This is a genomic window from Anaerocolumna aminovalerica, assembly GCF_900115365.1.
Lineage (GTDB): Bacteria > Bacillota > Clostridia > Lachnospirales > Lachnospiraceae > Anaerocolumna > Anaerocolumna aminovalerica.
In genome coordinates, this window is sequence record NZ_FOWD01000035.1 from 1 (window position 1) to 41,633 (window position 41,633).

Consider the following 41,633-nt stretch of genomic DNA (forward strand, 5'->3'; position numbering starts at 1 on the left):
CATGCAAATCTAAAATATAAATATGGGAACAGAAAATTTTGGTGTAGAGGATACTATGTTGACTCGGTTGGTAAGAACGCCAAAAAGATTCAAGAATATATCAGAAATCAATTAATGGATGATCAAGCATATGACCAACTGAGTCTCAAAGAATATATAAACCCGTTTACGGGTGAGCCAGTAATAAAAGGTAAATAATAAAAGCCCTTGTTAGGGCTAAACCAGAGAAAAAGGTGCGGTTAGGGCTTTTATTTTCGAAGGGCCTTTGAGGCCTATGCCGGTAATAGTCCCTTACAGGGACAGAACAAACCACCAGTTCTCACTGGTGGTCATGATTGCATAAAAGCCTGGTTTGGCATTAGTTGAAGGCCATCTAATGGAGTAAAATATTGTTCTGCTCAATCAAATAAGAAGAAAGGAGTTTTTCATCCCATCCAGATGAAAAAATGGTGAGAACTATGATAAGACCAAGTTGTAAAGAAATTGAAACATTTGCAAAAGAATACAGTATTATACCGATCTGCAAAGAAATCCATGCCGACATTGTCACTCCTATTACGCTGCTTCGAAAAATCTCTCAGATCAGTAAGAAGTATTACCTTCTTGAGAGTATTGAAGGCGGTGAGAAATGGGGCAGGTATTCGTTTTTAGGATTTAATCCTGTTTTACATGTTACTTGTAAAAACAATGAGATTATCATCTTAGACGGGGAAAAGAGAACTCTTTATTATAATGATCCTTTTGATGCCGTCAGAGAACTATTAAAAGAATACAAAGCACCCCAATTAAAGGAAATGCCTCCGTTTACAGGTGGATTTGTAGGATATTTTGCCTATGAGATGATTGGATATTGGGAAAGAAAATTAAAACTAAAAACCAATGATTATTACGATTTTGATCTTATGCTATTTGATAAGGTAATTGCCTATGACCATTTGAAACAAAAAATTATTATTATGGTCAATATGAGGACTGACAATATTAAGGAGAATTACATAAAGGCAATTGGAGAGATTGAAGGAATCATCCGGCTGGTTCACGATCTGACACCCCTTCCTAAGTTAGTTACCAAAAGCAGGCCGCATTTTACCTGTAATGTAACCCAGGAAGAATATTGTGCCATGGTAGAAAAAACAAAAGAGTATATAAGAAACGGAGATTTATTTCAAGGCGTGATTTCAAGAAGATTTGAGACAGAGTACGGAGACAGCCTTATTAATGCCTATAGAGTGCTTAGAACTACCAATCCTTCTCCCTATATGGTATTTCTACAGAGAGATGAAACTCAGATTATCAGTACGTCTCCGGAGACTTTGGTAAAACTAAAGAATGGCAATCTTTTTACATTTCCCATTGCAGGTTCCAGACCAAGAGGAGAAACACCAAGGGAAGATAAGGAATTAGAAGAAGAACTTTTGCAAGATGAAAAAGAACTTTCTGAACACAATATGCTTGTTGACCTTGCAAGAAATGATATAGGAAAGGTTGCTAAAATCTCAAGTGTACAGGTTGCTGATTATAAAAAGATACAAAAATATTCAAAAATAATGCATATAACATCGGTGGTAGGAGGGAAAATACAAGACGGAAAAGACCCATTTGATGTTATTGAAGCAATTCTTCCTGCAGGAACTTTATCCGGGGCACCTAAGATAAGGGCATGTGAAATTATAGGAGAAGTTGAAAAAGAGCCCAGAGGAATCTATGGAGGTGCAATTGGTTATATTGATTTCTCAGGTAATATGGATACCTGCATTGCCATCCGTATGGCAGTGAAAAAAGATAACAAGGTTTATGTACAGGCAGGAGCAGGAATTGTGGCAGACAGTATACCTGAGAAAGAATATGAAGAGAGTGAGAATAAGGCAAAGGCAATTATAGAAGCGATTTTAAGGGCAAGTGAGGTGGATGAGATATGATACTGATTATAGATAATTATGATAGCTTTACTTATAACCTGGTACAGCTTGCAGGTAAGATACAAGACGATATTATAGTAATCCGCAATGATGAGATGACTGTTAAGGAGGTTATGAATCAAAAACCAACCCATATTATCATATCCCCGGGCCCTGGGTATCCCAAAGAGGCAGGTATCTGTGAAGAGGTAATCTATGAGATGAAAGAGACTGTTCCGATTCTGGGAGTATGTCTTGGACATCAGGCAGTCTGTGAGACTTTCGGAGGTGAGATAGGTCCGGCAAAAGTACTGATCCACGGAAAACAAAGTACCATTCATATTGCTAACGGCAGCCGTATATTTCATGGTCTACCCCCAATGATAGAGGCAGCAAGGTATCATTCCCTTATTGTAACAAGAGATACTTTACCTGATGAACTACTGGTAATCGGAGAGGATAAAGACGGTGAAATTATGGCGGTGAAGCATAAGGATTATGAAATCTATGGTCTGCAATTCCATCCGGAATCCATCTTAACACCACAAGGAGAATTAATCATGAAAAACTTCTTAGAAATCGGAGGTGGAGCAATATGATACAACAAGCAATCAACCAGTTGGTAAAGGGAAAAGATCTTACACATAATGAGGCGGAAGCTGTTATGGATGAGATCATGAGGGGAGAAGCAACGAATTCCCAAATCTCAGCATTTATTACTGCTATGAGAATGAAGGGAGAAACCATTCATGAGATTACGGCTTGTGCACTTAGCATGAGAAAACATGGAACGAAATTAGAGACGGAACAGGATGTATTGGAAATTGTAGGTACCGGAGGAGATGAAACATTTACATTTAACATTTCAACGGTATCCTCCTTTATTGTATCTGCTGCTAAGATACCGGTTGCAAAACATGGGAACCGGAGTGTATCCAGTAAATGCGGAAGTGCAGATGTGTTAGAAGCTTTGGGTGTTAATATTGACATTCCTGTTGAGAAAAGTGAACAGATATTGAAAGAAATTGGATTGTGTTTTCTGTTTGCCCCCAGATATCATTCTTCCATGAAATATGCGGCACCAGTAAGGAGAGAACTTGGAATCAGAACAATATTCAATATTCTTGGCCCTCTTGTCAGTCCTGCAGATGCCAGTCTTCAACTGTTGGGAGTATACGATGAAAATCTGGTGGAGCCCCTTGCCCAGGTATTAGCCAATCTTGGCGTAAAGAAAGCAATGGTAGTTCATGGGCATGACGGAATGGATGAAATTACACTTACTTCATCATCTACCGTATGTGAAGTAAATCAAGGAAGGCTGAACAGTTTCTTTTTAGATCCCCGCCGGTTGGGTTTTGAATATTGTAAGGCAGAAGAACTTGTGGGAGGTAATCCTTCGGAAAATGCACGGATTGCCAGAGACATACTAAACGGTGAAAAAGGGCCAAAGAGGGATATTGTAGTATTAAATTCAGCTGTATGTCTGTATTTGAACTACAATTGTATGACTCTTAGGGATTGTATCAGGATGGCGGCAGAGATTATTGACAGCAAAAAGGCGCTAAAGCAATTGGAACAGTTTGTGAAATTATCCAATGGGTAATTCAGTATATTTTGATTCAGACTTGTCTTTAAAAAGACTTGAAATAGAGAAAGGCGGTGACAATATGATTCTTGATATTCTTGCAGAATCAAGCAGGAAACGTGTTAATGAATTAAAGGCAGTGGTATCTTTAGATGAACTGAAAGCTCGTATTTATAACGGAAATAAGGTGAAAAGTTTTCATCAAAGAGAAGAATTTGCATTAGAGCATGTTTTTAGGGAAAACAGGGCGGTTTCTAAGAAGGGAAAAAATGAGACAGGAGAAAAAGGTTTTTCTCTAATATGTGAAGTGAAAAAAGCATCTCCATCCAAAGGAGAGATTGCAAAGGATTTCCCATATTTAGAAATAGCAAAAGAATACGAAAAAGGAGGGGCGGCGGCGATTTCCGTTCTGACAGAGCCGGAATATTTCAAAGGAAACAATGGGCATTTAACTGAGATCAGCAGTTCAGTATCAATTCCGGTATTGCGAAAAGACTTTACCGTAGATGAATATCAGATCTATGAAGCAAAACTAATTGGGGCAGATGCAGTACTGTTGATCTGTGCCCTATTGGATAAAGATACTTTAAAGGAATACATAAGCATTTGTAATGAACTTGGCCTTTCTACTTTGGTGGAAGTGCATTCGGAAGAAGAAATTAAGATGGCTTTAGAAGCCGGAGCAAGAATCATAGGAGTGAACAATCGAAACCTGCAGACCTTTCAGGTGGATTTTAACCACTGTATAAATTTAAAGAAGTTGATTCCACCTGACATTATTTTTATTGCCGAGAGCGGTATTCAAAAGGCAGAAGATATTTCAGCTTTAAAAGCAGCCGGGGCAGATGGGGCACTAATCGGTGAAACATTAATGAGAAGTAAAGACAAGAAAGAGATGATGGCTTACTTACAAGGTAAGAATCACTCTTAAGAAAACATACCGGATATTATAAGGAGAGAGTAGAAATAAATGTAGCTTATACAAAGCACCCTGGAGGAATAGTGATGACTAAGGTTAAAATATGTGGTCTTACAAGGTTAGAGGATATCAAAGCAGTCAATGAAGTTCTTCCTGACTATGTTGGCTTCGTTTTTGCAAATAGTAGAAGAAAGGTAAGTTTGGAGACTGCAATAGAATTAAAGAAAAACTTGAATTCTTTCATTAAGGCTGTAGGAGTTTTCGTAAATGAGGAACCGGAAAACATTATACGCTTTTGCAAAGAACAAGTGATTGATGTTATTCAGCTTCATGGAGATGAAAAAGAAGAGTATATCTTAAAATTAAAACAATATCTGGGGAATGACATTATCAAAGCAGTCAGAGTCAAAGAAGCTGCAGATATTAACAAAGAGGCCCGGTTACCATGCGACTATATCTTATTAGATACTTATCGGGAAGGACAGTATGGTGGAAGTGGAACTGTTTTTAACTGGAATCTCATCTCTAATGTAAGTAAACCATTTTTCCTTGCAGGAGGAATTTATTCCGGTAATGTTTTACAGGCTGTAAAACAATGCAATCCCTATTGTATTGATGTAAGCAGCGGAGTAGAAACGGATCATTTTAAAGATCTTGGGAAGATAAGAGATTTAATACAAAAGATAAGAAGAACATAATTGACAGAAGCAGCAAGGAAGAAAGTAGAAAGATCATAAAGGAGAGTGAAAGTTATGTCAGAGGGAAGATTTGGTATACATGGAGGACAATATATTCCGGAAACACTAATGAATGCAGTGATTGAATTAGAGGATGCTTACAATTACTATAGAAAAGATCCGGAATTCTGCAGGGAATTAGAAAGACTTTACCAAAATTACGCAGGACGACCTTCCTTATTATACTATGCAGAAAAAATGACCAAAGACCTTGGCGGAGCTAAGATTTATCTAAAGAGAGAAGATTTAAATCATACCGGTTCCCATAAAATTAATAATGTATTGGGTCAGATGCTTCTTGCAAAGAAGATGGGAAAAACAAGGGTGATTGCGGAGACCGGTGCGGGTCAGCATGGAGTTGCAACTGCTACAGCAGCGGCACTTATGGGAATGGAATGTGAGATATTTATGGGGAAAGAAGATACGGACCGCCAGGCACTGAATGTATTTCGCATGGAACTGCTTGGTGCAAAGGTTCACGCTGTAACAGGGGGGACACAGACTCTGAAAGATGCTGTAAATGAAACTTTGAAAGAATGGACTGCCCGTGTGGAGGATACCCACTATGTACTTGGTTCCGTTATGGGGCCTCATCCTTTTCCGACTATTGTCCGTGATTTTCAAAGTATTATAGGTAAAGAAGTGAAACAGCAGATTATGGAGTTAGAAGGAAAGCTTCCGGATGTACTGCTTGCCTGTGTGGGGGGTGGAAGCAATGCAATGGGACTGTTCTATGAATTTATACATGACCGGGAAGTCCGATTAATTGGCTGTGAGGCAGCAGGACATGGTGTGGATACTGATAAAAATGCAGCTACTATCACCAATGGAAGTGTGGGAATCTTCCACGGCATGAAATCTTATTTCTGCCAGGATGAATATGGACAGATTGCACCTGTTTACTCTGTTTCAGCAGGACTTGACTATCCTGGAATCGGACCGGAGCATGCATATCTTCATGATATGGGAAGAGCATCTTATGTTGCTGTTACAGATCAGGAAGCCATAGCAGCTTTTGAATACCTGTCAAAGATGGAAGGAATTATTCCCGCAATTGAAAGTTCCCACGCAGTGGCATATGCCAAAAAAATTGCTCCTGCCATGGGAAAAGATAAGATTATGGTAATTAATCTATCAGGCAGAGGAGATAAAGATGTGGCGGCCATAGCGCGTTTTAAGGGGGTAGAGATTCATGAGTAGAATCAAAGAAGTATTTACCAAAGGAAAAGCATTTATAACTTTTATAACAGCAGGTGATCCATCTTTGGATATTACAGGGCAACTGATTATTGAAATGGCAAAATCAGGTGCAGATCTGATCGAAATAGGGATTCCTTTTTCTGACCCGGTTGCAGAAGGAAGTGTTATACAGCAGGCAGATGAAAGGGCTCTTAAAGGAGGTACCACCACAGATAAAATCTTTAAAATGGTGGAAGAAGTAAGAAAACAATGTGAGATTCCCCTGGCCTTTATGACCTATATTAATCCCGTTTTTACTTATGGGGGAGAAAGGTTTTTAAAAAACTGTAAGAATTGCGGTATTGACGCCCTTATAGTTCCAGATCTTCCCTTTGAAGAAAAGGGGGAGTTAGAACCATATTGTAATAAATATGGGATTGATCTAATCTCTTTTATTGCACCTACCTCCCATGAACGTATCCGGATGATCGCCAGAGAGGCCAAAGGTTTTGTATATTGTGTTTCCTCTATGGGAGTTACCGGTGTAAGAAATAAAATTACTGCCAATGCCCGCGATATGATAAGGTTGGTAAAAGCAGAACAGGATATTCCATGCGCCATAGGATTTGGCATAGCCACACCGGAACAGGCGGGAGAGATAGCTTTGTACTGCGATGGTATCATTGTAGGAAGTGCAATTGTTAAGATGGTAGGAGAATATGGGGCAGATTGTGTAAGACCCATCGGTGAATATGTGACAAAGATGAAAAAGGCAATCTGTTCCTATTAGAATAAAGAGTACAGTGTTATGAAGTTTTTTGTTTTTGCTTCGAACTGCACTATCTGATATTTGAGGAAGAATCATGGAAGTGGATTTATCCATAACCCATAGACTTTCGATATGATTCAGATAGTGCAGTTTTTTATATGTAAAAATGACTAGAAATACCAGGATTTATAGACAATTTTTAATAATATAGCAATATAGTTCTATTAATTGGCAAAGCAATATGTTTTATTTTAACCAATACATTATTAAAATATAGGCAAAGGTATATTCATATTGTCGGCTTTTATCCCTAAGTTGTATCACGGGTCCGGAAAACATATTATTGACGAAAGCTTGAGGCTGATAAATACAACTGATTAAACTATATACCTAATATCTTGAACATATTAATATTCAGCTAATTACAAGGTGGTGGTAAATTTAAAACATAAAATAAAGAAGTATCTGGGGAATGGAACGTAATTGCGTGGACGTAGAATTCTAAATTCCTAAACCAGCCGGTGATATTACCGGATTGGCAAATCACGCACAACAATATTATGAAAGGAAGATAATATATGCATTGTAAAAAAACGAATCCAAAATGGATGAAATGCGGATCGCGCCTGATCGCCTCCCTGCTGGTGGCTGCAATGGCATTCTCCCTGGTTGGAGTACAGAAGACCTTGGCCAATGGTTCGGAAAGTGAAATTGTGGCCGCTTCCCTTAGGGGAAGAGGGTTCATGGCTGCCGAGGATCTGGGACCCATGGCTTCAACTCCCAATGTACCTGCCGCCACCTTTAATACGTATGGAGGGCGCCTGTATGCCTATGCAGCTGCTGTTGGAGACGTATTCAGCGTGGTGGATGTAGAAACCAACCTTCGGGTGGATTTGGAACAAATGCCTGGTATTGGAACGGCCTATACCCATACCGCCGCAACCGATGGAAAAATCTATGTGGCAGGCGATAGGGGGATTTTGTATGTGTACGACCCAGCCACCCAGGATTCCCAAAAAATCGGTACAGTACTTGAGGGACACCAGGTATGGAGCGCCGCAGGTGACGAGACCGGCAATATCTACTTTGGCACCTATAAGCAGGGTGGCTCTCATGTGGTGAAGTACAATGCCTCCACTGGCAAGTTGGAGGATTTGGGAATGGCCGATCCATCCGGAAGCAGCGACTATGTGCGCTCCATGGCCTATAAGGACGGAAAGCTGTACTTAGGGCTGGGCCTGGCGGCTAAGGTACATGTAATGGATATAAGGAATCAAAACAAAATTACTGATATTACACCTGGTAATCTGCATGAACGAATCAAAAAGGATCCAGGGGATGGGGTGGTACAATATGTTTACAGCATGGGCATCGCAGGCAACACCCTAATGGCCCATGTGGATAACGGCAAAAAAGATGCGTTACTGTTCTATCATCTGGATAAGCAGCAGTGGGACGATAAAGTGGTGCATATGGACGGCGTAAAAGATGAGGAAGGCTATGACTTTGGGGTATGGAACTTTACCCACCTGCCCGTGCATGGGGATTACGCTTATCTGATTCATGACCGCCACCTGATGCAGATCAACCACAAAACACTGGATATTGTGGAGAAGATCACCAAGTATCCATCGGGGCTACGTGGTGGAACGGTAATGCTTAAGGATGGCAACCCAGTGGTGCTGACCCTTTCCCGTGGCGGTGAAATCGTGTATATGGATGTGTCAGCAAAGACTACCACTCGTGAACAGGCATCTGTAATGGGTGCGCCCCTTGGGTTGCACAACCTGGCCGCGGGTAACAACGGTAAGCTATATATGACCACCTACCCTGGCGGGCCTATCGGTGCGGAATATGACCCCAGGACTCAGGAAGCCCGTATGTACAACCAGGGTCAGGCGGAGGGCATCGTAGCAGGAGATGGTGATACCTTATACTTTGGTATTTATCCTGGTGCCGTCATTCAATCCATGAATACCAGTGAGCCGGGCAAGTTTAAAACACTGTTTGAGATGAAAACAATCCAGGAGCAGGACCGCCCCTACATCATGCAGTATCAGGACGGTCTTCTGCTGATGGGAACCATTCCGGATTATGGAAAAACAGGTGGTGCCCTTGGAATCTACAATCCTTCCGACGGTACTCACAAGGTTTACCGTAATGTGGTGGAGAAGCAGAGTATTGTGGGTCTTGCTATGAAGGATGGAATAATTTATGGCTCAACATCTCAAAGGGGCGGTCTGAATGCTCCAATTGAATCCTTGCCCACAGAACCTCCCAAGGTGTTTGTGTGGGATGTGGCATCAGAAACAAAAACAGCTGAATTCAGCCTGGATATTCCGGGCCTCAACACCCCAATGATCAGCGGGCTGACCTTTGACAAGGGTGGTAACCTGTGGGGTGCGGCAGATGGAGTTTTGTTCACCCTTGATACCGAAACCAATAAAGTATCCAAGTATAAGAACATCTACCCTGAAATCTCGGGACGGGGCATGTGGCGGCCTGTACACATTAAGTTTGGTGAGGACGGCTTGTTATATACCGATCTGGCTGGCAAACTGACCGTAGTGGATCCTGTCAGCGAAAACTGGGATCATGTTACGGTGCCAGCCGACGGCAAAGAGGTGGATTTCATCGAGCTGGCCTATGACAAGCAGGGCAGACAGAATGTGTATTTTCTGGATAACGGTGCTACAACGCTGAAGGTGGTACGGGTGATTGAGGGCGGATGGGTACAGCAGCCTCCCAAAACCGTAGAGATTCCTGTGGAGGTCAAAAACGGCGGTTTTGAGGAGTTCGAGATGTCTATCTCCAGTTGGTCGGGCAGTGGCGTAAGTCTTTCAGAGGCACAAAAATACGATGGCAGGCACTCCATGCTGGTTGTCAGCGGTTCTGCCATATCCGGAGACATTGCTGACTTAGAACAGGGCAAAGCCTTTGAAACCAGTGCACAGGTATATGTAGTAAGCGGGCCGGCCATAATGACGGTGCAGTTCTTAGATGTTTCAGGTCAGTTACTTGAAGAGCAAAGTGCATATACAGTCAGCACAGGTGTATGGGAAAAGGTAACAGTTAGTGGAACAACACCAGATAATGCCGTAAAGGCACGTATACTGGTACAGAGTAATGATAGTGCTTATTTTGATGCATTTGAGATGGTTAGTACCACGGTTGTGCCAAATCTGGAGTTGCTGCCTAATGGTGATTTCAGTAATGGTTTGAACAATTGGACCAAAAAGAACCAAGCAAATCCCACGTTAGCTGACGTTGTTGTGGATAAGGCTCCCGGCCCTGACGGAGAAATGGGTGCAGGGGGTGATAGTGCTAAATTTACCGACAAATCGTCGGCTGCCGGTGTTTTTCTAGTAAGCGACAAAATGGATGTTACTGTAGGAATCTCCTATGATTTCCAGTTTAATCTGTTTATGAACAGCGGAACGGTAAATGGGACGGATGCCTCTGGCAATACAACTGGTCAGCCCAACCGATGTTCGGTATATGTAAGGTATTATGACCAAAATGGGACAATGCTCACTTCTGAACTTAGTAGTGGGAAATCATACACCACAGGGCAAGGTATATGGCAGCAGCTTTCGGAGCGCAGTACAGCACCGGCTGGTGCAGTGAGTGCCGAGGTATGGATTGGTATATCCCCATTCTACATGGCCGACAGCGTTTACTTTTCCAATCTTTCCTTCAAAGCCGCAACGACAGGCGAGGATGTGCCGGTATCCCTGAGCATTCCTAATGCATCCCTTGAGGACAATGTTAGCCTGATACCGGGCTGGACATCTTGGGGTGAACCTTGGAGTACCTGTTCTTATCAAATCACCCGAGAGCAGAAGTATGAAGGAGAATACAGTCTGAAGCTTGTGGACAATTCACAAGACGAAAACATCTTCCTGCGTTCTGACTTTATTACGTTAATGCCGGGCATAAAATCCTATATGGCCAGCGTAGGCATGCTGCTCCCTGATGGGAAGGCCACATTGATGATGCGCTATTATGATGGTAATGGCAAGCAGGTGGGACAGGATCAGGATGGTGTTAATATCATCCATGTTACGGTCACAAGCAGTGAATGGCAGGAGGTGAAGGCCACTGTACCGGTACCGGAGGGTGCGGTTAGCGCACAGATCTGGCTGGGCATGAGTAAATTCTTTACATCAAGTGGGGTGTATTATGATGATGTTAAGCTGGCCGGCTTGGTGGAAAAATATGCCCTGACTGTAAGGGGTGGCAGCGGAAGCGGTGAGTATAAGCAGGGAGAAGCGGTAACGATTATCGCTGATCCAGCCCCAGCCGGCATGTTGTTTGACCGTTGGATCATAGTATCTGGTAGCGGGCAGCTGGAAAACGCCACTAACCCCAAAACCACCTTTGTTATTGGCGATAAATCTACTCTGATTAAGGCTACATATGCCCTTATCACGGATCCGGGCAATCCCGGCGGTGAGGGAGGCGGTACAGGCAGCAACGGGGGCTACACGCCTTCTGACCCAAAGGCTTCCATCGATAAAAAGCCGGATCAACCCACCATAGCGTCCAAAAACTTAACTGTTAAAGTGAATAAAGACGGCATGGCATCCGTCACCATTACCGAAGGGCAGGTAAAGGAACTGATCCACACAGCAATAAAAGACGCCAAAAGAAGTGGAAAAACAGCAGATGGCATCGGCATTGCATTTCATATCAGGTTCGGAACAGATGGAAAAAGTGCCAGCCTGAAGCTGGATGAAAAAGCGCTTCTCCTTCTAGAAAGCAACGGTGTGGTGCGCTTTGACATAAATACACCACTGGTAAACTTCTCCTTTGATGGTGCAGCTATTAAGCAGATAAACGGGCAAACGTCGGGAGTGGTTACCATTGGCCTGTCACCGGTGGGTAAGCTCTCTAAAGAAGCAAAAGCACTGATTGGCAAACGGCCTGTTTACGACCTGACCGTAAGCTATCAGAAAGATGGCAAGACCAGGTATATCAAAAACTTCGGAAAGGGCATGGTTACGTTGGGCATGGCTTACAAAGCAACTTCCAAAGGAAAGACTGGTAACCTGTTCGGTGTTTTTGTAGACCAAAATGGAAAACCACAACTGCTAACCAGATCCAGCTATACAAATGGCATGCTTATTTTCAGCAGAAACAGCCTTTCCGTTTACGGTGTGGGCTATAAGACACCTGCTCCGGCTTTCACCGATACCAAAACCCATTGGGCAAAGGATCATATTGATTTTGTAGCCGGCAGAGGGCTTATCAGCGGTACAAGTAAAACCACCTTTGATCCCAATACCGCCATTACCCGTGGAACATTCCTAATGGCACTAGGCAAGCTTTCCGGTGTTGACGTAAGCAACTATAAAATTAGCAGCTTCACCGACGTAAAGAACAGTGACCCCGCCATGCCTTACATTGAATGGGCTGTCAAAAACAAGATCCTGGAGGGTATTAGCAACAGCAAGTTTGGACCTGATCAGTTGATTACCCGGGAGGAGATGGCCGTAATAATGGCAGGTTATGCCAAAGCTGCCGAATATAAGCTGCCAGTTTCTATTGCTCCAGTCACATTCTCGGATAATACGAAAATTGCAGCTAACGCAAAGGATGGGGTGAGATCCATCCAGCAGGCTGGGATCATGCAGGACAAAGGCAGCAACATTTTTGACCCACAGAGCAGCGTCACCAGAGCCGAGGCCAGTGCTATCTTACGACGCTTCGTGGAACTTGTTATAGACGAAGGTACGGCACGGGGCTGGAGTCAGAATGATGCCGGGCTAAGATGCTATTTTGATTCCAATGGTGACATGAAAACCGGTTGGCACAATGAAAAGGGTGAAAAATACTACTTTGATGTGAACGGTGTTATGGCGGCTGGAAAATGGGTACAAATCAACAGTAAGTGGTATTACTTTTATGCTGACGGAAAAATGGCAGCTGACACCACTGTTGAAGGCTATTCATTAAAAGAGGACGGCACAAGAAAAGAATGACCTTGTATTCAAATAAAAAGTAAAATCTAAAGAACTATGAAAGCGGACGGTTTATACTGTCCGCTTTTTTTAGACGATTCAAATACTATAATTTTAAATAAGCTGGTGAAGCATATTCATAAGTTTGTCTTAACCTGCCTGTAAAAACCACTTGACAGAAAATTAATTATTGCATATTATAATAAGTAATGAGCCAAATTATAATATAAACATATTATTAAATGTATTGATGGAGAGGATTAGATAAGTATTTCTTAGCAGAGAGGATAACTCCCAGGCTGAAAAGTTATCTTAATGAGAACTTATTGAAGGTAGCTCCTGAACAGTATTTCTGAACAAAAACCATGTACAGTTTAGTAGGAAATAACGGTAAGCCCCGTTACAGGCTAAGAGGTTTGGTATAGACCAGACTTCAAGAGAGGTGATAAAAATTGTAACTTATTAAGAAAAAAGTATTTTCCTAATGCTTTTTTATATAAGCTATAAATTATCACGAATAAAGGTGGTACCACGGTCCTTCGTCCTTTAAAGACGAGGGCTTTTTTTGTGTCAAAATAAGAATTATGGTGCTAAAGCACCGGAATCGAGGTTATTATGAAAAAAGAATTGGCTAAGACCTATGATCCTAAGGACATAGAAGACAGATTGTATAAAAAATGGCTGGATAAAAAGTATTTTCATGCCAAGGTGGATAAGACCAAAAAACCATTTACCATTGTGATTCCGCCGCCAAATATTACAGGACAATTACACATGGGACACGCATTGGATAACGCCATGCAGGATATTATTATTCGTTTTAAGAGAATGCAGGGATATAATGCGCTATGGCAGCCGGGTACGGACCATGCCAGTATTGCTACGGAAGTTAAGATTATTGAACAACTGAAAAAAGAAGGTATTGATAAGGAAGACTTGGGAAGAGAAGGATTTCTTAAGAGAGCATGGCAATGGAAGGATGAATACGGCGGAAGGATTATCGGTCAGTTAAAGAAGCTGGGCTCCTCCTGTGATTGGGACAGAGAAAGATTTACCATGGATGAAGGCTGTTCCAGGGCGGTTCAGGAAGTATTTATCCGTCTTTATGAAAAAGGCTATATTTATAAAGGTTCCAGAATCATAAACTGGTGTCCGGTTTGCCAGACAAGTATATCCGATGCGGAAGTAGAACATGAAGAACAGTCAGGACATTTCTGGCATATTAAATATCCGGTTGTGGGATCGGGGGATTTTGTAGAAATCGCTACTACAAGACCGGAAACCATGCTTGGTGATACAGCGGTAGCCGTTCATCCGGAGGATGACAGATACAAACACTTAATAGGCAAGAAAGTATTACTTCCAATTGTAAATAAAGAAATACCGGTTGTTGGGGATGCCTATGTTGACAAAGAATTTGGTACCGGTGTGGTTAAGATAACACCTGCCCATGACCCAAATGACTTTGAAGTTGGTAAGAGACATAACCTGCCTGAAATCAATATTATGAACGATGATGCTACCATTAACACCAATGGAGGAAAATTCCAGGGACTTGACCGTTATGAGGCTAGAAAGAGAATCGTTAAAGAATTAGATGAATTAGGATTGCTGGTAAAGATTGAGGACCATGTTCATAATGTAGGTACTCATGACAGATGTAATACAACAGTAGAGCCGTTAATCAAACAGCAATGGTTCGTTAAGATGGATGAGTTGATCAAACCTGCTGTTGAGGCGGTTAAGACCGGAGAAATTCAATTTGTACCGGAACGTTTTGATAAAATCTATTTTAACTGGACCGATAATATCAGAGACTGGTGTATATCCAGACAATTATGGTGGGGACATAGAATTCCTGCTTATTACTGTGATAAATGCGGAGAAGTGGTAGTTTCCAAAGATGCTCCTGAAGTATGTCCAAAATGCGGTCACACTCATTTAACACAAGATGAAGATACGCTGGATACCTGGTTTAGTTCCGCTTTATGGCCATTCTCAACTTTAGGTTGGCCGGAAGAAACAGAAGATTACAAGTACTTTTACCCAACCAATGTATTAGTAACCGGTTATGATATTATCTTCTTCTGGGTTATCCGCATGGTATTCTCAGGATTTGAATATACCGGGAAAGCGCCTTTTAATAAAGTATTAATCCATGGACTGGTAAGAGATGCTCAGGGACGTAAGATGAGCAAATCCCTTGGAAATGGCATTGATCCATTAGAAATCATTGATCAATACGGTGCAGATGCTTTAAGATTAACCTTGATAACCGGTAATGCTCCCGGCAATGATATGCGCTTCTATATGGAAAGAGTAGAAGCCAGCAGAAACTTTGCCAATAAAGTATGGAATGCCTCCAGATTCATTATGATGAATCTGGAGAAAGCTAGGACCAGTGATAATATTGATCCTAAGGCATTAACGGATGCTGATAAATGGATTCTTTCTAAGGCAAATTCTTTAGTGAGAGAAGTTACAGATAACATGGAAAACTTTGAACTGGGTGTTGCGGTTCAGAAAATTTATGATTTTATCTGGGAAGAATTCTGCGACTGGTATATTGAGATGGTTAAACCAAGGCTTTATAGTGATACGGATGAAACAAAAGCAGGTGCTATATGGACTTTAAAACAGGTTCTCACTACCTCTTTAAAATTATTACATCCATATATGCCATTTGTAACAGAAGAAATTTACTGTACCTTAAAAGAAATGGAAGATTCTAATCCAGATGATGGCTCCATCATGATATCGGAATGGCCGGTATATGATAAAGAAATGAATTATTCAAAAGAAGAGGAAGCAGTTGAAACTATAAAAGCTGCAGTAAAAGGAATTCGTAATGTTCGTACTGAAATGAATGTTCCACCAAGCAGAAAGGCTAATGTGTACGTTGTTTCAGAAAAGGATAACCTTCGCAGCATCTTTGAAGGCAGTAAAGTATTCTTTGCAACCTTAGGATATGCGGCAGAAGTTTTCATCCAAAAGGATAAGGCTGGAATATCCGATGATGCAGTAACGGCAGTTATTCCGGAAGCTACTATTTATATGCCATTTGCTGATTTGGTAGATACCGAAAAAGAAATCGAACGTCTGGAGAAAGAAAAAGCCAGATTAGAAGGGGAATTAAAGCGTGTTAATGGTATGCTAAGCAATGAAAAATTCGTAAGCAAGGCTCCGGAAGCTAAAATAGCGGAAGAAAAGGAAAAATTAGAGAAGTATACTAACATGATGAACCAGGTAACGGAAAGACTTGCCTATTTTAGGAAATAAATCTGTCGAAGGGAATCGAACAGTTTTTCTTGCATAATAGGATGGTACTATTATAATAGAGGTAGGAATACTCTGCCTCTATTATAATTTTATAAAAATAAACTGAATCTGGCAATATTGTCTTGATTTTTGACACTATTATAGTTATTATTAAATAAATAATGTTATTTATATATATGGGTAAAACCATTATAAGATAGGACGAGCTTTCCTCGTTCATTATTTAAAAGGTTAGAAAATTAAGAAAGAAAGGAAATGCTATATACCACTTCTTTCATAGGTGGAAAGAAAATGTAGGTGTGTAGAAAGAGCAATGGGTGTAAAAAATGATTAATTTTGATGAAGAAATCGCTAAATTTCAACCAAGTCTGGAAGTGGAACAGGCAGAAGATGTAATCCAAAATAACGATTTAGCTGATATTACTGATTTAATAAAAAGTATGATTAAAGAACTAAAAGATAAATAAGCTATGTAAGCTTAAAGATTTTGGCAACAAGAAAATGCCCTAGAAGAATTATAAGGCATAATTCTTGTTTTTATATGGAGTCCTTAGAAATGAACTTTTACAAGAATAAACGGTTAGGTGGAGATAAAAAATGATTTGTCCGGAATGTGGAAGTATAGTTGCATCAAAAAGAAACCGTTGTGAAAGATGCGGTACCGACTTGACAACCTTTAAAAAAGTAACCATGCTATCCAACATGTATTATAATGAAGGATTGGAAAAAGCAAAAGTGCGGGATTTATCTGGCGCTATTTTGATATTGAAAAAAAGTCTTGAATTGAACAAAAGAAATACCAATGCCAGAAATTTATTGGGATTGGTATATTACGAAGTTGGTGAAACAGTTTCCGCACTGAGTGAATGGGTAATTAGTAAACACTTTCAGGCAGAGAATAACGATGCAGATGAATACATGGAATCCTTACAATCCAATCCAACTAAGTTAGAAACTTTAAATCAGACTATAAAGAAATATAATTCAGCTTTACAGTCAGCGAAGCAGGGCAGTGATGACCTTGCTATTATCCAACTAAAGAAAGTAACCAGCTTAAATCCTCATTTTGTTAAGGCATTACAGTTATTAGCCTTACTTTATATAAAGAATGGGGAGAAAGATAAAGCCTTAAAAGCTTTATTAAAAGCGAGTAAAATAGATGTGTCCAATACAACAACTTTAAGATATTTGCATGAATTGGATGAAAACTCCGATATGTTACAAGACAATATAAAGAATGGGAAAAAGGAAAGCAGAAAAGTAGTTCCGGTTCATGAACAAACAGTTTTTCCTACCACTACCTATAAAGAAGATAAACCTAATATTTGGGCGTTTGTAAATCTGATTATTGGTGTTGCCATCGGTATAGGTGTATTATTCTTTCTCATTGTACCTACAGTTAAAAAGAATGCTTTAGAAGAAGCCAAAAAGATTGAAATAGAGTATAGTGAATCTTTAAGCAAGCAGACCCAGAGCTTATCCTCATTAGAAAAAGAAAATAAAAACTTGCAAAATGAAGTAGCAAATCTGAAGAAACAATTAAGTGAGTTTGAAACCAATGAGGTAGATGGTGCTATATATGATAACTTATTTGCCGGAATTTCTACGTATTTAGCAGAATTAGCAAAAGGAAATCCAAATGCTATGGATTATGTGGCTATTGCAGATGGTATAGGAAAAGTAAATCCGGATCAACTTGATATACCTGTGGCAAAAGAAATTTATAACCAAATTAAGGAGGCTTCCTTTATGAAGGCTTCTGACGTCTTATATAATGATGGCCATGGCCAGTATTCTGCTAGAAAATACGATGAAGCTTTACAATTATTAGAGAAGTCTTTTGAATATAATCCAGACAATGTAAATGCAATCTATTTCATTGGAAGATCCTATCACCAAAAGGGAGATTTAGACAAGGCAGCTACTTATTATACCATGTTAACAGAGAATTTTCCTGACAGCAGCCGTGCACGTGAAGCTAATACCAAGTTGAGAGAAATTGGAAGGTAATACAATACGATACAAATGAAAAAATGATTTTGAGAGAAAAGACAATTCTAATGTGTTCATTAGAGGCGTCTTTTTTTATAGATAAGTAATGTAAAATTACGCACAAAGAAGGGAAAATATGGAGAAGAAAGAAAAAAAACCGAAAAATACGTCGATTTATCAATTACGGGAGGGGGTGAAAGCGGACTTCGAAATAGTCAATAAATGTTTGATAATTAAATTAATGGAAGAACTGGATCATCATAACGCACTTACTATTCGTGAGCAGTCCGATAAACTTATATCCGGAAAGAACATTAAGGATATTGTATTTGACTTTACCGGATCTGATTTCATGGATAGTTCCGGAATCGGAGTTATTATGGGCCGCTACAAAAAGATTATATTTACCGGGGGAAAAGTAGCTGTCACTGGAGTGAATCAAAGCGTAGATAGAATCTTTCGCCTTTCTGGATTGTATAAAATAATTCACAAATTCAATACCATAGAAGATGCTGTCAAGGAATTTAACAAATAAAATTCCTGAATTAACAAACAAATTTCTTTGTTCAGCAGGTGAATTCTGAATCTATTAAGTAAATCCTGAATTTAGCGGGTTAATTTCCGATTGAGCAAGTTAATTTCCGATTTAACAAGTAAATATCCGAATTTAATAAATAAATTACTGGATTTAGTCAATAAAGTCTTGAATTTAACTATAGAAAATCGTGACTATGTATGGTTACTGATTAGATAAGAAAATAAACCAATAAAAAATTATGCTTAGCATAAAGGGTTTTAACAGGAGGATATGTATGGATTATACAAACGAAATGTTATTGGAAGTAGAAAGCCAGTCAAGAAATGAAGGCTTTGCAAGAATGGTAGTTGCTGGTTTTGTAGCACAGCTGGATCCTACCATAGAAGAAATTGCAGATATTAAAACAGCTGTCTCCGAGGCGGTTACCAATGCAATTATACATGGTTATAACAATGGGAAAGGTAAGATTAAAGTATATTGCAAAATATGCAATCATGAAGTTTATATTGAAGTACAGGATTCTGGTGTTGGTATTGAAGATATTGAAAAAGCCATGGAACCCTTATATACCACAAGACCTGAATTAGAAAGGTCTGGTATGGGTTTTGCTTTTATGGAAGCATTTATGGACGATTTAGAAGTAATTTCAAAAGCAGGGGAAGGAACTATAGTAAAAATGAAAAAAATAATTCATTAAATAGTTTACTAGATGTAAAAAATTCCTTTAGAAGGGAGTGAAACAGTGGATACCATTGAGCTAATTCGTAGATCCCAACAGGGTGATAAAGAGGCAAGAGATAAAGTAATTATGGATAATGTAGGTTTGGTATGGAGCATCGTCCGAAGATTTATGTGTAGGGGTCACGAACCGGAGGATTTATTTCAGATTGGAAGTATAGGCTTAATTAAAGCAATTGATAAATTTGACCTATCCTATGATGTAAAGTTTTCCACATATGCAGTACCCATGATAATGGGAGAAATCAAGCGATTTTTAAGAGATGATGGTGTTATAAAAGTAAGCCGCTCCTTAAAAGAAACTGCAGGTAAGATAAGAGTTGCCAGAGAAAAATTAAATAATATGTATGGAAGAGAACCAACTATAGATGAAATCGGGCAGGAAATGAATCTGGCAAAAGAAGAAGTAGTAATGGCTTTAGAATCGGGAGCCGAAGTAGAATCTTTATATAAAACCATCTATCAGGGAGATGGAAACGCTATTTACTTAATTGATAAATTAGAACAAGCCAATGATGAAAATGAAATAATGATTGACAAGCTTGCTTTGAAAGAAACCATTGAATCTTTGGATGAAAAAGATCAGGAATTGATCAGGCTTCGATATTTTATGGATAGAACACAAACGGATATAGCAAAAGAATTAGGAATTTCTCAAGTGCAGGTATCAAGATTAGAAAAGAAAATTTTATTAAAAATGCGTGAAAGAATGATGTAGATATTTCCAGTATAGAAAAATCAACGAAACATATAATAAAATCAAGTAAATCAAAAGCATCAGTAATTACTGATGCTTTTTCCTTTCCTAATACAATCTTCATTATTATAGAAAATACGAAAACGAAAAGAGGGTGATTAAATGGTCTATTTAAAAAAAGCATTGGTACTACTTACATTATTAGCTGTATTATTTGTTATTATTGTCTTTATCATACTGCCAAAAAAGAATAAAAATGTGGAATATAAAGGTACCTTGGTAAACGGTTATATCCAGATTGACAGACGGCCGGATAAAGAAGAAAGTATTGTTTAAGAAGTAGGTATTCTACAGTAGTTTGTTTTGTATAAACATTTTATCAGTGTTGGAGGCTGTTTATGAGTAACGAGTATTTGTATATTAAAGTGGATAAAAACAGTATGGCAAAAAATAAAGTGGTATATCTTGAAGATATTGCGAAACTTTACAGTACAGATACAGATAAGATAAATATATTAAAAAAGCAGGTAGTCCTGACAATAAAGGATAACAAGCCAATTAAGTGTGTATTTTCTATATTGAAGATAATTGAAATTATTCATTCCATTTACCCTGATGTACAGGTTATTAATCTTGGGGAAAGTGATTTTATCATACAGTATCAGCCTAAGAAAGAGAGACAAATACTTAAGTACTTGAAAATTGTAATGGTCTCCCTTATTATCTTTTTTGGTTCCGCTTTTGCCATTATGACTTTTAATGAAGATGCCAGTGTAGAAGAAGTTTTTAAAAAAATATATGAATTAATTATGGGCAGTGAAAAAGAGGGAGGAACCATACTGGAAATAAGTTATTCTATTGGAATTCCAATAGGTATCATCGTATTTTACAATCATTTTTCTAAAGTTAAATTAAGCAATGATCCAACTCCTTTAAAAGTTCAGATGCGTGTTTATGAAGAGGAACTGGATAAAACACTTATTGCCAATGCCAGCAGGGAGGATAAAATCATTGATGTTGATTAAAATAATAGTATTAATTATAATTGGTACCGCTTCCGGAATAATTGTAGCCGGCGGAATATTTGCATTTATTACCACAATCGGAGTAATTGACCGATTGGCAACTCACTCAGATTCAGCAAATAAAATACATTTATATGAAGACATTGTTGTTCTGGGTGCTACCTTTGGCAATATTGTAATGATATTCCAACTTGCCATTCCTTTTGGAATAGTGGGGCTTATAATGTTTGGATTATTTTCTGGCTGCTATGTAGGATGTACAGCAGTTGCTTTAGCAGAAGTTACAAAAGTGTTTCCGGTATTTACTAAAAGAATTCAATTAAGAGCAGGAACTTCTTTTCTTCTATTATGCATGGCCATAGGGAAGGCAGTAGGAAGTTTATATCAGATGTTTTTTAAAGCGTAATTTTAATAATTAAAAGGAGTTGATACAGAATGAATGATAAAAATGTCAAAGCAGGGGATGTAAGTGCTCAGGATGTCATAATTGAGCATGATCAGGATACAAAAGGACAAAAATATAATGAGTATGTGAAGAAAATGACTCCAAAGCATAGTTGGTTTCTTAACATGCTAAAAGCATTCTTAATTGGAGGAATCATTTGCACCATAGGACAAGGGTTTAATAACCTGTATAAGCACTGGGGAGCAACGGAAGATTTGGCTGCCTCCTATACTACATTATCCTTAGTATTCTTAGCTGTTTTGCTTACTGGATTAAACATATATCCTAAGTTAGCTAAATTCGGTGGTGCCGGAACCGTTGTACCAATTACAGGCTTTGCCAATTCTGTAGCGGCTCCTGCAGTAGAATTTAAGAAAGAAGGCCATGTTTTTGGTATTGGATGCAAAATCTTTACCATAGCGGGACCAGTTATTTTATATGGTATTTTCTCTTCTTGGATTCTAGGTATTATTTATTACATTTTAATGGAGTTTGGGGTAGTGTGAAGGAAATATCTTCACATTTGGAAGAAACTCCAAAATGGATTTGTTGAAATTTGATTTTGAACTTCTTCGTACATTATTCGAAAGCAATTTTTGCCTGTAGCAATAAGTTGCTGTCGTCATTAAAAGGCGCTGAAGCGCTGGAATCGAGGTTAGAATGTCTGAACAAAATATGACCAATAACAAAATAGCTGGAAAGCAAAGTATACTTTTCGAAAATCCTCCTTTAATTCTATCCGGTTCTTCTATTGCGGGAAAAAAGGAAGGTGAAGGTCCTTTGGGAAGTTTCTTTGATGAAATTGAAGAAGATCCTATGGCAGGTGGTAAGACCTGGGAAGATGCAGAGAGCAGATTAATGAAACGGGCAGCAGAAAAAGCTATTGAAAAAGCAGGTTTAACGAATCAGGATATTCGTTTTTTAATAGGCGGAGATTTATTGGGACAACTAATTGCCACATCCTTTGGAATTGTCAGCCTTGAAATACCTATGTTCGGAGTATATGGGGCATGTTCTACTATGGGTGAATCTATGGCCCTTGGAGCAATTTTAGTAGATGGAGGCTATGCAGATAAAGTAATAGCAATTACCTCCAGTCATTTTGCAGGTGCAGAAAAACAATTTCGCTTTCCTTTGGGTTATGGCAATCAAAGACCCCTTTCGGCAACCTGGACGGTAACAGGAAGCGGAGCAGTAGTAATTGGGAAAAATGAATCAAAAGATAAAAATAAACATAAGAAAAAAGAAAAAAATGTAGTTATTAAAGGTATAACAGTAGGTAAAATTGTAGATTATGGTCTGAAAGATTCTATGAATATGGGAGCGTGTATGGCACCTGCGGCATATACTACTATATCACAAAATCTAAAGGATATAAATCAACTGCCGCTCTACTATGATAAAATCATTACAGGTGATCTTGGAAGTGTGGGTAAAGATATTTTAATTGACTTATTAAAAGAGGATGGTTTTGATATTAGCAGTAATTTTATGGACTGCGGAATGGAAATTTTTGATCAAGATTCTCAGGATACCCATGCAGGCGGAAGCGGATGCGGATGCAGTGCTATTACACTAACAGGATACATTTTGGATAAAATGAGACGGGGAGAATGGAATAGGGTATTATTTGTACCCACCGGTTCTTTACAGTCTACTGTAAGCTTTAACGAAGGCAATTCCATCCCGGGAATCGCTCACGGTATTATACTTGAGACTTGCTAAGCAAGTAGATAGGAGTAGATTATGGACTATTTAATAGCATTTTTAGTAGGCGGAGGAATCTGTGCAGTAGTACAAATTTTTATGGATAACACCAAACTTATGCCCGGAAGAATTATGGTTATTCTGGTATGCCTTGGAGCAATTCTAGGTGCAATTGGAGTTTATGAACCTTTTGCAAAATGGGCTGGTGCAGGTGCAACGGTTCCACTTGTTGGTTTTGGTAATGCGCTGTTTAAGGGAATTAAAGAGGGTATTATGAAAGAAGGATTCATTGGTGTATTTAAGGGTGGATTTACAGCATCTGCAGTAGGAATTTCGGCGGCATTAATCTTTGCATATTTAGCTTCTCTTATATTTAATCCAAAGATGAAAAGTTAAATTCAGATATTTCAAGCAGTATGGTATACCTTAATATTAAGAGAATCCAATTAACTTGTTAATCATATTACTAGATGTGTTTGAAAGCGTATGGTTTTTTAATTACTATAGAAAGGTATACTGTCTGCTTTTAATATAGATTAGCAAAACAGAAGGGGCAAATTGCCCCTTCTGGTAAATAATCTAATAATTATAGTTAAATATATCTGGAAATTCAGATTCTGTGTTATCTTCTTCCGTTTCGTCTTCTCCTTCTTCTTCTCCCGGATTAGAAGGCAGATTCGGATCTGGAGTAACAGGCGGATAAGGTGGTATTATAGAGTTTCCGGCTGTGTGTACATCACAAGTTTCTGTAGGTAAAATATTTGGAGTATCATGGGTTGCATGAGTTTCTTCTTTAACTAAATAAACTTGTTCTTTTGTAGAAGACGGAGGACAAAACTCTGTTGCAATTTTTCCTGAGTCTTTACATATGGAAGCCTTTACGTGCATATCACATTTTTCAGTGGGAACAGTTCCTTTTGCAAAGTATTCTGTTTTTACTGTAGAGCCTCCGATATAATGATCACATAATCCTTCTACGGCCAATTTTCCGCTCTTTGTACATATTTTAGCAGTAACTATAGAATCCGGTATAGTAAATGGAACATTTTTAAGTTCTTTTTGAATGTGAATTTGTTCCATTACATCACGCCATATACGTTTGTGATAGCTTTTATCAACTTGAGAGCGGTTATTATCGAATCCGGACCATATGGTAGCGGTATAGTATGGTGTGTATCCGGAGAACCATAAGTCGTTATCATCAGAGGTTGTACCGGTCTTACCTGCAATAGGCATTTGAATCTTAGGGAATCTAACTGCTGTACCGGTACCTATTTTAACTACGTCTTCCATTGCATTTGTTAAAAGGAAAGATGTAGATTCTTTCATAACCTGGCGAGTGATAGGTTTTTTCTCTAATAATACCTTACCGTCATGGTCTAAAATCTTAGTATAAAAAGTGGGTTCTGTATAAATACCGCTATTGGCTATGGAAGCCATAGCACCTGTTAACTCAAGGTTTGATACACCGTCTGTTATACCTCCAAGAGCGGTGGATAAGTTAATATCGGAATAAGGTCTTCCATTACTATCAGTTCTGCTATCTACCAAGGTAGTAAATCCAAGTTTTTGCAAATAATCAAAACCAACTTGTGGTGTTACCTGATTTAAAGTCTTAACCGTAACAACATTCATGGAACGGTATATTGCTCTTCTTAATGTAGTCAGACCTTCATAAACATTTTTATTCCAGTTTGAAACATACTTTGAAGTGCCGGGATATTGGAAGGGGGCATCGTCAATAACACTTGTTAATGTCATCCCTGCTGAATCCAAAGCAGGAAGATAAGTTGATAGGATTTTGAATACGGAACCCGGCTGCCTTACGGTGTTAGTAGCACGGTTAAGAGTTCTGTTTCCTGTTTTTGTACCACGTCCGCCAATAAGTCCCACTACCTGACCGGTGGATTGATCAATAATAACCATGGAGGATTGAGGTTGTAATATCAAACTGGTATTTTCACCCAATATTATATCGTCTTCCTTTAACTTAGCTTCTTTAAATTCCTTAATCAGCTTCAATGCATCTTCTTTATCAGAAAAATAAGAAAAGTTTTTGCTGGTAGATCCTGCAAATTCTTTTAAATCACTATTGTGATAATGTATGGTTTCCCCCTTGGATGTTTCAATGGATAAAGCATAGTTTAATTCCCAATAGGAAGTAGAACCTACTTTAGGAAAATAATCCGGATTGGAATATACATTATCTAATACTTTTTGTACATCGGAATCCAGAGTAGTGTATATGCTTAAACCTCCGCTGTATAAAGCTTTACTTGCTTGAGTATAAGTATATCCTTTTTCTGTTTGTAAATCTTCAAGAGCTTGTTCAATTAATTCATCTACAAAATAACTGTAGTAAGACTCATCTGCCTTTTCTTCGTTAACAGATTGAATTCTGGAATAAACGTCATCTTCCATAGCTTTGTTGTATTCTTCCTCAGTACAATGACCAAGGCGAAGCATGCTATTTAAAACTTCAGCTCGACGTTTTGCATTATTTTCTTTGTGATTAATTGGATTCATATACGTAGGTGACTGTGCAATTGAAGCGATTACAGCAGCTTCTGATAAATTCAATTGTCCTACATCTTTATTAAAGTAACGTCTGGAGGCTGTCTGCACACCATAACTTCCTGCACCAAGATTGATGTTGTTCAGGTAATATTCTAATATAAGGTCTTTATCTAATTTATCTTCCAGCTGTATAGCTAAATACTGTTCCTGAATCTTTCTTATAAAACGATCGGTAAAATTATCCTCTGCGCCTCCGTCAAAGACCTGATTCTTAATAAGCTGCTGGGTTATAGTACTGGCACCTTCGTCAAAATTTCCGTTACTTAAACCTGAGAAAAAGGCACGAAAGATACCTTTTACGTCCACACCATCGTGGCTATAGAATCTTTCATCTTCAATACTGATAAAAGCATTGCGAACTACTTCAGGAATTTCATCTATTTTTACATATACACGATTGGATTCTGCACCAGCTAAAGATTGAATAAGATTACCGTCTTTATCATATATATTGGTTGTAAAGCCATTCGGTTCAACGTTTATCTGATCAATGTCCGGAGCACTGTCAGCCAATCCCTTTAATATACCAAAGCCAGCAAAGGATCCTACTATAGCCAAAAATACAATACCAACTAATAACATTCTAAAAAGAGAAACTCCAGCTTTGGAAGCAACTTTTCTAGAAGTAGATTTTATCTGTTGTTGTTTTTTTATTGTTCCTTTTCTACTAAAGTCCATAAAAAACCTCCTTTATCCTGCCATTATATCAAATATATAATATAAAATAAAGATAAATTTGTAGATCAGATGAATCTTAAAACTTTTTTAAAAGTTTCCTAATATATTAAATGATTAAGGTATTACAAAGAGTGTTGACTTTGTGACCTTAATCATTTGATAACCTATACAATTAGTATTCCCTAATTATGTATTATAATATCAATACCGAATGATTCATAATTGCATAGGAAACATTACCCGAGTTTATGATAACGGCTTTACCATTGGTTGCTTCAACCACTTTTTTCTCAAATTGCTCATAAAGTTCTATAGGTACTAAATTGGTCATAACAACAATATCTGTATACTCCGTATCCAATGTTGTAATTTCCATTTGAGAAGTAATATATTGGAGTTTTCCAATGCCATTATAATCGGTAGTTATCTGAAGCTTGATACCGTTTAACTTCTCCAGAATAACACTGTTATTTAAACCTTCTTTTGCAGCACCCTGATAAGCCCTTACTAAACCCCCGGTACCTAATAAGGTTCCACCAAAATATCTGGTTACAACTAAGGCAGCATTATGTATGCCTTCTCCCAGTAATACATCAAGCATAGGCCGGCCGGCGGTTCTGACCGGTTCTCCATCGTCGCTGCAGCGTTGAATTTCATTGTTATCCCCAATTACATAGGCAAAACAGTTATGATTGGCATCGTAATATTTTTTCTTTGTCTGTTCTATAAATGTAATGGCTTCTTCTTCTGTATTTACCGGTACAACGGTGGCGATAAATCTGGATTTTTTCTCTATGATTTCTCCGGTTCCGCCTTGGTAAACAATTCGAAAGGAATCTATTATAATCATCTCCTAATAAAATAATATTATTTTTCTAAACTAATAGAGACAGCCTAATTCTAAATAAATTTATTCTGAACGGGATCGTATTCATACTGAATCCCCTTTAAAGTTTCTTTCAAGCTTGTCTCATCTATGTTAAGGCTTTTACACAGATCATCAAGGTTTTTATAGTGATCTCTTAAATAGGTGTTTATAAAACTTAATAATATTACAGGGTCTTGTGGAATTGTCATGTAATACCTCCAAAATGTATATTCATTGTTATTTTAACATAAATAATCAGTAATTCAAGCAGAGGTAAGTAATCATTGGTTCAAATCCTATACATTGACGAAGATTATTTTATAGAATACAATAAGTAAATAAGATAGAAAGAATAGTATACCCAACCGGCAATTTGGGCTGCCCCACAAAGTTGCTGTCGTTATTAAAAGGCGCTAAAGCGCTAGAATAGAGGTTATTATGGATTTATTTGAATATATGAGAAGTAATACTATGGAGAAAGAATCCCCATTGGCTTCCAGATTACGCCCCACTACATTGGAAGAAGTAGTAGGGCAAAGCCATATTATTGGTAAGGACAAGTTGCTATATAGAGCAATCAAGGCGGATAAAATTAGCTCTATTATCTTTTATGGCCCTCCGGGTACAGGAAAAACTACCTTAGCACGGGTTATTGCCAATACCACCAGTGCTGTTTTTACTCAGATTAATGCTACTTCTGCCGGTAAAAAAGATATGGAGGAAGAAATTACCAAGGCAAAAAGCAATATGGGAATGTACGGTAAGAAAACAATCCTGTTTATTGATGAAATTCATCGTTTTAATAAAGGGCAGCAGGATTATTTATTGCCTTTTGTGGAAGATGGAACCATTATATTAATTGGAGCCACAACAGAGAACCCATACTTTGAAGTAAACAGCGCACTTATTTCCCGCTCCATTATATTTGAATTAAAATCTTTAGAGCAGGAAGATATAAAAAAGCTTATTCTTAGAGCCTTAACGGACAAAGAAAAAGGAATGGGAGCATATAATGCTGTTATTGATGAGGAGGCATTGGACTTCCTTTCCCATATAGCAAATGGAGATGCCAGATCTGCATTAAATGCCATCGAATTAGGGGTTTTAACTACAGAACGCTCTGATGACGGGAGGATTCATATAACACTTGATGTTGCAAGTGAGTGCATTCAAAAGAGAGTAATCCGTTATGATAAAACCGGAGACAATCATTATGATACCATATCGGCATTTATTAAAAGCATGAGAGGTTCCGATCCTGACGCAGCAATTTATTATCTGGCCCGAATGTTATATGCAGGAGAAAGTATTACATTTATAGCAAGAAGAATTATGATATGTGCAGCAGAAGACGTCTCTAATGCTGATCCTAATGCACTGGTGGTTGCCACAGCGGCAGCACAGGCAGTGGAACGGATTGGTATGCCGGAGGCTAAGATTATATTAGCTCAGGCTGTTTCGTATGTAGCTTGTGCTCCAAAAAGCAATTCAGCATGTTCAGCAATTGAAGTGGCACTGGAAGCGGTGAAAAATGAAAAAACCGCATCCATACCTTCTTATCTCATGGATGCTCATTATGGCGGAGCAAAAGAATTAGGACATGGATTGGGTTATAAATATGCCCATAACTATAAAAATCATTACGTAAAACAGCAGTATTTGCCGGATGAATTAAAGGATAGAGTCTTTTACCAACCCTCCGGGCAGGGATATGAGAAAAAAATCATAGAACATCTAAAACGGATAAGGGAAGAGGCTGAGGAATAAAACTTGTATTCATAATAAAGATTGTATTATTTTTTAAGTTGTAATAGGGATTTAACTATTAAAAATATATATAATGTAGAAAATGAAAGCGGGAAATATAAATGAAAAAAGTATTAATAATGGGTTTATGTATATGTGCCTTTTTAGTTGGCTGTAGTAAAACAAATGAATTGAAAGAAAAGGATATTAGTGTAGCCAAAGAAATAAATCAACAAGCAGAATCTAAATCAGATTCATCTATAACAAATGAAGATTCCTCAGGAATTATAAATGATAAGGATGAAAGCCCGGATGAGGAAACTAAAATGAATCATCCGGAAGAAAATAATAATGAAAAAGGTGAGGATGGGACTGATAGTAAGGAAGATGAAACAAAAGAAATCATATCTGTAGGAAATAGTGTGAATGAAGAGTATTATAAAGAAATGGACAATATGACCGAAGATGAATTCATTACTAAGGTACAGGAAAGAAATATATATCAGGAAAATTGTTCTTTTTATAATGAAATAATAAGCTATAGGGAAAGAGTACTGCTTACTACTGATATTTCAGTGGTAATTCATCCATTATTTGAAACAGACAAACAGTATTATAACAAAGAAGATTTTAAGGATTGCAGTAAAAATGTTCTACTGGTGGCAAGAAATGAGATATATGCCAGGTATGGAAGAATCTTTGAAAATGAGGATTTAAATAATTATTTTAGAGCACAGTTATGGTATGAACCAAGATTTACAGCAGAAGAATTTGATACTTCTATATTAAATGATTATGAAATCAAGAATATTCAGACCATTCATGAAGCAGAGAAAGATATGGGATATAGATAAGAAGAAAGTGATATATAAAATACATTTTTTATAAAATAGAGAAATGTTATATAAATGGAAGTGACTTATTAACTGTCATTCTAAGCCGCAGATCTAATTATGATAGCGACTTTCTTATTGTATGTAATTCAGTATAGCTAAATTACATACGGCAAGAATTTTCGTTTTCATATGGGGTTTTATAAGGCTTAGCATGACAGTTTATTGTTTTGTAACAGTCTTTTAAATATTAATTGAAATTAAGAAACTGCCTTGACTTACCTTATTTTATTTAATTTTTTGCAAAAAAAAACGGTTACATCAACGTTCATTCATCGTTGATCTACCATTCACTAAAACAAATTGGAAATTACCCCCAATAACAATTCTTATTTTTAGGCACACTTCATTATGCATCATAACATACTTTGAAAAAAAAGTCTAGTATTTATTTTAAATTTCCAGTACTATGTAACAGTAACCCAGAGAAAAAATAAAATAAAGAACTTAAACCATTAGTTCGCTAACGACCTTAAGGAGGTATCATGGAAGAAAGAATGGACAACAATTGTTTTGAAGAAAAACATGAAGAGCTAAGAAGTGAGTGGAAAAAAGAAGAAGACCATTTGGAACAATGTGTAGCTGTTATACAGAATAACATTAACGACTATACGGAAAAGTTAAAGATGATCCGGGATGAAACCAAGGAATTGTATGATAATTACCGCTCCAATAACCCGGAACTCCATAATGATTTAGTAATCGGACTTAGTATGCAATCAGACATGGAAAGAGCATTAAACAAAAACCTGTCAGCTATAGAAAAACCTTACTTTGGAAGAATTGATTACGTAGAACATGAAGAGAATGAAATACAGGATTCTGATAAGAAAAACCCTGATGACAAAATATATTCTCTCTATATAGGTAAAAATGGAATCAGCAAAAGCAGTACCGATATAGTGATTGTTGACTGGAGAGCGCCTGTTTCAAGTGTTTATTATGACAGTGAAACGGGAGAAAGTTCCTATCTGTCACCATATGGAGATCCGATATTTATATCACTAAATTTAAAAAGAACATTTGAAATAGGAGATAGTAAACTAATTGACTACTACGATACGGATGTTATTGCAAATGATGAATTCCTGACAAAATACCTAAGTAAGAATAAGGAAGTGGTATTAGGAGAAATCATAGCAACCATACAAAAGGAACAAAATGAGATTATCCGAGACACCCCATGGCATAATGTAATTGTTCAAGGAGTGGCAGGAAGCGGAAAAACCACAGTAGCCATGCATCGTATATCTTACATCCTTTATAATTACAAAGAAAAGTTTCGTTCCGACGAATTCTATATAATCGGCAGTAATAAAATGCTGTTAAATTATATTACCGGGGTTCTGCCTAACCTTGATGTATATAATATTAATCAAATGACCATGGTAGAATTCTTGAACATACTTTTAAACAAAGATTTTGATATAAAGAAAAATAAATACGTATTAAAGGATAATTTCTCAAAGCAATCCCAGATTAAAAAGACAGGGAATGAGATTGCATTAAATAAATTTAAAGGCTCTCTATCCTTTGTCAAAGCATTAGAAACTTATATAAATGATTATGAAATAAAGAGTTTGAAGCCGGATTCCATTGTATATCACAACAAAGAAGTTTATTCACAATCTGAAATTCTAGGTTTTCTGGATATATTTAAAGATAAGCCTTTGCAAGAAAAAATTGATTTGCTGAATAAGAGGTTAAGCAGTAAAATACGGCTGGTAAATGAAAAAGAGCAGCAAGAGAAAGAAACTATCAGTATTGAACTCAAAAAGTTTAAAGATTATTTTGGAAAGAAGAGCATGAAAATCAATCTGATTGAAATTTATAAAAACTTTTTACAGGACTTAATATTAAATCAACAGAATTATATAAATTTGAATTATGATATACCGGAAGAACAAGTGATCCGGCTGCTTATTGATAACTTTGATAATAAAATTATTGATCTATATGACTTAGCCATGCTCGCATACATTAAAAAAAGGTTGAAATTAACCATTGATTTTGAGCAGGTCAGCCATATTATAGTGGATGAGGCTCAAGACTTTGGTGTATCGGTATTTTACGTAATGAAACAATTATTTCATGATTGTACTTATACAATTATGGGAGACATAACCCAGAATATATATTATGATACCGGTATGAATGACTGGGAAACCCTGAAAGAAGAAGTATTCTATCCGGATAAGGATAAATTTTATGTTTTGGCTAAAAGTTACCGTAATACGGTGGAGATTTCTAATTTTGCAAGTAAAGTTTTAAAACAATGTACCTTTAAAACTTATGATATAGAACCGGTTATAAGACATGGAAAAGAGGTATCCATTACGAAAAGTGCCAATCAGCAAGAGATGGTATCAAAAGTAATAGATATTATCAGCACAAATCATAAAGACGGTTATACAACCATTGCAATTATCTGCCGTACTATGGAAGAAACAAGAATGGTACATGAGAATTTAAAAAAGTATATAGAAGTAGAAGGACTTACGGAGAACATGGAAGATATGAATTTTACCAATGGAATTATGGTACTTCCTATTCATATGACAAAAGGTCTGGAATTTGATTCTGTTATCTTATGGAACCCAGATTGTAATAGCTATGAGGCTACCGATGCAGATGCAAAGCTCTTATATGTGGCAATTACAAGAGCACTTCATGAGCTCCATATAGTTTATAAAGGAGAATTAGCCAAACTATTAAGCTAGATTATTCAAATGTTTTGCAGAGATATGCCTGACAATGTAACAGTAACCTGAATGTTTTCGGTGGCGGTGGTTTTGGGTTGAATTAAACACAGAACGATCGCCACCGAATTTACCGCTATAGTCTGCTCCCTATTCCTCTTTCCGATCAGGATGGCTTACCTGTCAGTTCATTTAAACTACGCTGTCTTTTAAAAACACCCAATAGTATGGATACAAAATATGCCTTAATTGTGTTTCCAAGAATCTCTTCTATTACACGAGGTATCCATACTATTGTAAATGGAAGCAGCTTCCATGCAGTTAAGATTGTTTCACGCAATACAATGGTATTAAGTGTAGTTACAATCAGACCCGAACCAACCATAGTGATAAGAAGCTGAGGAATTTGTCCTTTTCCTGTGTCACGAAGGAACTTCTTTGATATAAAGAGGTCTGCGATCAGTAAAAGAATACCAAGAGCAGCGCTTCCAATGACTCCTGTCGTTACGAAAGAGATGTATGTACTTAGATTCCCTGATGGGTCCTTCGTATTGATTGTCCTGGTGATAAGTGCCTTGCTGACAAAATGCATACTATCTGTATTTATGTTTTCTTTCTGTACATTTTCATAAAAATTTTTATTAATGCCATCGGCAGACAGAAATGCAATGTTGCAGATTCCTACTACCAATAGGAACGCTGAGCATACTGCAATGGCAATTCTTAATTTCTTACTGTCTTTGTTTCTCAGAAAAGCCCATAATGTACCCCTGATAAAACCGCCGGCAGCTACCACCAATGTCATAAGGGGAATATATGTCCCCATTGGCTTCAAAAGGTAGCCTAAAAGGTCAGTAAGTCCGTAGGTCGCGGCTCCATACACTGGTCCAAATAAAATGGCTGGCATTATGGAGAAAATACCAGAGATATCGATACTCATTCCATTTTGTCCAAATATGGGTATGTAAAAAGAAAATAATGTTTTCATAACTAATGAAATACTAAGAAATACCGCAGATATTGTAATGCGGCGCACATAAAAAGATGATTTTTTCAATTTAACTTCTCCTCTCTCTTTTCAAAGCGGATATTCCCACTTGCCGATAGGCAAGTTTTGCCGACAGGCAAGTTTTGCCCACAGGCAAGTTTATCCGCTTACGCTACCAGCTCTACCACATTGCCACTACGTGGCATTTCAGCAGGAGCCCTAACTCCTGCTGAAACAGGCAAATCCTTACCTGATGAGGTTAAATAATTGTGGAAAGTTTGACGCTAAATTGATGTTCTATGTTATAACCATAAAAAACACCTCCTGTTATGCAGCACAGCTACATAACAAGAGGTATTATAATAATACCGCTTCTCCTTATGTAGCAGCGGGATGCGAACCTTGTACCGTAAGCCTTAAAGGCTTTTCGTTCCTCTGACAACTCCCCGTTCAGAAGACACTGCAAATCTTTGATTTACGCACAAAATCCTACTCTGCTCATGATTCAAAATTGTTCCGAAATATCTTTGTGAATACGGAATGTAATAAAAATGCCCACCAATCCAAGCATCATGCCCAGACGGTCGGCTTTGAAAGTGCTGTACTCCCGGTGGTTAATTCCACTTCCGCCAGTGATTCAGCACTTTAATATTATCATAGCCTTTATTGGTTGTCAATTCCACCTTGGTCATCCTTTTTATTTATTTGTTTACTATCAATCTGTTCCTTGTTATTCTTTTTAATCAGTCGATAAATTAACATATAAGCATATACCATAATCGGAACAACAATGGCGCAAAAAATACTTGCCTTAAATAGTGCTGCAGAATCCCGGGAAGCAGTAAATGCGCCTATTACAAGGAGAACAGGTATACATAATAACAATAAAACTCCAACTAAAGCAAAAACTCTTTTAGTGTTTTTCAAAATAAATCCCCTTTTCCAAAATAAAATTTAAAAATAGTAGTATTTTAATTATTAATTGAGATTGTAGCATATTTTTTGATACCAGACAAGAAACTTATAAAAGGATTAAATAAAGTATCTATTAAAAACTTTCCAAAAAATTCATAAATTTATAATGGTTTTCATAATGCTAAAGTAGTATAATACCTAACAATAGCTATATTGAAATCTTTTAGAACAGGAGAGCTGTATGTCTTCATTTATAGAACTAAAAAATGTAAAAAAGTACTACCGAATGGGAGAAGTTATTATTAAAGCGGTGGATGGAATTGATTTTGAAATTAATAAAGGTGAATTTGTTGTAATTGTAGGGCCTAGTGGGGCAGGAAAAACTACAGTTTTAAATATATTAGGGGGGATGGACTCCTGTAGTGAAGGAAGTATTATGGTAGATGGGGTGGATATTAGTGAGTTTAATAAAAAGGAACTTACTAATTACCGAAGAGACGATGTAGGTTTTGTATTTCAATTTTATAACCTGATCCAGAATCTTACGGCAGTAGAGAATGTAGAACTGGCATCTCAAATATGTAAAAATCCTTTAGAGGCTGATGTTGTTTTATGTGAGGTGGGGCTTGGGGAAAGGCTGTTGAATTTTCCGGCACAACTATCCGGTGGTGAGCAGCAGAGGGTATCCATAGCCAGAGCATTAGCTAAGAATCCTAAGCTGTTGCTATGCGATGAACCAACGGGAGCTCTTGATTATAATACTGGTAAAGCCATACTGAAGTTATTACAGGATACTTGCAGAGAGAATGGAATGACGGTGATTGTCATCACCCATAATTCAGCCATAACCCCAATGGCAGACAGAGTGATTAAGATTAAAAACGGGAAAGTAAGTGGTATGACAGTGAATGAAAACCCTATATCCGTAGAAACAATAGAGTGGTAAGACATCTAGAGTAATGGAGTGAATCATGGAAAATAATAAGAAAAAGCGAAAAGCAATCAGGCAGGATTTTATAAAAGAAATAAAAAATAGTTTAAACCGGTTTCTATCCATTATGTTTATTGTTGCACTGGGTGTGGCATTTTTTTCAGGAATTCGTGCTTCACAGCCGGATATGAAAATATCAGCTGACAGTTTTTATGACAGCAGTAATTTAATGGATATTCGTGTTTTAAGTACGTTAGGTCTTACTGATGAAGATGTAAGAGAAATCAGTACGGTGGATGGAGTTGAAGCTGTGGAGCCTTCTTACTCAGTGGATGTTTTATTAGACTCCGAAGAAATAGAAATGGTTCTTAAAGTCATGTCCGAAACCGATCATATAAATCAGATTCGTGTATTGGAAGGCCGGCTTCCTCAGTTAACCACAGAGTGCCTGGTGGACGAACGATTTTTGGGAACTACCGGTTTTAATATAGGAGATTCCATTCATTTTGCATCTGGTACGGAAGATGACTTATCAGAGAGCCTTAAAGAAAATACGTTTACTATAGTGGGTGTGGGATCAAGTTCCAAATATTTATCTTTTAACAGAGGCAGCAGTTCCATTGGAAATGGAAAAGTAAATAGTTTTGTTGTAGTACCAAAAGACACCTTTACCATGGAGGCATATACAGAAATCTTTATTACTGCCAAGGAAGCCAAAGGACTTATTAGTTATACCCCGGAATACGATAAAACAGTGGAAGGGGTAGCGGATAATATTGAAAAGATAGCGGACAGGAGAAAAGAGGCCCGTTATCAGGAAGTCTTAGAGGAACCCAAGAAGGATCTGGCAGATGCAAAAGAAGAATTAGCAAAGAGTGAAAGGGAAGTTAATGAAAAATTGGCAGATGCCGAAAAGAAAATAGAAGATGCCAAAATAGAGATTGCAGATGGTGAAGAGGAGATAAAAAAAGCTTGGGAGGAACTAAAGTCCGGCAAAAATGAGATAGAAACTAATAAAAATAATTTAACTGATAAAGAAAAGGAATTAAAACAAGGCCAAAATGAGCTAAATAGGGCGGAATCCGATTTTAACAAAGGTAAAAAGCTTTTTGACGAAAAGAAAGCAGAATATGAAGAAGGTGTTAAAACTCTAAATACTGCATATGAATCATGGAACACTTCCATGAAAACATGGAAGGAAAAAAAAGAGGAACTGGATAAATCCCAAAGAATGGTAGATAAAGCGAAAGCAGAATTAGCAGCACAAAAAGAACAGCTAGAACCTTATAAAGACTTATATCCTGATAAATGGCAGGAGGTTTTAGCAGGGGAAAGTGCACTAAAAGAAAAGCAGAATGAGTTGAATGGCGGAAAAAAACAGCTGGAGGATGGTAAGTCTGAATTAGATGCAGGGAAAGAGGAACTGGACAAACAGCAAAAAACATTAAAGGAAGCAGGTAAAGTATTAAGCAAGGAAGAACAAAAACTATTAGCCGGAGAAAAGACCCTTGCAGAAAACCGTAGAAAGATTACAGAAGGACTAAATCAGATAGAAGCCGGATGGAAAGAATTACGCAATGGGGAAAAGGAAATAAGAAAATCAGAGTCTTTGCTTTTAGAAAAAGAGGCGGAATTACAGGATGGCAAATCAACACTGGAAGATAAGATAAAAGAGTATGAGGAAGGAAAAGAAACAGCAGCACGGGAAATAGAAGATGCAAAGAAAGAAATTGCAGATGGAGAAGAAAAATTAAGTAAAATTGAATTTCCAAAGTGGTTTGTATTAGACCGGAACAGTATCCAGACCTATGTTGAATATGGGCAGGATTCTGAGAGAATAGGTAATATAGGAAAAGTATTCCCGGCTATCTTCTTCCTAGTGGCGGCTTTAGTTAGTTTAACTACCATGACCCGTATGGTAGAAGAGCAAAGAACCCAGATTGGTACTTATAAAGCTTTGGGTTACAAGAATGCAGCTATTGCCGGCAAGTATATTCTGTATGCTTTTTTGGCCAGTATCTTAGGGAGTCTTCTTGGGGTGTTAATTGGAGAACAATTACTTCCTAAAGTAATCATAAAGGCTTATGGAATCCTTTATCAAAATATACCGGAAGTCATAACTCCATATAATATGTATTTTGGTATGTTATCTACTATAATTGCGGTACTGTGTACAACTATGGCTGCTTATCTTGCCTGTTATAAAGAATTAATGGAAACACCGGCTCAGTTAATGAGGCCGGCAGCCCCTAAAGCAGGAAAACGCGTTATCTTAGAGAGGATTCCATGGATTTGGAAAAAACTTAACTTTACAACCAAGTCCACCATTCGAAATCTATTAAGATATAAAAAGCGTTTCTTTATGACCGTATTTGGAATAGGTGGTTGTATGGCATTACTTTTAGTGGGATTTGGATTAAAAGATTCCATATCTGCTATGTCCGATATTCAGTACGTGGACCTGTGGCATCAGGATTCCATCATAACCTTAAAAGAGAAAGAGTTGGATAGTGATTCTGATAAAGGTAAGAACATTTATGAATTCCTTCAGAATGATTCTAATGTTGAAGATTTTATAAAAACAAGTGAGAAGACGGTGGATGCAGGATATCAAAACAAGGAAAAAAGTGTAACGCTGATTGTGCCTGAGGATAAGGAGCATATAAAAAGCTTTATAGAGTTTAGAGATCGAAAAACCTATGAAAACTATGATTTAGAAGAGGATGGCGCGATTATCACCGAGAAGCTGGCATCTCTACTGGAGGTAAAGGTGGGAGACACCATAGATATTAAAGATGGAGAGGTTAGCAGCATACAGGTTAAGGTATCCCATATTGTTGAAAACTATATGCTCAATTATATATTTATGTCACCAGCTGTCTATAGGAAATTGCATGTAGCCAATCCGGAATATAATAGTATATATCTTAAATCCTTGAATAAAGATGCTGCATATGAAGAAAATTTTGCTTCTCAGGTGCTTAATTTTTCCCAGGTATCTTCCATAATGTTTACCAGTTACCTTCAAGAGCAGATTCATGATATGCTGAAAAGTTTAAATATTGTGGTATATGTGCTGATTATTTCCGCGGGACTATTAGCCTTTATTGTTTTATACAATCTCAATAATATTAACATAAATGAGAGGAAACGTGAACTGGCCACACTAAAAGTTCTGGGATTTCAAGATATGGAGGTAGCAACTTACGTATACCGGGAAAATGTTATTTTAACAGCAGTTGGAGTCCTTGTAGGTATATTTTTGGGTATTATTCTTCACCGCTTTGTTATATTAACCGCAGAGATTGATACCATTATGTTTGGACGGCAAATGAAAGGAATCAGCTATGTATTCAGCGGTTTATTAACCTTTGGATTTTCTGGGTTCGTCAACTACTTTATGTTTTATAAGTTGAGAAAGATTGATATGGTGGAATCTTTGAAAAGTGTGGAATAAATAATTATGTAATAGGACGCTTTGCCCAATATTGGCTATTGATATCTTAGAGAGCAGGGGATAATGTATGTTTTATGTTCCATAGGAAAATTCGATGGTTCTAATACTATAGTAATCGCTTAAGGCATCATTGAAAATGGATAACTCGGTGGCGTTGCCACTTCAGACATCTCCATTTTCAATGATTGGCGCGACTTCTATAGTATAAGAACCATAACGAATTTACCAAAGTCACATAAAACATACATCATCCCCCTACTCTCTAAGATCAATTTAGATTTAGAGGGCAAAGCTGTGTAATGTATTTTGTCAGATGATTTAATTTATAAGGATATAAAGTTTTAATTTATTTAAATATTGTTTATGACATTTTTAATTATAGGGAGAGTTACAGATGAAAAAGATAAAAAAGTTTATTGTTACGATCTTTTTGGCAACATCCTTTTTGGCAGTTCCTGTTAAGCTGCCACTTATGAATTATGAACTTGTGGAAGCTGCAGTGGTCAAATTAAATCAATCAAAGATTACCTTGTATGCAGGAAGAACTTATACTTTGAAAGTGAACGGAACAAAGGATAAGGTAAAGTGGACTTCGGCGGATAAGAAGGTAGCAACGGTTTCCGATACAGGTAGGGTAACGGGAGTAAAGAAGGGAAGTACAACTATAACGGCTGCTCTTGGTTCTAAGACTTATACCTGCAAAGTAACCGTAGAGAATCCGGATATAAGTAATAAAAAGCTAGAGATGGAAATAGCAGATACCCAATTACTTTCTATCAAAGGTTCTTCCGGAAAAGTAAGCTGGAACAGTTCCGATTCCTCTGTTATTACCATTAACAGTGAGGGGCTGGTGATGGCAAAAAAACTAGGTAAGGCCACCATTACAGGAAAAAGTGGAGGAAAAACGTACCAATGCCATATTACCGTAACAGATAAAAGGCTTCATGCCAGTGCTACGGATATTACAATATATGAGGCGGTTCAGTTAGCCCTGTCTTCTGATGATCCGTCAGGTGAAAAATTAACCATTAAAGTAGAGAATCCAAAGATTTTGAATTACAAATTAGGACAGTGGTATGAGGGAAATATTCCTTTAACCATTATCCCAAAAGGGAAGGGTACAACAGCTATAACTATTACTTCCAACAAAACAAATGAAATATTAAAGATTCGTGTTACGGTAAAAGATATTATAAAAGATGATAAAAATGAATTATCTGCAAAAGAAATCTATGCAAGATGTGTTTCATCCACAGTTCAGATAAATACCAACCGTGGGTTGGGAACGGGTTTTTTTATCGATCATGGAACTATTATAACGAATTACCATGTGATTAAAGATACAAGTTCTATTAGTATACATATGCGTAATGGCGAAAACTTTGATGTTACATATATTTTAGGATACAGTGAAGAATTGGATATAGCAATCCTTCGTATACCTGCCACAAATGATATATTAAAGCATAATCAGCACGGAATAACAGTGGGAGAGAGGGTTTATACTATCGGCAGCTCTCTTGGACTTACAGATACCTTTTCCGATGGCATAGTAACTAATAATTTACGCAAATTAGAGGGAATCACTTATATACAAACCAATGCAGCCATGTCAAAGGGAAATAGCGGAGGGCCTTTACTGAATGCATATGGAGAAGTTATTGGAATTAATACCATGTATTTGGTAGATGGACAAAATTTAAATTTTGCTATTTACCTGCCGCAGATTTATCAAGTTAGTACAGCTAATCCAATGACAGTAGAGGAATTTTATGAGCAAACTTCCGGTTCCATCTTGCTATATGAGGATTCTACTATAAGCGGCAGTAAAGAAAGTTGTCAAACCATAGAATCCGGAGTGATGGTTTTAGGAACAATAGCTCCAAATGAAATTGACTATTACCGGATTAATTTATCTGCTCCGTCCCAGTTGCAATTTGCCGGAGTTCACTCCTCAGAAAACATGGAAGATGTATACTTTACAATTATGGATGAGAATGGAAAAGTGGTGGAGGTTGCATCTGGCAAACAGGTAAATGACACCCAAATGTCTGTTATTGAAAGTGTGCTTACCGCTGGTACTTATTACATTACCATCTTTCCAAAGAAAGAAGCGTTAACTGGTCCGGTTAAATATTACTTTATGATGAATCATTAAAATTGTCTTATGCTGCATGTACAATAAAATAAGATAGGAAAGATGGATTTTACAAAAGGCACCTTCCTATGAAATAGATTACAGGTATAACAAGAAGGTAAGGTGATTCCTATTCCATAAGAATCACCTTACCTTCTTGTTATACCTTAATATAAAAGGGCTCTTTGTCAAGTTTTGGGGTGGGATTCTCTGAATCCTGCTCCATTACTGTATTTAGAACCATTTTTATGTTTGTGTCTATAATTCCTGTTT

32 protein-coding genes, 2 riboswitches and 1 other annotated feature are annotated in these 41,633 nt (G+C 37.5%); of the genes, 27 read left to right on the forward strand and 5 right to left on the reverse strand.

Features of this window, described 5'->3' with window-relative positions:
* The 21 genes from BM183_RS15870 to spoVAE all read left to right on the forward strand — a co-directional run.
* Window positions 1-198, forward strand: a 198-nt coding sequence (locus tag BM183_RS15870; protein WP_170848046.1) for a transposase, incomplete at its 5' end; no start/stop codon positions are given.
* A gap of 260 nt (window positions 199-458) precedes the next feature.
* A complete protein-coding gene (gene trpE, locus BM183_RS15875) occupies window positions 459-1,919 on the forward strand; it encodes an anthranilate synthase component I (protein ID WP_091687856.1) in 1,461 nt (486 codons plus the stop codon).
* Window positions 1,916-2,497 (forward strand): anthranilate synthase component II, encoded by a 582-nt coding sequence (locus BM183_RS15880; protein WP_091687857.1) that lies wholly within the window; start codon window positions 1,916-1,918, stop codon window positions 2,495-2,497. The genes trpE and BM183_RS15880 overlap by 4 nt, the downstream gene beginning before the upstream one ends.
* Window positions 2,494-3,501 carry an anthranilate phosphoribosyltransferase gene (trpD, locus tag BM183_RS15885; protein WP_091687858.1) on the forward strand — a complete coding sequence of 336 codons (1,008 nt, stop codon included), beginning with the start codon at window positions 2,494-2,496 and terminating at the stop codon, window positions 3,499-3,501. The genes BM183_RS15880 and trpD overlap by 4 nt, the downstream gene beginning before the upstream one ends.
* Before the next feature lie 64 nt (window positions 3,502-3,565).
* Window positions 3,566-4,414: an indole-3-glycerol phosphate synthase TrpC gene (trpC, locus tag BM183_RS15890; protein ID WP_091687883.1), complete on the forward strand. Its 849-nt coding sequence runs from the start codon at window positions 3,566-3,568 to the stop codon at window positions 4,412-4,414.
* A 74-nt stretch (window positions 4,415-4,488) separates the two neighbouring features.
* Window positions 4,489-5,100 carry a phosphoribosylanthranilate isomerase gene (locus tag BM183_RS15895; protein ID WP_091687859.1) on the forward strand — a complete coding sequence of 204 codons (612 nt, stop codon included), beginning with the start codon at window positions 4,489-4,491 and terminating at the stop codon, window positions 5,098-5,100.
* A 54-nt stretch (window positions 5,101-5,154) separates the two neighbouring features.
* The gene (gene trpB / locus BM183_RS15900; RefSeq protein ID WP_091687860.1) at window positions 5,155-6,339 is read left to right on the forward strand and encodes a tryptophan synthase subunit beta; all 1,185 of its coding nucleotides are present in this window, start codon (window positions 5,155-5,157) and stop codon (window positions 6,337-6,339) included.
* Window positions 6,332-7,108: a tryptophan synthase subunit alpha gene (gene trpA, locus BM183_RS15905; protein WP_091687861.1), complete on the forward strand. Its 777-nt coding sequence runs from the start codon at window positions 6,332-6,334 to the stop codon at window positions 7,106-7,108. The genes trpB and trpA overlap by 8 nt, the downstream gene beginning before the upstream one ends.
* 557 nt (window positions 7,109-7,665) lie before the next feature.
* A complete protein-coding gene (locus tag BM183_RS15910; protein ID WP_091687862.1) occupies window positions 7,666-13,071 on the forward strand; it encodes an S-layer homology domain-containing protein in 5,406 nt (1,801 codons plus the stop codon).
* Between the two features lie 217 nt (window positions 13,072-13,288).
* Window positions 13,289-13,600, forward strand: a binding site (T-box leader).
* A gap of 65 nt (window positions 13,601-13,665) precedes the next feature.
* Window positions 13,666-16,329 carry a valine--tRNA ligase gene (locus BM183_RS15915; protein WP_091687863.1) on the forward strand — a complete coding sequence of 888 codons (2,664 nt, stop codon included), beginning with the start codon at window positions 13,666-13,668 and terminating at the stop codon, window positions 16,327-16,329.
* 326 nt (window positions 16,330-16,655) lie between these two features.
* Window positions 16,656-16,796 (forward strand): hypothetical protein, encoded by a 141-nt coding sequence (locus BM183_RS20800; RefSeq protein WP_170848047.1) that lies wholly within the window; start codon window positions 16,656-16,658, stop codon window positions 16,794-16,796.
* Between the two features lie 130 nt (window positions 16,797-16,926).
* On the forward strand, window positions 16,927-18,339 hold the full coding sequence (locus BM183_RS15920; RefSeq protein ID WP_091687864.1) for a tetratricopeptide repeat protein: 1,413 nt from the start codon (window positions 16,927-16,929) through the stop codon (window positions 18,337-18,339).
* A 118-nt stretch (window positions 18,340-18,457) separates the two neighbouring features.
* On the forward strand, window positions 18,458-18,856 hold the full coding sequence (spoIIAA, locus tag BM183_RS15925; RefSeq protein WP_091687865.1) for an anti-sigma F factor antagonist: 399 nt from the start codon (window positions 18,458-18,460) through the stop codon (window positions 18,854-18,856).
* A 277-nt stretch (window positions 18,857-19,133) separates the two neighbouring features.
* On the forward strand, window positions 19,134-19,556 hold the full coding sequence (gene spoIIAB, locus BM183_RS15930; protein WP_091687866.1) for an anti-sigma F factor: 423 nt from the start codon (window positions 19,134-19,136) through the stop codon (window positions 19,554-19,556).
* A gap of 45 nt (window positions 19,557-19,601) precedes the next feature.
* Window positions 19,602-20,315 (forward strand): RNA polymerase sporulation sigma factor SigF, encoded by a 714-nt coding sequence (sigF, locus tag BM183_RS15935; protein ID WP_091687867.1) that lies wholly within the window; start codon window positions 19,602-19,604, stop codon window positions 20,313-20,315.
* Window positions 20,316-20,456: 141 nt separating this feature from the next.
* On the forward strand, window positions 20,457-20,630 hold the full coding sequence (locus BM183_RS20805; RefSeq protein WP_170848048.1) for a hypothetical protein: 174 nt from the start codon (window positions 20,457-20,459) through the stop codon (window positions 20,628-20,630).
* Between the two features lie 62 nt (window positions 20,631-20,692).
* Window positions 20,693-21,319 (forward strand): stage V sporulation protein AA, encoded by a 627-nt coding sequence (locus tag BM183_RS15940; protein WP_091687868.1) that lies wholly within the window; start codon window positions 20,693-20,695, stop codon window positions 21,317-21,319.
* A complete protein-coding gene (locus BM183_RS15945) occupies window positions 21,309-21,725 on the forward strand; it encodes a stage V sporulation protein AB (protein ID WP_170848049.1) in 417 nt (138 codons plus the stop codon). The genes BM183_RS15940 and BM183_RS15945 overlap by 11 nt, the downstream gene beginning before the upstream one ends.
* A 134-nt stretch (window positions 21,726-21,859) precedes the next feature.
* Window positions 21,860-22,270 (forward strand): SpoVA/SpoVAEb family sporulation membrane protein, encoded by a 411-nt coding sequence (locus BM183_RS15950; protein ID WP_416386031.1) that lies wholly within the window; start codon window positions 21,860-21,862, stop codon window positions 22,268-22,270.
* Window positions 22,271-22,424: 154 nt separating this feature from the next.
* Window positions 22,425-23,489 carry a stage V sporulation protein AD gene (gene spoVAD / locus BM183_RS15955; RefSeq protein ID WP_091687871.1) on the forward strand — a complete coding sequence of 355 codons (1,065 nt, stop codon included), beginning with the start codon at window positions 22,425-22,427 and terminating at the stop codon, window positions 23,487-23,489.
* A gap of 21 nt (window positions 23,490-23,510) precedes the next feature.
* A complete protein-coding gene (spoVAE, locus tag BM183_RS15960) occupies window positions 23,511-23,867 on the forward strand; it encodes a stage V sporulation protein AE (RefSeq protein WP_091687872.1) in 357 nt (118 codons plus the stop codon).
* Window positions 23,868-24,050: 183 nt separating this feature from the next.
* Here spoVAE and BM183_RS15965 read toward each other — a convergent pair whose 3' ends face one another.
* The 3 genes from BM183_RS15965 to BM183_RS15975 form a co-directional block, all read right to left on the reverse strand.
* A complete protein-coding gene (locus BM183_RS15965) occupies window positions 24,051-26,726 on the reverse strand; it encodes a transglycosylase domain-containing protein (protein WP_091687873.1) in 2,676 nt (891 codons plus the stop codon).
* 193 nt (window positions 26,727-26,919) lie between these two features.
* Entirely contained in the window at window positions 26,920-27,570 is a 651-nt protein-coding gene (locus BM183_RS15970) for a YigZ family protein (protein ID WP_091687884.1), read from the reverse strand.
* 56 nt (window positions 27,571-27,626) lie between these two features.
* Window positions 27,627-27,803 (reverse strand): DUF4250 domain-containing protein, encoded by a 177-nt coding sequence (locus BM183_RS15975; RefSeq protein WP_091687874.1) that lies wholly within the window; start codon window positions 27,801-27,803, stop codon window positions 27,627-27,629.
* Window positions 27,804-28,032: 229 nt separating this feature from the next.
* On the opposite strand from BM183_RS15975, the gene BM183_RS15980 reads away from it, so the two are divergent.
* The 3 genes from BM183_RS15980 (at window position 28,033) to BM183_RS15990 (ending at window position 32,953) form a co-directional block, all read left to right on the forward strand.
* A complete protein-coding gene (locus tag BM183_RS15980) occupies window positions 28,033-29,361 on the forward strand; it encodes a replication-associated recombination protein A (RefSeq protein WP_091687875.1) in 1,329 nt (442 codons plus the stop codon).
* A 101-nt stretch (window positions 29,362-29,462) separates the two neighbouring features.
* Window positions 29,463-30,194, forward strand: a complete 732-nt coding sequence (locus tag BM183_RS15985; RefSeq protein WP_091687876.1) for a YARHG domain-containing protein — start codon at window positions 29,463-29,465, stop codon at window positions 30,192-30,194.
* 524 nt (window positions 30,195-30,718) lie between these two features.
* On the forward strand, window positions 30,719-32,953 hold the full coding sequence (locus tag BM183_RS15990) for a HelD family protein (RefSeq protein ID WP_091687877.1): 2,235 nt from the start codon (window positions 30,719-30,721) through the stop codon (window positions 32,951-32,953).
* A gap of 145 nt (window positions 32,954-33,098) precedes the next feature.
* Here the strand turns inward: BM183_RS15990 and BM183_RS15995 are convergent, their stop codons facing one another.
* Both BM183_RS15995 and BM183_RS16000 read right to left on the reverse strand, forming a co-directional pair.
* On the reverse strand, window positions 33,099-33,989 hold the full coding sequence (locus tag BM183_RS15995) for an ECF transporter S component (RefSeq protein ID WP_091687878.1): 891 nt from the start codon (window positions 33,987-33,989) through the stop codon (window positions 33,099-33,101).
* Window positions 33,990-34,304: 315 nt separating this feature from the next.
* A riboswitch (THF riboswitch) is annotated at window positions 34,305-34,419 on the reverse strand.
* A gap of 68 nt (window positions 34,420-34,487) precedes the next feature.
* A riboswitch (ZMP/ZTP riboswitch) is annotated at window positions 34,488-34,567 on the reverse strand.
* A 16-nt stretch (window positions 34,568-34,583) separates the two neighbouring features.
* The gene (locus tag BM183_RS16000) at window positions 34,584-34,847 is read right to left on the reverse strand and encodes a hypothetical protein (RefSeq protein WP_091687879.1); all 264 of its coding nucleotides are present in this window, start codon (window positions 34,845-34,847) and stop codon (window positions 34,584-34,586) included.
* 229 nt (window positions 34,848-35,076) lie between these two features.
* Between BM183_RS16000 and BM183_RS16005 the strand changes: the two genes are divergently transcribed.
* The 3 genes from BM183_RS16005 to BM183_RS16015 all read left to right on the forward strand — a co-directional run bounded on the left by BM183_RS16005 (window position 35,077) and on the right by BM183_RS16015 (window position 41,381).
* Window positions 35,077-35,781 carry an ABC transporter ATP-binding protein gene (locus BM183_RS16005; RefSeq protein WP_091687880.1) on the forward strand — a complete coding sequence of 235 codons (705 nt, stop codon included), beginning with the start codon at window positions 35,077-35,079 and terminating at the stop codon, window positions 35,779-35,781.
* A 25-nt stretch (window positions 35,782-35,806) separates the two neighbouring features.
* Window positions 35,807-39,223, forward strand: coding sequence for an FtsX-like permease family protein (locus BM183_RS16010; protein WP_091687881.1), 3,417 nt, complete (start codon window positions 35,807-35,809; stop codon window positions 39,221-39,223).
* A 394-nt stretch (window positions 39,224-39,617) separates the two neighbouring features.
* Window positions 39,618-41,381: a trypsin-like peptidase domain-containing protein gene (locus BM183_RS16015; RefSeq protein WP_091687882.1), complete on the forward strand. Its 1,764-nt coding sequence runs from the start codon at window positions 39,618-39,620 to the stop codon at window positions 41,379-41,381.
* Window positions 41,382-41,633: the final 252 nt, after the last annotated feature.

Coding starts and splice junctions, on each gene's coding strand:
- trpE (WP_091687856.1), top strand. CDS start 459: ATGATAAGACCAAGTTGTAAAGAAATTGAAACATTTGCAAAAGAATAC.
- BM183_RS15880 (WP_091687857.1), top strand. CDS start 1,916: ATGATACTGATTATAGATAATTATGATAGCTTTACTTATAACCTGGTA.
- trpD (WP_091687858.1), top strand. CDS start 2,494: ATGATACAACAAGCAATCAACCAGTTGGTAAAGGGAAAAGATCTTACA.
- trpC (WP_091687883.1), top strand. CDS start 3,566: ATGATTCTTGATATTCTTGCAGAATCAAGCAGGAAACGTGTTAATGAA.
- BM183_RS15895 (WP_091687859.1), top strand. CDS start 4,489: ATGACTAAGGTTAAAATATGTGGTCTTACAAGGTTAGAGGATATCAAA.
- trpB (WP_091687860.1), top strand. CDS start 5,155: ATGTCAGAGGGAAGATTTGGTATACATGGAGGACAATATATTCCGGAA.
- trpA (WP_091687861.1), top strand. CDS start 6,332: ATGAGTAGAATCAAAGAAGTATTTACCAAAGGAAAAGCATTTATAACT.
- BM183_RS15910 (WP_091687862.1), top strand. CDS start 7,666: ATGCATTGTAAAAAAACGAATCCAAAATGGATGAAATGCGGATCGCGC.
- BM183_RS15915 (WP_091687863.1), top strand. CDS start 13,666: ATGAAAAAAGAATTGGCTAAGACCTATGATCCTAAGGACATAGAAGAC.
- BM183_RS20800 (WP_170848047.1), top strand. CDS start 16,656: ATGATTAATTTTGATGAAGAAATCGCTAAATTTCAACCAAGTCTGGAA.
- BM183_RS15920 (WP_091687864.1), top strand. CDS start 16,927: ATGATTTGTCCGGAATGTGGAAGTATAGTTGCATCAAAAAGAAACCGT.
- spoIIAA (WP_091687865.1), top strand. CDS start 18,458: ATGGAGAAGAAAGAAAAAAAACCGAAAAATACGTCGATTTATCAATTA.
- spoIIAB (WP_091687866.1), top strand. CDS start 19,134: ATGGATTATACAAACGAAATGTTATTGGAAGTAGAAAGCCAGTCAAGA.
- BM183_RS20805 (WP_170848048.1), top strand. CDS start 20,457: ATGGTCTATTTAAAAAAAGCATTGGTACTACTTACATTATTAGCTGTA.
- BM183_RS15940 (WP_091687868.1), top strand. CDS start 20,693: ATGAGTAACGAGTATTTGTATATTAAAGTGGATAAAAACAGTATGGCA.
- BM183_RS15945 (WP_170848049.1), top strand. CDS start 21,309: ATGTTGATTAAAATAATAGTATTAATTATAATTGGTACCGCTTCCGGA.
- BM183_RS15950 (WP_416386031.1), top strand. CDS start 21,860: ATGACTCCAAAGCATAGTTGGTTTCTTAACATGCTAAAAGCATTCTTA.
- spoVAD (WP_091687871.1), top strand. CDS start 22,425: ATGTCTGAACAAAATATGACCAATAACAAAATAGCTGGAAAGCAAAGT.
- spoVAE (WP_091687872.1), top strand. CDS start 23,511: ATGGACTATTTAATAGCATTTTTAGTAGGCGGAGGAATCTGTGCAGTA.
- BM183_RS15965 (WP_091687873.1), bottom strand. CDS start 26,726: ATGGACTTTAGTAGAAAAGGAACAATAAAAAAACAACAACAGATAAAA.
- BM183_RS15975 (WP_091687874.1), bottom strand. CDS start 27,803: ATGACAATTCCACAAGACCCTGTAATATTATTAAGTTTTATAAACACC.
- BM183_RS15980 (WP_091687875.1), top strand. CDS start 28,033: ATGGATTTATTTGAATATATGAGAAGTAATACTATGGAGAAAGAATCC.
- BM183_RS15985 (WP_091687876.1), top strand. CDS start 29,463: ATGAAAAAAGTATTAATAATGGGTTTATGTATATGTGCCTTTTTAGTT.
- BM183_RS15990 (WP_091687877.1), top strand. CDS start 30,719: ATGGAAGAAAGAATGGACAACAATTGTTTTGAAGAAAAACATGAAGAG.
- BM183_RS16005 (WP_091687880.1), top strand. CDS start 35,077: ATGTCTTCATTTATAGAACTAAAAAATGTAAAAAAGTACTACCGAATG.
- BM183_RS16010 (WP_091687881.1), top strand. CDS start 35,807: ATGGAAAATAATAAGAAAAAGCGAAAAGCAATCAGGCAGGATTTTATA.
- BM183_RS16015 (WP_091687882.1), top strand. CDS start 39,618: ATGAAAAAGATAAAAAAGTTTATTGTTACGATCTTTTTGGCAACATCC.